General features: G+C 67.7%; 50 protein-coding genes and 1 pseudogene (2 of these 51 only partly in view). 27 read left to right on the top strand and 24 right to left on the bottom strand.

Translation table 11 applies throughout. The features are described from left to right. From urtC to ASC92_RS06565, 16 genes are all read left to right on the top strand, one after another. A protein-coding gene (urtC, locus tag ASC92_RS06640) for an urea ABC transporter permease subunit UrtC (protein ID WP_056512191.1) crosses the window boundary here: on the top strand, positions 1-617 show its 3' portion. It extends 601 nt beyond the left edge of the window; 617 of the gene's 1218 nt are visible here — the last part of the coding sequence; its start codon lies beyond the left edge, outside the window; it ends in the stop codon at positions 615-617. Beyond that, entirely contained in the window at positions 614-1492 is an 879-nt protein-coding gene (gene urtD / locus ASC92_RS06635) for an urea ABC transporter ATP-binding protein UrtD (RefSeq protein WP_056512188.1), read from the top strand. Before urtC ends, urtD begins: the two co-directional genes overlap by 4 nt. A 306-nt stretch (positions 1493-1798) precedes the next feature. After that, a complete protein-coding gene (gene urtE / locus ASC92_RS06630) occupies positions 1799-2491 on the top strand; it encodes an urea ABC transporter ATP-binding subunit UrtE (protein WP_056512185.1) in 693 nt (230 codons plus the stop codon). Between the two features lie 110 nt (positions 2492-2601). After that, on the top strand, positions 2602-3846 hold the full coding sequence (locus ASC92_RS06625) for an MFS transporter (RefSeq protein WP_082519505.1): 1245 nt from the start codon (positions 2602-2604) through the stop codon (positions 3844-3846). A gap of 128 nt (positions 3847-3974) precedes the next feature. Next, positions 3975-5516 (top strand): alkaline phosphatase D family protein, encoded by a 1542-nt coding sequence (locus tag ASC92_RS06620; RefSeq protein ID WP_157608998.1) that lies wholly within the window; start codon positions 3975-3977, stop codon positions 5514-5516. Between the two features lie 87 nt (positions 5517-5603). Next, a complete protein-coding gene (locus ASC92_RS06615; protein ID WP_056512177.1) occupies positions 5604-6614 on the top strand; it encodes an aldo/keto reductase in 1011 nt (336 codons plus the stop codon). A 219-nt stretch (positions 6615-6833) separates the two neighbouring features. Continuing rightward, a complete protein-coding gene (locus ASC92_RS06610) occupies positions 6834-8309 on the top strand; it encodes an efflux transporter outer membrane subunit (protein ID WP_056512175.1) in 1476 nt (491 codons plus the stop codon). Positions 8310-8313: 4 nt separating this feature from the next. Continuing rightward, on the top strand, positions 8314-9537 hold the full coding sequence (locus tag ASC92_RS06605) for an efflux RND transporter periplasmic adaptor subunit (protein WP_056512172.1): 1224 nt from the start codon (positions 8314-8316) through the stop codon (positions 9535-9537). After that, positions 9534-12701 carry an efflux RND transporter permease subunit gene (locus tag ASC92_RS06600; protein ID WP_056512169.1) on the top strand — a complete coding sequence of 1056 codons (3168 nt, stop codon included), beginning with the start codon at positions 9534-9536 and terminating at the stop codon, positions 12699-12701. Before ASC92_RS06605 ends, ASC92_RS06600 begins: the two co-directional genes overlap by 4 nt. 40 nt (positions 12702-12741) lie before the next feature. Continuing rightward, positions 12742-13461, top strand: a complete 720-nt coding sequence (locus tag ASC92_RS06595; protein WP_056512801.1) for a heavy metal response regulator transcription factor — start codon at positions 12742-12744, stop codon at positions 13459-13461. Next, the gene (locus ASC92_RS06590; protein WP_056512166.1) at positions 13458-14852 is read left to right on the top strand and encodes a heavy metal sensor histidine kinase; all 1395 of its coding nucleotides are present in this window, start codon (positions 13458-13460) and stop codon (positions 14850-14852) included. The genes ASC92_RS06595 and ASC92_RS06590 overlap by 4 nt, the downstream gene beginning before the upstream one ends. Positions 14853-14971: 119 nt before the next feature. After that, positions 14972-15910, top strand: a complete 939-nt coding sequence (locus ASC92_RS06585) for a DedA family protein/thiosulfate sulfurtransferase GlpE (RefSeq protein WP_056512163.1) — start codon at positions 14972-14974, stop codon at positions 15908-15910. Between the two features lie 97 nt (positions 15911-16007). Next, positions 16008-17228 carry an MFS transporter gene (locus ASC92_RS06580; protein ID WP_056512160.1) on the top strand — a complete coding sequence of 407 codons (1221 nt, stop codon included), beginning with the start codon at positions 16008-16010 and terminating at the stop codon, positions 17226-17228. Between the two features lie 44 nt (positions 17229-17272). Then, entirely contained in the window at positions 17273-18661 is a 1389-nt protein-coding gene (locus ASC92_RS06575) for a cache domain-containing protein (RefSeq protein WP_056512158.1), read from the top strand. Beyond that, positions 18658-19299: a response regulator transcription factor gene (locus tag ASC92_RS06570; RefSeq protein ID WP_056512155.1), complete on the top strand. Its 642-nt coding sequence runs from the start codon at positions 18658-18660 to the stop codon at positions 19297-19299. The genes ASC92_RS06575 and ASC92_RS06570 overlap by 4 nt, the downstream gene beginning before the upstream one ends. Positions 19300-19637: 338 nt before the next feature. Beyond that, positions 19638-19886, top strand: a complete 249-nt coding sequence (locus tag ASC92_RS06565; RefSeq protein ID WP_056512154.1) for a hypothetical protein — start codon at positions 19638-19640, stop codon at positions 19884-19886. 99 nt (positions 19887-19985) lie between these two features. Here ASC92_RS06565 and ASC92_RS06560 read toward each other — a convergent pair whose 3' ends face one another. Together ASC92_RS06560 and ASC92_RS06555 are read right to left on the bottom strand one after the other, a co-directional pair. Further along, on the bottom strand, positions 19986-21065 hold the full coding sequence (locus ASC92_RS06560; RefSeq protein ID WP_162245705.1) for a serine hydrolase domain-containing protein: 1080 nt from the start codon (positions 21063-21065) through the stop codon (positions 19986-19988). A 254-nt stretch (positions 21066-21319) separates the two neighbouring features. Beyond that, a complete protein-coding gene (locus tag ASC92_RS06555) occupies positions 21320-22687 on the bottom strand; it encodes an MFS transporter (RefSeq protein WP_235505710.1) in 1368 nt (455 codons plus the stop codon). A gap of 205 nt (positions 22688-22892) precedes the next feature. Between ASC92_RS06555 and ASC92_RS06550 the strand changes: the two genes are divergently transcribed. Next, positions 22893-23828: a LysR family transcriptional regulator gene (locus ASC92_RS06550; RefSeq protein WP_056512798.1), complete on the top strand. Its 936-nt coding sequence runs from the start codon at positions 22893-22895 to the stop codon at positions 23826-23828. Between the two features lie 234 nt (positions 23829-24062). Here ASC92_RS06550 and ASC92_RS06545 read toward each other — a convergent pair whose 3' ends face one another. The 4 genes from ASC92_RS06545 to map all read right to left on the bottom strand — a co-directional run bounded on the left by ASC92_RS06545 (position 24063) and on the right by map (position 27034). After that, positions 24063-24794, bottom strand: a complete 732-nt coding sequence (locus ASC92_RS06545; RefSeq protein ID WP_235505709.1) for a hypothetical protein — start codon at positions 24792-24794, stop codon at positions 24063-24065. Positions 24795-24857: 63 nt separating this feature from the next. After that, positions 24858-25355, bottom strand: coding sequence for a GNAT family N-acetyltransferase (locus tag ASC92_RS06540; RefSeq protein WP_056512130.1), 498 nt, complete (start codon positions 25353-25355; stop codon positions 24858-24860). A 101-nt stretch (positions 25356-25456) separates the two neighbouring features. Further along, on the bottom strand, positions 25457-26110 hold the full coding sequence (locus tag ASC92_RS06535) for a glutathione S-transferase family protein (RefSeq protein ID WP_056512127.1): 654 nt from the start codon (positions 26108-26110) through the stop codon (positions 25457-25459). Positions 26111-26287: 177 nt separating this feature from the next. Further along, positions 26288-27034, bottom strand: a complete 747-nt coding sequence (gene map / locus ASC92_RS06530; protein WP_056512124.1) for a type I methionyl aminopeptidase — start codon at positions 27032-27034, stop codon at positions 26288-26290. A 160-nt stretch (positions 27035-27194) separates the two neighbouring features. Here map and ASC92_RS06525 point away from each other — a divergent pair, with 160 nt between their 5' ends. The 3 genes from ASC92_RS06525 (at position 27195) to ASC92_RS06515 (ending at position 28946) form a co-directional block, all read left to right on the top strand. Continuing rightward, positions 27195-27821 (top strand): DUF938 domain-containing protein, encoded by a 627-nt coding sequence (locus tag ASC92_RS06525; RefSeq protein ID WP_056512121.1) that lies wholly within the window; start codon positions 27195-27197, stop codon positions 27819-27821. 180 nt (positions 27822-28001) lie between these two features. Then, positions 28002-28292: an HU family DNA-binding protein gene (locus ASC92_RS06520; protein WP_056512119.1), complete on the top strand. Its 291-nt coding sequence runs from the start codon at positions 28002-28004 to the stop codon at positions 28290-28292. Between the two features lie 123 nt (positions 28293-28415). Continuing rightward, positions 28416-28946: a C40 family peptidase gene (locus ASC92_RS06515; RefSeq protein WP_056512117.1), complete on the top strand. Its 531-nt coding sequence runs from the start codon at positions 28416-28418 to the stop codon at positions 28944-28946. A 4-nt stretch (positions 28947-28950) separates the two neighbouring features. Here the strand turns inward: ASC92_RS06515 and ASC92_RS06510 are convergent, their stop codons facing one another. From ASC92_RS06510 to ASC92_RS06490, 5 genes are all read right to left on the bottom strand, one after another. Next, entirely contained in the window at positions 28951-29583 is a 633-nt protein-coding gene (locus ASC92_RS06510; RefSeq protein ID WP_056512115.1) for a DUF2894 domain-containing protein, read from the bottom strand. Between the two features lie 28 nt (positions 29584-29611). Then, positions 29612-30265: an OmpA family protein gene (locus ASC92_RS06505; protein WP_056512792.1), complete on the bottom strand. Its 654-nt coding sequence runs from the start codon at positions 30263-30265 to the stop codon at positions 29612-29614. Further along, positions 30265-32625, bottom strand: coding sequence for a DUF802 domain-containing protein (locus ASC92_RS06500; RefSeq protein ID WP_056512111.1), 2361 nt, complete (start codon positions 32623-32625; stop codon positions 30265-30267). Before ASC92_RS06500 ends, ASC92_RS06505 begins: the two co-directional genes overlap by 1 nt. Beyond that, entirely contained in the window at positions 32622-33332 is a 711-nt protein-coding gene (locus ASC92_RS06495) for a DUF3348 domain-containing protein (protein ID WP_056512108.1), read from the bottom strand. Before ASC92_RS06495 ends, ASC92_RS06500 begins: the two co-directional genes overlap by 4 nt. A gap of 113 nt (positions 33333-33445) precedes the next feature. Continuing rightward, a complete protein-coding gene (locus ASC92_RS06490) occupies positions 33446-34693 on the bottom strand; it encodes an FAD-dependent oxidoreductase (protein WP_056512105.1) in 1248 nt (415 codons plus the stop codon). Positions 34694-34919: 226 nt separating this feature from the next. On the opposite strand from ASC92_RS06490, the gene ASC92_RS06485 reads away from it, so the two are divergent. The 5 genes and pseudogenes from ASC92_RS06485 to ASC92_RS06465 all read left to right on the top strand — a co-directional run bounded on the left by ASC92_RS06485 (position 34920) and on the right by ASC92_RS06465 (position 40537). Beyond that, a complete protein-coding gene (locus ASC92_RS06485) occupies positions 34920-36995 on the top strand; it encodes a carbon starvation CstA family protein (protein ID WP_056512102.1) in 2076 nt (691 codons plus the stop codon). 4 nt (positions 36996-36999) lie between these two features. Next, positions 37000-37206 (top strand): YbdD/YjiX family protein, encoded by a 207-nt coding sequence (locus tag ASC92_RS06480; RefSeq protein ID WP_007837269.1) that lies wholly within the window; start codon positions 37000-37002, stop codon positions 37204-37206. 204 nt (positions 37207-37410) lie between these two features. Then, a pseudogene (locus ASC92_RS06475) lies at positions 37411-39581 on the top strand (TonB-dependent receptor). Between the two features lie 115 nt (positions 39582-39696). After that, positions 39697-40116: a sel1 repeat family protein gene (locus ASC92_RS06470; RefSeq protein ID WP_056512099.1), complete on the top strand. Its 420-nt coding sequence runs from the start codon at positions 39697-39699 to the stop codon at positions 40114-40116. 145 nt (positions 40117-40261) lie between these two features. Next, positions 40262-40537 carry a hypothetical protein gene (locus ASC92_RS06465; RefSeq protein WP_056512096.1) on the top strand — a complete coding sequence of 92 codons (276 nt, stop codon included), beginning with the start codon at positions 40262-40264 and terminating at the stop codon, positions 40535-40537. On the opposite strand, the gene metC is transcribed toward ASC92_RS06465, so the two are convergent. The 4 genes from metC to ASC92_RS06445 form a co-directional block, all read right to left on the bottom strand. After that, a complete protein-coding gene (gene metC, locus ASC92_RS06460; protein WP_056512095.1) occupies positions 40510-41754 on the bottom strand; it encodes a cystathionine beta-lyase in 1245 nt (414 codons plus the stop codon). The two genes, ASC92_RS06465 and metC, sit on opposite strands and share 28 nt — an antisense overlap. 52 nt (positions 41755-41806) lie before the next feature. Then, positions 41807-42817, bottom strand: coding sequence for a Bug family tripartite tricarboxylate transporter substrate binding protein (locus tag ASC92_RS06455; RefSeq protein WP_056512092.1), 1011 nt, complete (start codon positions 42815-42817; stop codon positions 41807-41809). Between the two features lie 57 nt (positions 42818-42874). Further along, on the bottom strand, positions 42875-44458 hold the full coding sequence (locus ASC92_RS06450) for a rhodanese-like domain-containing protein (RefSeq protein WP_056512089.1): 1584 nt from the start codon (positions 44456-44458) through the stop codon (positions 42875-42877). 82 nt (positions 44459-44540) lie between these two features. Continuing rightward, positions 44541-45131: a cysteine dioxygenase family protein gene (locus ASC92_RS06445; protein WP_056512086.1), complete on the bottom strand. Its 591-nt coding sequence runs from the start codon at positions 45129-45131 to the stop codon at positions 44541-44543. Positions 45132-45238: 107 nt separating this feature from the next. On the opposite strand from ASC92_RS06445, the gene ASC92_RS06440 reads away from it, so the two are divergent. Continuing rightward, positions 45239-46111, top strand: a complete 873-nt coding sequence (locus ASC92_RS06440; RefSeq protein ID WP_056512084.1) for a LysR substrate-binding domain-containing protein — start codon at positions 45239-45241, stop codon at positions 46109-46111. A 27-nt stretch (positions 46112-46138) separates the two neighbouring features. Here ASC92_RS06440 and ASC92_RS06435 read toward each other — a convergent pair whose 3' ends face one another. From ASC92_RS06435 to ASC92_RS06400, 8 genes are all read right to left on the bottom strand, one after another. After that, positions 46139-47728: a GGDEF domain-containing protein gene (locus ASC92_RS06435; protein ID WP_235505708.1), complete on the bottom strand. Its 1590-nt coding sequence runs from the start codon at positions 47726-47728 to the stop codon at positions 46139-46141. 58 nt (positions 47729-47786) lie between these two features. Then, positions 47787-48614, bottom strand: coding sequence for a GNAT family N-acyltransferase (locus ASC92_RS06430; protein ID WP_157608997.1), 828 nt, complete (start codon positions 48612-48614; stop codon positions 47787-47789). 11 nt (positions 48615-48625) lie between these two features. Then, on the bottom strand, positions 48626-49723 hold the full coding sequence (locus ASC92_RS06425) for a hypothetical protein (protein WP_056512078.1): 1098 nt from the start codon (positions 49721-49723) through the stop codon (positions 48626-48628). After that, a complete protein-coding gene (locus ASC92_RS06420; protein WP_056512075.1) occupies positions 49720-50664 on the bottom strand; it encodes a methyltransferase in 945 nt (314 codons plus the stop codon). Before ASC92_RS06420 ends, ASC92_RS06425 begins: the two co-directional genes overlap by 4 nt. After that, positions 50661-51563: an iron-containing redox enzyme family protein gene (locus ASC92_RS06415; RefSeq protein WP_056512073.1), complete on the bottom strand. Its 903-nt coding sequence runs from the start codon at positions 51561-51563 to the stop codon at positions 50661-50663. The genes ASC92_RS06420 and ASC92_RS06415 overlap by 4 nt, the downstream gene beginning before the upstream one ends. A 105-nt stretch (positions 51564-51668) precedes the next feature. Further along, complete coding sequence (locus ASC92_RS06410; RefSeq protein WP_056512071.1) at positions 51669-52499, bottom strand: urease accessory protein UreD; 831 nt, start codon at positions 52497-52499, stop codon at positions 51669-51671. 136 nt (positions 52500-52635) lie between these two features. After that, positions 52636-53163, bottom strand: coding sequence for a nucleoside deaminase (locus tag ASC92_RS06405; protein WP_056512068.1), 528 nt, complete (start codon positions 53161-53163; stop codon positions 52636-52638). Next, positions 53160-54185 (bottom strand): ABC transporter substrate-binding protein, encoded by a 1026-nt coding sequence (locus ASC92_RS06400; protein ID WP_056512065.1) that lies wholly within the window; start codon positions 54183-54185, stop codon positions 53160-53162. The genes ASC92_RS06405 and ASC92_RS06400 overlap by 4 nt, the downstream gene beginning before the upstream one ends. Positions 54186-54516: 331 nt before the next feature. On the opposite strand from ASC92_RS06400, the gene ASC92_RS06395 reads away from it, so the two are divergent. Further along, on the top strand, positions 54517-55599 hold the full coding sequence (locus tag ASC92_RS06395; RefSeq protein ID WP_056512061.1) for an aromatic ring-hydroxylating oxygenase subunit alpha: 1083 nt from the start codon (positions 54517-54519) through the stop codon (positions 55597-55599). Positions 55600-55707: 108 nt separating this feature from the next. On the opposite strand, the gene ASC92_RS06390 is transcribed toward ASC92_RS06395, so the two are convergent. Continuing rightward, on the bottom strand, positions 55708-57064 hold the 3' portion of the coding sequence (locus ASC92_RS06390) for a D-amino acid dehydrogenase (RefSeq protein ID WP_235505706.1). Its footprint extends 53 nt past the window's final position; 1357 of the gene's 1410 nt are visible here — the last part of the coding sequence; its start codon lies beyond the right edge, outside the window; the stop codon is at positions 55708-55710.

Raw genomic sequence — 57064 nt, 5'->3', positions numbered from 1 at the left:
ACATCCCGATCGCCACGCAGGAAATGCGCATGACGCTGTTCGCGCTCACCGGCCTCACGCTGCTGGGCTTCTTCCTGTTCGCCAAGTGGCTCATCGGCAGCAAGTTCGGCCGCGTGCTGCAGGCCATTCGCGACGCCGAGACGCGCGTGATGTTCTCGGGCTACAACCCGCTGCCGTACAAGCTCACGATCTGGGTCATCTCCGCCATCATGTGCGGCGTGGCCGGCGCGCTGTACGTGCCGCAGGTCGGCATCATCAACCCCGGCGAGATGAGCGCGGCCAACTCCATCGAGATCGCGATCTGGGCCGCGGTGGGCGGGCGCGCGACGTTGATCGGGCCGATCATCGGCGCCTTCATCGTCAACGGCGCGAAGAGCTGGCTCACGGTGGCGTACCCCGAGTACTGGCTGTACTTCCTGGGTGCGCTGTTCATTGCCGTCACGCTGTTCCTGCCGAACGGCATCGTGGGGCTGGTGCGTCAGTGGTTGTCGAGGGAGAAGAAGCCTGCGCAGCCCGAACCTCTCCCGGATGCCCGCCGCGCCGTTGCGGCAGAGCAGGGCGTCGAGCCCGAAGCGCTCACCTCGCTGCCCGTGGACGCGAAGGGAGCACGCGCATGACGCCGGACCTGATGGACGCAGGCGCCGAGCGCGCCGCACGTGCCAGCGGCACCCACTACGTGAGCGGCAGCACCGAATCGGGCGGCCGCTCCGCCGACTTCGGCCGCCATGTCACGCCGGGTGAGGTCGACGTCACGCACGGCCGCATCCTGTACCTCGAAGACGTGAGCGTGAGCTTCGACGGCTTCAAGGCCATCAACAAGCTGTCGCTCGACATTGCGCCCGGCGAACTTCGCTGCATCATCGGCCCCAACGGTGCGGGCAAGACCACGATGATGGACATCATCACCGGCAAGACGCGGCCCGACTCGGGCACTGTGTTCTTCGGCAGCACCATCGACCTGCTGCGCCACCGCGAAGCCGACATCGCCCAGCTGGGCATCGGCCGCAAGTTCCAGAAGCCGACGGTGTTCGAGCACCTGACCGTGTTCGAGAACCTCGAACTCGCGCTGAAGACCGACAAGGGCGTGCGCGCCTCGATGCTGTTCAGGCTCGACTCGGCGCAGAGCGACCGGCTCGCCGAAGTGCTGCAGACCATCCACCTCGCCGACAGCGTGTCGCGCCTGGCCGGCAACCTGAGCCATGGCCAGAAGCAGTGGCTCGAAATCGGCATGCTGCTGATGCAGGACCCGAAGCTGCTGCTGCTCGACGAGCCCGTGGCCGGCATGACCGATGAGGAGACGGCCCGCACGGCGGAGCTGTTCCTCACGCTCAAGGGCAAGCATTCGCTGATGGTGGTGGAGCACGACATGAGCTTCATCCGCACGATCTCGGAGATCGTCACGGTGCTGTGCGATGGCTCCGTGCTTGCGCAGGGCACGCTGGACGAAGTGCAGGCCGACGAGCGCGTGATCGAGGTTTATCTTGGGCGCTGATCTCGTCGTCATTGCCGTTGTCCAGGGCTCGGCGACGGGAGCTGTCCCTTTGAGCGGCCGACGTCACCGGCCCTTCGGGCTTCCCTGCGCTGCTCGCGCCGGGCGGGGTCTCGCAGAACTCGCTTCGCTCAAACAGCTGCGAGCCCTGATCCGCGCCGCGTTCAGAACCGTCGTGTTTCCCCCTGACTTCCTCCCTCTCCCTCTGGGAGAGGGCAGGGGTGAGGGCAGCGGCATCAAAGCCACGACAGGCGCCCGGCATGCGGCACGGCGCCCCTCAGAAAAGACGAAGGAAGGCGCGTTCCAAAAATGCTGACAGTCAAGAACATCCACCAGTACTACGGCGGCTCCCACATCCTCAGGGACGTGAGCTTCGAGGCCACGCTGGGCAAGGTCACCGTGCTGCTCGGCCGCAACGGCGTAGGCAAGACAACATTGCTCAAGTCGTTGATGGGCCTCGTCCCCATCAAGAGCGGCAGCATCGAACTCGAAGGCAAACCGATCCACAAGGCCACGCCATACGACAGGGCCAGGGCCGGCATCGGCTTCGTCCCCCAGGGCCGCGAAATCTTCGCAAGACTCACGGTGGAAGAGAACCTGCGCATGGGCCTCGCCTACAAGAGCGGCAGCACGCCCATCCCGCAGGAACTGTTCGAGCTGTTCCCCGTCCTCAAGCAGATGATCAACAGACGAGGCGGCGACCTCTCGGGTGGCCAGCAGCAGCAGCTCGCCATCGCCCGTGCCCTCGCGCCCAAGCCCAAGCTCCTGATCCTCGACGAGCCCACCGAAGGCATCCAGCCCAGCATCATCAAGGACATCGGCCGCGTCATACGCATGCTGGCCGACCGCGGCGACATGGCCATCGTGCTGTGCGAGCAGTACTACGACTTCGCCCAGGAACTGGCCGACGACTACCTCGTGATGGAGCGCGGCGAAGTCATCGCACGCGGTCTCGGCAAGGACATGGAGGCGCAGGGCGTGCGCCAGCTCGTGGCGATCTGAACACGGGCGAGTACAGAGCCGTCGGCATTTCCGTATCGGCGGGGGTTCAGGGTTTACCCTAAAATCGGGCCTTGCCCGCTGCCGCCGGGCACCCTCCCAGGAGCCTGGCCTTGAACGCCTCCCCAACCGCGCCGGACAGCGCGGACACCGACATTTCCGTTTCTTCCCCTGCGCCGCCCGTCAACTTCCTGCGGGCCGTGCTCGCGCTCGGCGTCGGCGGCTTCGCCATCGGCACCGGCGAATTCGTCATCATGGGTCTGCTGCCCGAAGTGGCGAAGGACATCGACGTGAGCATCCCGCAGGCCGGCCACGTCATCAGCGCCTACGCGCTCGGCGTGGTCATCGGCGCTCCCGTGCTCGCGGTGCTCGCGGCCGGCTGGGGCCGCCGCGCGCTGCTGATCGCGCTCATGGCCGTGTTCGCGGCCGGCAACTTCGCCAGCGCCGCTGCTCCCAACTACCTGCTGCTGAACCTGCTGCGCTTTGCCACCGGCCTGCCGCACGGCACCTACTTCGGCGTGGCCGCGCTCGTGGCCGCCACGCTCGCGCCACCGGGGCGCCGCGCGCGGGCCGTGGGGCTCGTCATGCTGGGGCTCACCGGCGCCACGCTGGTCGGCGTGCCCATCGCGGCGTGGCTGGGCCAGTACTTCGGCTGGCGCGCGGCCTTCGTGTTCGTCGGCCTCATCGCGCTGGTGGCCATCGCGCTGCTTCGCCGCGACATTCCCGACATCGCGCCGCCGGCCGGTGCCAGCCCCTGGCGCGAACTGGGCGCGCTCAGGCGCAAGCAGGTGTGGTTCACGCTCGGCATTGCCGCCATCGGCTTCGGCGGCATGTTCTCGGTGTTCAGCTACATCAAGCCGACGCTGATCGAGGTGGCGGGCATGTCCATCGGCGGCGTGCCCTTCGTGCTCGCGCTGTTCGGCCTCGGCATGGTCGTGGGCAATCTCGTGGGCGCACGGCTGGCCGACAGATCGGTGATGCGCACCATCGGCGGCGTGATGGTCTACGCGGCGCTGGTGCTCGCCATGTTCACCTTCGCGGCCCACAACGTGGTGGCGGCGTCGATCAACGTGTTCCTCATCGGCACCACGGTGGCCATCGGCCCGGCGCTGCAAATCCGCCTGATGGACGTGGCCGGCGATGCGCAGACCCTCGCGGCCGCCCTCAACCACTCGGCCTTCAACATGGCCAACGCGCTCGGCGCGTGGCTCGGCGGCGTGGCCATTGCGGCGGGCCTGGGCTGGACCTCGACCGGCTGGGTCGGCGCGCTGCTGGCGCTGGCGGGGCTGGGCGTGTTCGGCTGGGCGGTGATGAGCGCGCGAGCCACTGCGCGGCGGCCCGCGGTCACCGCCTGTTGAGCTTTCCGCCGCGAAGCGACCTGCGAGGCATTCGCCAGCGGGGGCGGCGGTTGACAGCGGCGGGCAAAGCGAACGACATTGCCGGCGATGATTTCTATGGTCACCTCGGCGGGCGAATGAACGACAACATGCCGACGCTTTCGCGCAGGCGCCTGCTGCGCATCGGGCTGGCCGCCGCTTCGCTGGGCCATCCCTTCCTGAGGCTGAATGCGCAGCAAACGCCGCGCGACCCGTTCACGCTCGGTGTGGCCTCGGGCGTACCACGGCCCGATGGCATGGTGCTCTGGACGCGGCTCGCACCCGAGCCGCTGCAAGGAGGCGGCATGGGCGAGGCGCCGGTCGAGGTGCGATGGGAGGTGGCGGAAGACGAAGGCTTCCGGCGCATCGTGTCCAAGGGCTCGGCGACGGCAGCCGCCGAACTTGCCCACTCGGTGCACGTCGAGGTGCAGGGGCTCCGGCCCGGTCGCCCCTACTGGTACCGCTTCACCGCAGCCGGTGCGCACAGCCCCATCGGCCGCACGCGCACGGCACCCGCCGACACCGACGACGCCTCGCAGCCGCTGCGCTTCGCCTTTGCCTCCTGCCAGCAGTACGAGCAGGGCTACTACGCGGCCTACCGCGACATGGCCGCGCAGCCGCTCGATCTCGTGGTGCACCTCGGCGACTACATCTACGAAAGCTCCTGGGGCTCGCGCCACGTGCGGCGCCACGAGGGCGGCATTCCCACGCAGCTGGCCGGGTTTCGCGACCGCTACGCGCTCTACAAGACCGATCCGCACCTGCAGGCCGCGCACGCCGCCTTCCCCTGGCTCGTGACCTGGGACGACCACGAGGTGGCCAACGACTACGCGAACGACGTGTCGCCGCGCACCATCGACCCCGCGCAGTTCCTCGCGATCCGCGCGGCCGCCTACCAGGCCTGGTACGAGCACATGCCGGTGCCCGCCAGCATGCGCCCGCGCGGGCCCGACGCCACCATCTACGGCCGCCATCGCTTCGGCCGCATGCTCGACGTGCTGCTGACCGACGGGCGCCAGTACCGCTCGCACCACGCCTGTCTCGCGGGCCGCAGTGCGTTGCCGCTGGCCGACTGCCCCGCCCGGCTCGCACCCGAACGCAGCTTCTTCGGCGCAGCGCAGGAGGCCTGGCTCGCGCGCGAGCTTGCCGCGCCGCCAGCGCGTTGGACCGTGATCGCGCAACCCACGCTGCTCGCCGAGGCCGACCGCAAGCGCGGCCCCGAGCACGGCTACTGGATGGACGGCTGGGACGGCTACGCCGCCGCCCGCGCGCGCCTGCTCGATGGCTTGGCCGCGCACAAGGCGCGCGGCGGCAATGCACTCGTCGTCAGCGGCGACGTGCATGCCTTCTGGGCCGCCGACCTGCGGCGCGAACCGCAGGGCCCGGCGATCGCGACCGAATTCGTCGGCGGCGCCATCACCTCCGAAGGGCCGAGCGCCGCCAATGTGGCGAACATGCTCGCGAAGAACGAGCACCTGCGCTACGGCCGCGGCGACAAGCGCGGCTACGCGCTCGTGACGCTCGATGCACGCGGCTGCGAGGTCGAGTTCCGCGCGGTGGAAGACGAGAAGAACGCCGACTCGGCCGTGGCGCCCATGGCCCGCTTCTCGGTGGCCCAGGGGGCACCCGGCGTGCATCTCGAAACCACCTGAAATCTCCGCCGCCTGCAGGATCGCGTGGCCGTGCCTATGATGGCCGCCGCCATTCTTCATCCCTCTCTTTCCTCGGAGCGAGACCTCATGAGCCTTTCCACCATCCGTCTCGGCCGCACGGGCCTCACCGTGTCGCGGCTCGCCCTCGGCACCATGACCTTCGGCCTGCAGACCGACGAGACGGTGTCGCACCAGATCCTCGACAAGGCGGCCGAAGGCGGCATCAACTTCCTCGATACCGCCGACGTGTACCCGCTCGGCGGCACGGTCGAGACCACCGGCCGCACCGAGGAAATCATCGGCCGCTGGCTGCAGAAGCAGGGCCCCGCGGGCCGCCGCCGCTTCGTCGTCGCCACCAAGGCGGTCGGCAAGGTCGGGCCCAACAGCTGGGACCAGGGTGCTTCGCGCAAGCACCTGCTTGACGCTATCGACGCTTCGCTCAAGCGGCTGCAGACCGACCACGTCGACCTGTACCAGCTGCACAGCGACGACCGCGAGACGCCACTCGAAGAGAGCCTGGAGGCGCTCGACGTCATCGTGAGGTCGGGGCGTGCGCGCTACATCGGCGTGTCGAATTTCCTGGCGTATCGGCTGGCGCGTGCGTTGGGCAAGGCCGAGCTGCACAAGCTCACGCGCTACGTGTCGGTGCAGCCGCGCTACAGCCTGCTGTTCCGCGAGATCGAGCGCGAGCTGCTGCCGCTTGCGAGCGAAGAAGGCCTGGGCGTGATTCCCTACAACCCGCTGGCCGGCGGGCTGCTGACGGGCAAGTACAAGCCCGGCGCGAAGCCGGAGGAGAACACGCGCTTCACCCTCGGCACGGCCGGCGGCATGTACCAGGACCGCTACTGGAACGAGCGCAGCTTCAGCACCGTGACGCAGCTGCACAAGCTGGCGGACGAGGCCGGCGTGCCGCTGGCCACGCTGGCCGTGGCATGGGTGATGGCGAATCCGCTGATCACCGCACCGCTGCTGGGCGCGAGCCGGCCCGAGCAGCTCGACGCGACCATCGCGGCGGCCGAGTACAAGCTCGATTTGGACCTCAAGCAGAAGCTGGACGAACTGACTGCCGAGTACCGCAAGGGCGACGCCCCGCGCTGAACGTGTTGCCTTGCTCCTTCCCCTTCCGGGGGAAGGCTGGGATGGGGGCAGGCCTTCGCACAGGCGCCGTGCCGTTTCGAACGCCGCCGTGCCCCCACCCCAACCCTCCCCCGGGAGGGGAGGGAGCAAAGCCGGGGAGGGGAGCAAGACCGAATCTGTCAGAACTGTCAGTCAACCGACAGCGAGGGGTTCGATGGGGGTTCCTAGAGTGCCTTCATCATGGTTCTCCCAGACGCACCTCCTCGCGCGCGCGCGGCCATCGCGCTTGCCGCCTTGCTCCTCGCGGGCTGCGCCGTCGGCCCCGACTACGTCCGTCCTCGGATCGACGTGCCTGCCGCCTACAAGGAAACAGGTGGCCCCTGGAAGACCGCTGCCCCGCAGACCATCGACGCCGACCACCCCTGGTGGGACGCCTACGGCGACAGCACGCTCAGTGCATTGATCGCGCAGGCCAACGCGGCCAACCAGAACATCCGCGTCGCCGAAGCGCAGTACCGCGAGGCGCAGGCCATCACCGCGGCCGCGCGTGCCAACTTCTTCCCGACAGTCGGCCTCAGCACGGGTGCTTCGCGCGCGCAGACCAACAGCACCGGCACCGTCAAGCGCGCCACCACCGACACCCTGGGCCTGGCCGCAAGCTGGGAGCCCGACATCTGGGGCGCCGTGCGGCGTTCGGTCGAGGCGGGCAGCGCGAGCGAACAAGCCAGCGCCGACGACCTCGCGGGTGCGCGCCTGAGCATCCAGACCACGCTCGCGCAGGACTACCTGCAGGTGCGCGTGATCGACCTGCAGCGCGACCTGTACGGCAGCACCACCGCCGCCTACGCCAAGGCGCTCGAACTCACGCAGCACCAGTACGCCGCCGGCACCGTGCTGCGCTCCGACGTGGCGCTGGCGGAAAGCCAACTCAAGACCGCGCAGGCGCAGGCCATGGACCTCGAGGCCCAGCGCAGCCAGCTCGAACACGCCATCGCGGTGCTGACGGGGCAGGTGCCAGCGTCGTTCGTGTTGCCGCCGCTCGAACCATCGCCGCAGGCGCCCACGGCCGAATCGCTCTCGTCGGCCGCCCCGCTGCACCTGCAGCTGCCTGTCACGCCCACGGGCCTGCCTTCGGAGCTGCTCGAACGCCGCCCCGACATCGCCGGCGCCGAGCGCCGCGTGCAGGCTGCGAACGCCAATATCGGCGTGGCCAAGGCGGCCTATTTCCCGCAGATCGTGCTCAGCGCCAGCGGCGGCTTCAGCGCGGCCAGCATGGCCACGCTGTTCGACACGCCCAGCCGCGTGTGGTCGCTGGGCGCGGCGCTGGCGCAGACCGTGTTCGACGGCGGCCTGCGCAAGGCGCACAGCGACCAGGCCGTGGCCGCCTACGACGCATCGGTCGCGCAATACAAGCAGACCGTGCTCGGCGGCTTCCAGCAGGTGGAGGACAACCTTGCCACCCTGCGCGTGCTCGACAGCGAATCCGCCCTGCAGGCCGATGCCGTGCGCGCCGCGCAGCTCGCCGAGCGGCTGGCCTTGAGCCAGTACCGCGCCGGCACCACCACCTACCTCAGCGTGGTGACGGCGCAGGCACTCTCGCTCGCCAACCAGCGCACCGCCGCGCAAGTGCTGGGCCGCCAGCTGGCCGCCAGCGTCTCGCTGATCGCGGCGACGGGCGGCGGCTGGAGCGCCGCTGAAACGACTTCCGGGAATTGATGCCATGACGACCGCAGACACCTCCACGCACCCTCTGTTTCAACGCCGATCTACCTGGCTGGCGGCCGCCGTGGGCGTGCTCGTGCTCGGCGGCGGCGCCTGGGCGCTCATGCATCACGCGGCCAACGCCGCCAACCCCGAGGCACCGAAGACGCCGCCGGTGCAGGTGACCACCGCGCGCGTCAAGCAGCAGGACGTGCAGGTCTACCGCGGCGGCATCGGCACCGTCGCGTCGATGGCCACCGTCACCGTCAAGGCCCGCATCGACGGCCAGCTCGACAAGGTCGGCTTCGTCGAAGGGCAGGACGTGAAAGCCGGCCAGCTGCTTGCGCAGCTCGACCCGCGCACGCTGCAGGCGCAGCTCGCGCAGGCGCAGGCCACCAGGGCCAAGGACCAGGCCACGCTCGTCAATGCGCGCGCCGACCTCAAGCGCTACACCACGCTGCTGTCGCAGGACGCCGCCACGCAGCAGCAGGTCGACACGCAGAAGGCGCTCGTCAACCAGCTCGAAGCTTCCGTGCAGAACGACGCCGCCCAGGTGCAGTACGCCGAGGTTCAACTGAGCTTCACGCGCATCTCGTCGCCCATGAATGGACGGGTGGGCGCACGGCTGGTGGACCCGGGCAACATCGTTCACGCAGCCGATGCCAACGGCCTCGTCGTCATCAACCAGATCGACCCCATCGCCGTGCAGTTCACGCTGCCCGAGGACGCGGTGCAGGACATCAACCGCGTGCAGCAGCAAAGCGCGCAGCCGCTCTCGGTGGTTGCTTACGACCGCAGCGGCGCGCAGATGCTCGGCACCGGCAAGCTGATATTGCTGAACAACCAGATCGACACCACCAGCGGCACCGTGCAACTCAAGGGCAGCTTCGCCAATCCGCAGCACACGCTGTGGCCCGGCCAGTACGTCAACGTGCGGCTGCAGCTCGACCGCCGGCCCGACTCGCTGACCGTGCCCGCCGCCGCCGTGCAGCGCGGACAGGACAACACCTACGTCTGGGCGATCGATGCCGAGAACAAGGCCAGCAATGTGCCGGTGCACGTGGTGCAGATCGCCGACGGCATCGCGGTGATCGACAAGGGCCTGAGTGCCGACCAGCGCGTGGTGGTCGACGGCCAGTACAAGCTCAGGCCCGGCGTCGCCATCGTCGAGCCGCCGCCCGCGCAGCAGAAGGGCAAGGCCGCCACCGACGGCAAGAAGTCCGCCAGCGGGAGCCGCAATTGAGCATCTCCGCCGCCTTCATCAAGCGCCCCATCGGCACCACGCTGCTGGCGCTGGCCATCCTGCTGGTCGGCGCGGCGGTGTTTCCGCTGCTGCCGGTGGCGCCGCTGCCGCAGGTCGACTTTCCGACCATCCAGGTCTCGGCGAATCTGCCGGGCGCCAGTCCGGAGATCATGGCCTCCAACGTGGCACAGCCGCTGGAGCGGCAGTTCTCGCTGATCGCGGGCCTGTCGCAGATGACCTCGACCAGCGGCATCGGCTCCACGCAGATCACCTTGCAGTTCGACCTGAACCGCGCGATCGACGGCGCGGCGCTCGATGTGCAGGCCGCCATCACTGCCGCGACCGGCCAGCTGCCGGCCAACCTGCCGAGCCCGCCGACCTTTCGCAAGACCAACCCGGCGGACTCGCCGATCATGCTGCTCGCGGTGCACTCGGACACGCTGCCGCTGACCGAGACCAACGACTACGCGGACAACATCCTGGCGCAGCAGATCTCGCAGATCTCGGGCGTGGGCCTGGTCAACATCGGCGGCGCGCAAAAACCCGCCATCCGCATCCAGGCCGATCCGGCCAAGCTCGCGGCGCTCGGCATCAGTCTCGAAGACATCCGCGGGGTCATCGCCACCGTGTCGGTGAACGCGCCCAAGGGCACGATCGACGGCAAATCGCAGTCTTTCACGGTCTATACCAACGACCAACTGCTCAAGGCCGCACCGTGGAACGACGTGGTGCTCGCCTACAGGAACGGCGCGCCCGTGCGCGTGAAGGACATCGGCGTGGCGGTGGACGCACCGGAGAACAGCAAGGTCGCCGCCTGGACCTTCTCCGGCGCGGCGGCGCCCGACAGCGTGGGCAACGGCCGCGACATCCTGCTGGTGATCTTCAAGCAGCCGGGTGCCAACGTCATCGATACGGTCGACGCCATCAAGGCGGCCCTGCCGAGGCTGCGAGCGGCCATCCCGCCGACCGTGTCGGTGGACACGCTGGTCGACCGCACTCAGACGATCCGCGCGTCGGTCAAGGACGTGGAGTTCACGCTGCTGCTGACCATCGCACTGGTGGTGGCGGTGATCTTCGTGTTCCTGCGCAATGTGCCCGCCACGCTGATCCCCAGCGTGACCGTGCCGCTCGCGCTGCTCGGCACGGTGGCTGTGATGTACCTGCTGGGCTACAGCCTGGACAACCTGTCGCTCATGGCGCTGACCATCGCGGTCGGCTTCGTCGTCGACGACGCCATCGTGATGCTGGAGAACATCTACCGATACGTCGAGGAGGGCATGAATCCGATGGAGGCCGCCTACAAGGGGGCGGGCGAGATCGGCTTCACCATCATCTCGATCTCGGTATCGCTGGTGGCCGTGTTCATTCCGCTGCTGCTGATGGGCGGCATCGTCGGGCGGCTGTTCCGCGAGTTCGCGGTCACGGTGACGTTGACGATCGTGGTCTCGGTCCTCATCTCGCTGACGCTCACGCCGATGCTGTGCTCGCGCTTCCTGAAGGACGGGCATCAGACCAGGCACGGGCGGCTGTACCAGCTTTTCGAGCTTGGCTTCGAGAAGATGCTTGCCGGCTACAAGCGCGGACTCGACGTCGTCTTCAAGCATCAGTTCATCACGCTGATGGCCTTTTTCGCGACCCTGGCGGCGACCGTCGTGCTGTTCGTGCTGATCCCCAAGGGCTTCTTTCCGCAGCAGGACACGGGGTTCATCTTCGGCAATGCGCTGTCGACCCAGGATTCGTCCTTTGCATCGATGAACAAGCGCCAGGTGGAGTTTGCCGACATCATCCGCCAGGACCCGGACGTGACCGGCGTGGCGATGTTCGGCAACTCGTCGCAGTTCAATACCGGCAACTTCTTCATCGCGCTCAAGCCGAAGGACGAGGGCCGCACGCTGAGCGCCGACCAGATCATCGCGCGGCTGCGCCCCAAGCTCGCGAAGGTCGAAGGTGCGTCGCTGCTGATGCAGGCGGGGCAGGACATCAACGTGGGCGGGCGTCTTGCGCGCACGCAATACCAGTACACGCTGACCGACGCCAATCTCGACGAGCTCAACCAGTGGGCGCCGAAGCTGCTTGAACGCTTCGAGCAACTGCCGGAATTGACCGACGTGGCCAGCGACCTGCAGAACGCAGCAACCACCGCGAGCCTGACGATCGACCGCGACCGTGCGTCGAGCTTCGGCATCTCGCCGGCGCTGATTGACGCGACGATCTATGACGCCATCGGCCAACGCCAGGTCAGCCAGTACTTCACGCAGATCAACAGCTACCACGTGGTGCTGGAAGTCACGCCGAGACTGCAGGAAGACCCGAGCCTGTTCGACAAGCTCTACCTCACCTCGCCGATCACGGGCCAGCAGGTGCCGCTGTCGAGCTTCGTGAAGGTGGACACCAACAAGACCGCCTACCTGTCCATCAGCCACCAGAGCCAGTTCCCGGCAGTGACGCTTTCGTTCAACCTGGCGCCGGGCGTGGCGCTCGGCCAGGCGGTCGATGCCATCAACAAGGCGCAGGCGCAGATGGCGCTGCCGCAGGCGCTCAGCGGTTCGTTCCAGGGCACGGCCCAGGCGTTTCGCGCTTCGCTGAGTACGCAGCCCTACCTGATCGCCGCGGCGCTCGTGGCGGTCTACATCGTGCTGGGGCTGCTCTACGAGAGCTACATCCACCCGATCACGATTCTCTCGACGCTGCCGTCCGCGGGCGTGGGGGCGCTGTTGATCCTGATGGCGGGCGGCTATGACCTCACCGTCATCGCGCTGATCGGCATCATCCTGCTGATAGGTATCGTGAAGAAGAACGGGATCATGATGGTCGACTTCGCGCTCACCGCGGAGCGGGAGCAGGGCATGAAGCCGGAGGAGGCGATCTACCGCGCCTGCCTGCTGCGCTTTCGACCCATCATGATGACGACCATGTGCGCGCTGCTCTCCGGTCTGCCGCTGATGCTGAGCCACGGTTCGGGCTCCGAGCTGCGCCGGCCGCTGGGCTACGCCATGGTCGGCGGGCTGGTACTCTCGCAGGCGCTCACCTTGTTCACGACCCCGGTGGTCTACCTGTACCTCGACCGCGCCCACTACTGGTACATGCGCCGCAAGGAAGCACGCAAGGCCCGCAAGGCGGCGAAGGAAGGCAAGCCCCCGGTGCCCGTCGAAGCGCATGGGTGAGCACCGGCCGATACAGCAGCACGAGCGCAACGCCAACGCCATGAAGATTCTGATTGTCGAAGACGAACTGAGAACCGCGGACTACCTCTCCAAGGGGCTGACCGAGCAGGGCTGCGCGGTCGACACGGCGCACAACGGCATCGACGGCCAACACCTGGCGCTGACGCACGACTATGACGTGATCGTGCTCGACGTGATGCTGCCGGGGCAGGACGGCTTCTCGGTGCTGCGCGAGCTGCGCGCCGTGAAGCAGACGCCGGTCATCATGCTCACCGCGCGCGACCGCGTGGAGGACCGCATCAAGGGCCTGCACGAAGGCGCGGACGACTACCTCGTCAAGCCCTTCTCTTTCCTCGAGCTGCTGGCGCGGCTGCAGGCGCTGAACCGGCGCGGCCGCAAGCAGGAGCCGATGCAGCTGCGCATTGCCGACTTGCAGATCGATCTGCTGGCGCGCAAGGCTTCTCGTGGCAGTGGTGGCGGCAGCACGCGCATCGACCTCACGGCCAAGGAATTCGCGCTGCTGGCGGTGCTGGCGCGCCGGCAGGGCGAGATACTGTCGAAGACCGCCATCGCCGAGCTGGTGTGGGACATGAACTTCGACAGCAACACCAACGTGGTCGAAGTCGCCATCAAGCGGCTGCGCGACAAGATCGACGTGCCCTTCGCGCCGAAGCTGCTGCACACGATCCGCGGCATGGGCTACGTGATGGAAGTGCGCGACAGCGGGAACGCCGCCGAAGGGGAGGGCGCCGCGCCGTGAAGCGCTCGATCACCGCGCGGCTGGTGCTCATGTTCGCTGCGGCGGCGCTCGCGACCTTTGCGCTGATCGGTGCCGCGCTGCAGGGGGTGCTCTCGCGCGAGCTCGACCGCCACCAGTACGACGAGCTCAAGATCGGACTCACGAACATGCAGTACTCCATCGAGCGTGTCGGCACGGTGGACCGCTGGGCCCGCGTGCAGGCCAAGATGGACACCCTCACGCCCGAGGACGGCAGCGTGCGCTTCTGGGTGCTGTGCGACGACCCGCGCTTCCAGTACGGCAAGGGGCTGGCCGAAATCGAGCGCATGAGCCATGACGCCGACGGCCGCGGCAGCATCATCCTGCCGGGGCGCGACCAGCCGCTGCGCACGCTGTCGGTCCACATCGAGCCGCTGCTCGACCGTCCGGCCGTGCGGCTCATCGTGGGCAGCGACTCCGCTCCCTATGCCCACACGCGCCATGCCTTCCTCACCGCGCTGGTGGCGCTGGGGCTCGGCGCGGTGCTGGTGGTGGCGCTGGCCGGCTACTGGATTGCGCGTGTCGGGCTGCAGCCGCTCGAGCAGTTGTCGCGGGAGGCGCAATCGCTGCGGCCCAAGAAGCTGTCGCAGCGCCTGCAATCACAACAGCTGCCGGTCGAGCTCTCGGCGCTGGCCGAGGCCTTCAACGGCGCGCTGAGCCGGCTGGAAGAAGCCTACGGCCAGCTCGAAGCCTTCAACGCCGACGTGGCGCACGAGTTGCGCACGCCGCTGGCCAACCTCATCGGCAGCACGCAGGTCGCGCTGTCGCGCCAGCGCAGCGCGGGCGAGTTCCAGGAGGTGCTGCAGGCCAACCTCGAAGACCTGGAGCGGGTGCGCTCCATCGTCAACGACATGCTGTTCCTCGCGCGCGCCGACCGCGGCGAAGTGGCCACCGGGCTGGTGCTCACGCCGGTGGCGCAGGAGGTGCGCAAGACCATCGAGTTCTTCGAGTTCGTGCTCGACGAGACGCGCGCGCAAGTGGTCATCGAGGGCGACGTGCTGGCCGAGGCGCGGCTGGAAAGCGCGCTGTTCCGCCGTGCGATGTCGAACCTGCTGCAGAACGCGATCGAACATTCGAAGCCGGGGGCGCAGATCGCCGTCACGCTGCGCGAGGAGGCGGCCTCGACGTGGATCACCGTGTCGAACCCGGGCACGCCCATCGATGACCTGCATCTGCAGCATCTGTTCGACCGGTTCTATCGCGTCGACGAGGCGCGCAACGACGGGGGCGAGCACCACGGGCATGGCCTTGGGCTGGCCATCGCGAAGGCGGTGGCGAGCATGCATGGCGGGCAGGTTTGCGCCTCGAGCGATGGCGGCCTGAATACCTTCGGCTTCAGCGTATCGCGCGCCCCTGAAAAAACCACCGGCTGAAGCCGCCCGCCAATGGCCTGCGCCCGGTACGTTCTTGGGCCATGCCGGAGAATCGCTGCCGGCATGAATCGCACGCAACCCCCGCAACTTCCACCGGCATCCGGACCACAAGGGCAGCCATGGCACAGCTGATGTCGCTGCTCGTGCAGAACGCGATCCTGGTGGTGTTCGCCGCCAGCTTTGCCGCGCGCCTCGGGCTGCCCGTGCCGGCGGCGGCGGTGCTCGTGCTGACGGGCGCACTGCTGGCGGCGGGCGATGTCTCGGTGCCCGGCGTGGTGATGGCCGCGGTCATCGCCAACCTGCTTGGCGATGGGGCGTGGTTCTATGCCGGGCGGCGCTTCGGCTACCGCTTCATGCGCATGCTGTGCCGCATCTCGCTGTCGCCCGACACCTGCGTGCGGCGCGGCGAATCGCTCATTACCGATTGGGGCGGTCTCTCGCTGGTGGCCGCCAAGTTCGTGCCGGGCGTGTCGGTGGTGGCGCCGCCGATGGCGGGGGCGCTGGGCATGTCGGTGCGGCGCTTCATCGGCTTCGACGTGGGGGCGGCGCTGGTCTGGACGGTGCTGTTCCTCGGGCTGGGCTGGGTGTTCCGCAACCAGATCCAGGAAGTGCTGGCTGTGCTGGCGCAGGCCGGCGGCATCGCCACTGCGGCGGTGGCCGTTGTGCTGGTGGTGATCCTCGCGGTGCGCTACTGGCGGCGGCGCGCCTTCATGCGGCTCACGGGCATGCCGCGCATCTCGGTGGAAGAGTTGCACGAAATGCTGAGCGGCGAAGAACCGCCGCTGGTGATCGACGTGCGCGGCCAGGCCGGCGTGCAGGTCGATCCGCGCCGCATTCCGGGCGCGCAGTCGTACACGCTCAAGGCGCTGCAGCAGCGCGGCCTCGACCTGTCGCACGCGGCAGGGCGCGACGTGGTGCTGTATTGCAACTGCCCCAACGAGGTGTCGGCCGCGCAGGCCGCGCGCGTGCTGCTGGCACGCGGGGCGCGGCGGGCCCTGCCGCTGACGGGCGGGCTCGATGCGTGGGTGGCCTCGGGCAGGCCCACGAGCGTGGATTGACCGCAAGGCCTGCGCGCTGCAGGAATCGGCCTCCCGTGCTATGGTCCCCCGGCTTCGGGTTAACCCTTAAGGTTGCCCTCTCGAACCGGGACGCCTCATGTCTTCTTCCGCCTCCAGAGCTTCTGCTTCTCCAGCCGGTCTTACGCCCGCGCTCACACTGGTCTTCGCCATCGCCTGCGGCCTGTGCGTGGCCAACATCTACTACGCCCAGCCGCTGATCGGCCCCATCTCTGACACGCTGCAGCTGCACGCAGGGCTGGCCGGCCTGATCATGACTCTCACCCAGCTCGGCTACGGCGCCGGCCTGTTGCTGCTGGTGCCGTTGGCCGACGTGGTGGAGAACCGCCGGCTGATCGTCGGTGCGCTGGTCGGCGCAGTGATCGGGCTCGTGGGCATCGCGCTTTCCGGCTCCGCCATCACCTTCCTCGTGGCCTCGTTCGTGGTGGGTGCATGCGCGGTCGCGGCGCAGGTGCTGCTGCCCTTTGCCTCGCACCTCGCGCCCGAAGCCACGCGCGGCAAGGTGGTCGGCAACATCATGGCCGGCCTGCTGGGCGGGATCATGCTGGCGCGGCCCTTTGCCAGCGTGGTGGCGTCGGCGCTGGGCTGGCGCGCGGTGTTCTGGCTCTCGGCCGCGCTGATGGCCACGCTCATCGCCGTACTGTGGCGCGTGCTGCCGCAGCGCCGCCCGCATGCCTCGGTGGGCTACGCGCGCACCATGGCCTCGCTGCCCGGCATCGTGCTGAACACGCCGCTGCTGCGCCGGCGCGGCTTCTACCAGGGGATGATGTTCTCCGCCTTCCAGGCCTTCTGGACGGCCGTGCCGCTGGCGCTGGTGCACGAGTTCGGCATGGGGCAGCGCGGCATTGCGCTGTTCGCACTGGCCGGCGCCGCGGGCGCCTTGTTCGCGCCGGTTGCGGGCCGGCTGGCCGACCGGGGGCTGACGCGGCCGGCGACCGGCGTGGCCATCGTCGTCGCGCTGCTGTCCTTCGTGCTCGGCGCGGTCGCCATGCACTACCGCTCGGTGGCCGGGCTGGTCGCGGCGGGCATCCTGCTCGACGGGGCGGTGCAGTTGTGCCAGGTGCTCAACTTCCGCAGCCTGTTCATGCTGGCGCCGGAGCTGCGCGGGCGGCTCAACGGGCTGTTCATGACCTTCATCTTCATCTGCGCGGCGGTGGCCTCGGGCATTGCGGCGGCCGTGTATGCCTTCCACGGATGGAGCGGGCTGTGCCTGCTGGGCGGCGGGTATGTGCTGCTGGCATTGCTCTACTACGCGACCGAGTTCCGGCGCGCATCGATGCCGGCCGCAGTCGGCGGCTGACCCCGGCCGGGCGTGCCCAGGCGCGGTGGTAGCCTTGCCACCCGATGAATCTCCGCACCAAGATCGTTGCGCTCGCCGTGGCACCCTTGCTCGTCGCACTGGTGCTCGTGGCCCTCGCGGTGCGCCACCAGGAGCATGACCTCGCCCAGCGCGAGCGCGCCCTCATCGAGCGCAGCTACATGGCCCAGCGCCGCAGCGAGCTGCGCAGCTATGTCGAGCTGGCCGTGAGCAACCTGCGCCCGCTGTACGACTCCGGCCAGGACGACGAAGCCACCCGCAACGAGGCCCTGCGCCGCCTGGCCGCGCTCGACTACGGCGACGACGGCTACTTCTTCGTCTACGACCTGCAGGGCAACTCGCTCATGCACTCGCGCCAGCCCGAACTCGTCGGCAAGAACCTTTGGGAGCTGCGCGATTCGCGCGGCCGCTACACCATCCAGGAGCTGGTCAAGGGCGCGAAGGAAAACGGCGGCGGCTACATCGAATACGAGTGGCGCAAGCCGTCGAGCGCGCAGCTGGCGCCCAAGCTCGGCTACGTGACGGCGCTGCCGCGCTGGAACTGGATGGTCGGCACCGGCCTGTACCTCGACGACATCCAGTCGACCATGGACACCCTCGACCGGCAGATGAACGCCAACGTCACCGCCACGCTGCTGTGGATTGCCGGCATTGCCGCGCTGTGCCTCGGCGTGGTCAGCGCCGCCGGCCTGCTGCTGAACCTCAGCGAGCACCGCACCGCAGAAGCCAAGCTGCGCCTGCTCGCGCGGCGCGTGGTGCAGTCGCAGGAAGAAGAGCGCGGCCACCTCGCGCGCGAGCTGCACGACGGCACCAGCCAGACGCTGGTGTCGGCCAAGCTGCTGATCGAATCGGCCGTCGAATCGCTCGACCGCCAGCAGCACAGCACGCCGCCCGCGCTGGCCAAGGCGCTGCAGCGGCTCAACGATTCGCTGATCGAGGTGCGCCGCATCTCGCACCGGCTGCGCCCCGCCTTGCTCGACACACTGGGCCTGCCCGCCGCGCTGGCGCGGCTGGTCGACGAATTCAGGGAGGAGGGCGGCGTCGACGCGTCGATGATGGTCGGCGGCGAGTCTTTCGAGCTGCAGCCCGAAGTAAAGACCGCGCTCTTCCGCCTGACGCAGGAGGCGCTGACCAACGTGCGCAAGCACGCGCACGCGCAGCACGTGCACATTGCGCTGAACTTCGACGAAGAAGAAGGCGTGCGCCTGGAAGTGAGCGACGACGGCACCGGCTTCGACATTCAGGCCGTGCAGCTCGACCCGCGGCGCGGCATCGGCCTGCGCAACATGCGCGAGCGAATGGAGGCCATCGGCGGGCGGCTCACCATGAACTCCAACGCCGGGCGCACCTCCATCGAGGCCGAGGTGCCGGCTCGCAGCGCGAGGGCCGAAGCGCCCGCATCCACGGCAACATGACGGCGACAAAAACCATCCGGCTTTTTCTTGTCGACGACCACCCGCTGGTGCGCGACGGCCTGCGTGCCCGGCTCGGCTCCATGCCCAACCTGGAGATCGTCGGCGAGGCCGGCAGCGCGGCCGAAGCGCTCGCGCTGGTGGAAAGCGTGAAGCCCGACCTCATGCTGATGGACGTCGGCATGAAGGACATGAACGGCATCGAGCTCGCGGCCCTGCTGCTGCAACGCCAGGGCGCGCCGCACATCGTGATGCTCAGCATGTACGACAACCCCGAGTACGTGCAGAAGGCCCTGCAGGTGGGCGCGCGCGGCTATGTGCTGAAAGACGCGCCCGCGGCGGAGATCGTCGCGGCCATCGAGGCCGTGTCGGCCGGTGGCACATTCCTGAGCCCGGCCGTGTCGAAGAAGCTGTTTCGCACGCAGGAGCCGAGGCCGCTGCTCACGCCGCGCGAGAGCGAGATTCTTTCGGCGCTGGGGCGAGGGGAATCGAGCAAGCAGATTGCGCGTGACCTTGGCCTGAGCGTGCGCACTGTGGAGGCGCACCGGCAGAGCATCAAGCGGCGGCTGGGGATCGAAGGGCAGGCAGAGCTGATCAAGTACGCGGTGGAGCATGCGCGGGAGTTCGGGCAGGGCTCCTGAATCGCTTGCCTGCTTCGTTGACTGTCAGCGCTTTGTGTACCGGCGCTGCCGATTGGCGATTACTCGAAGGAATCGAGGAATCTTCAACAGAAGTTCTTTCTGCGCGAGGCTGGCCTTCTATACAGTGAATGCCCCTGTGGTCGAACGACCCACCAAGTGGGCATGGAGGGCACTACTTCTTTTTTTGAATTGAGGAATGAACCGCTTTGCCTCGCGGCGGGCTGTCGATGCGACATGCACCGATGCGAACGTGAGGCACAAAAGGCGACGGCCAAGGTGTTCGCGCACCTTGACCGTCTGACCAAGTGACGTGCATTACCTTGGAAAGGGCACACCAAATGGCTGAGCGAATTATGGCCCGCGACCGAAAGCGGGCGTCTGCGGACGCGACCACCACCACACCCGACGCGTCCGATCTTCTTGAGAACAAGCTGGAGCAGTTGAACTCACTGCTTTGGTGCTTCTACGGTGCTGGGGATGGATGGTTCCAGGATGCGGGGGAAGCGCATCGGGAGAATCTGCTTTGGATTGCTTCTGATCTGGCACGGGAGGCGGTGGCGTTGTATCAGGAGAGCGCAGGTGTGTGACGGGGCTCGGCACTGAAGGGGCTGTTGCGGCTGTTCGCGGAGGCAAGCCTCAGGGGCAGGTAAGCGCCCTTTGCAGAGATTGCGCGTTCGCGAAAGCGGTCAAACAGCGACCGCCACGATCTGTGCAACGACAGCCATTACGGCATTGTTCTGCGCGTTCAGATCGCGAGGATGCGGGTTGGTCGCCGTGGTCGTCACCGCAAGCCGAAGGGAAGGAACGACAACCGCGAATTGCGCGCCATAGCCCCAAGCCCAGGCGACCGGATGACCGCTCAGACTACCGGTGAACCAAAGATAGCCGTAGCCGGTCTTCTGCATGGGCGCCGCACTCCATGTGGTCGGCACATGAAAGCTCGTGCTGGTCCTGACCCAATCCTTCGGCACGATCTGCTTGTCGCCCCAACGGCCGTCGTTGGCAATCGACCATCCGATTTTCGCAAGATCTCGTGCCCGCAGGCGCAAGCCTCGGTAGCTCATGAAGTTTCCCGCTTTGTCGCGGGTGGCCTCGACCCTCTCAATTCCCAATGGGCGGAATAGATCGCGCTGCGCAAGTTGGTCTATGGACATGCCTTGTGCTTGGACAAGGATCGGGGACAGCAACGAAATCGCGGCGTCGTTGTAGACCCACCGCCTCACCTTTTGCGGATCGACTGGAAGCCCCAGGACAAAAGCGACGGGGTCCTCCGCCGTGTCCAAGGCGCGCTGATCAACTCGATAGTCATAGACCAGGCCCGACGTGTCGTTGAGGATTTGTTCGAGAGTAATCGAGAGCGCGGCTGCACCGGGCGCCTTTGATGCTGATGACGGCAGGAGCGTCGCTACAGTCTCTGAAAGGCCCTTGATCCGGCCCTGCTGAATCGCAATTCCCACGAGCATCGAGGCTACGCTCTTGGTGACGGAGTTCACTCCTTGGAGATCAGAGGCCGTCGCGCCGCCATAGTACTGCTCGCCTACGAGAGCTCCGTTCTTGACAACGAGAATGCTTCTAAGCGCCGTCACGGATCGGGCATCATCCAAAACTCTTTGAATAGCGGCCCGGTCAATACCGGCGTCTGCCCTTGGATCGGTCCAGTCGCCCGAGCTTTCGGCCGCGAAGCCTGAGGCAAGAGGCGACAGTGCACCAGCCACAAGTGCCAGCCCCCCAGAGACGAATTCGCGGCGCGATGCTTGTTTCCGCACGATCATCCTTTGTTGACGCGCCTCATCCCCCTCTGCTGGATGGGCGTGACTCGCTCAGGCGCCGAGCGAAAGCTATTGGCCGACAACTGTAGCCGAGGTGCGCCCATTGCTGTCACAGGACTTGCTCCGAAGCGACCGCTCGGGGGGCACGGCAGAAATGGGCCCACACACTGCCGACATCTGCGCGTCTCCAAGGCGCTCGGCCACCCCCGCAATGCAGAGGCCGAAAGGAGCACCTTCGCCTCCGATACCAATCACGCGCCGCGAGCTCTTGCGGGGCTTCTGAGCAAGCTCGCCACACTCCCGGCCAACGCGGCCAAGGCCGCCATCGCCAAGCCCCAGCGCACCGCGCTGTGGGACGGCAACAGCGCGAACATCAAACTCATCAACAGGCTGCCGAGCGTCAACCCCGTGAGTCGGGCTGTGCCTTGCGCTCCACCGGCCGCGCCGCTGCGTTCCTTGGGGGCCGAGAGCAGCATGTTCTGGTTGTTCGGCGTCTGAAAGAAGCCGAAGCCCAGGCCGGCGAGGCTTGTGAACACAGCGATCGGCAACGCCGGGTTGCCGTGCAGCGGCCACAGGGCACACAGGGCCAGACCGCTCGCGAAGCACGCACTTCCGGCCGCGCACAGCCAGGCGCTCGGCAAGCGCTGGGCCAGGCGTGCCGACAGCGGTGCAGCCAGCATCACCGCCAAAGGCCAGGGGGTCATCAAGAGGCCGGCCGTCACGGCGCTCTGGCCGAGTTCGTGCTGGATGTAGAACGGCAACGCCACAAGGCTGGCCATCTGGCTGGTGAAGCAGCACACGGAGGCAACGATCGAGACCCGAAAGGAATGCGCGCGCAGCAGGTCGAGCGGGATCAACGGCGCTGCCTTCGGCATCTCACGCCGTACCAGCAGGACCATGCAAACGGCAGACAACGCGAGCAGCGCACCGCCATGCAACGGGTGCACCACCAGCCGGTCGCTCCCCAGCACGAAAGAGGCGAACACGGCCGCGTTGAGCGCGATGCTCCCGACGTCGATGCGGCGCACCGAGCGCGCCGGGCTCGGCAACCCTGCGCAGGCGGCGAGCACGAGGAGGCCGATCGGCAGGTTCACCGCAAAGAGCCACGGCCAACTTGCCGCAGAGAGTATGAACGCGCCAAGGGTGGGACCCGACGCTGAAGCGGCTGCGACGGCGAGCGCGTTCCAGGCGATCGAGCGCGCCAGCAATTGATGCGGATAAGTGAAGCGCAACAACGCCAGCCCAAGGGGCATTACGGCGGCACTGCCCAGGCCCTGCAGGCACCTCGCGGCCACGAGCCATGGCAGCGATGGAGCCAACGCGCACAACACCGACGCTGCGGTGAACAGCGCGACGCCGCCAGCGAAGACCCGCCTGTACCCGAACCTCTCCCCGACAGCAGAAGCCGGCAACAGGAACATGACCACGGCCAGTTGGTAGGCCGTGATGATCCAGACGGCATCGGTGGGTGTCGCCTGCAATTGCTGGGCAATGCCTGGCAGCGCGATGTTGGCGATTGCGCCGTCGAGCACCACCAGCACGCCCGCGCCCAGGATCGCGGCGACGGCTGCGTAGCGCCGCGGTAGGGGCAGGCCATCGGCGCCATGCACTGCGTTCACCTCCTGGGTTTCGACAGCGCGGGCAGCGGGGGAAGAAGAGTTCGGTCGAAGCGTAGATGACAACATGATTGGTGACTGGAAGAGGCACGCTCTATTGCGCCAAGCCAGCTTAGGACTGCGCGCACGGCTTGCACAGCGCGCGGCGCTCAACTTGTCCCTGCATGGGGCGCCTGTCGAAATCCTTGCAGCCGTGCTAGGTTCGGGCATGCCAACAGAAGCTGACCTGAACCTGCTGTTTGCGTTGAACGCACTTCTTTCCGAGGGCAGCGTCGCAAAAGCGGCCGAGCGCCTGGGCCTGAGCGAGTCAGCGATGAGCCGGGCGCTCGCACGGTTGCGGGAATCAACCGGGGACCAGCTCCTCGTGCGTGCGGGTCGCGCCATGGTGCTCACGCCGCATGCGCAGGCACTGCGCGACCGCGTCAGGGAGCTGGTGCAGGAATCACGCGCGGTGCTTCAGACCGCCGGCGCGAGCATGGACCCCCGCACGCTCCAGCACTTGTTCACCATACGGGCCAACGACGGCTTCATCGAGGCCTTCGCGCATCGGTTGGTGGCCCGCGCCGCGCACGAAGCGCCCGGCGTTCGTCTGCGCTTCGCGCCCAAGCCCGACAAGGACGTTCGCCCACTGCGCGAGGGATTGCTCGATCTGGATGTCGGCGTTCTCGGCGAGTCGGGCCCGGAGGTACGCGTTCAGGCGCTCTATCGCGACCGATTCGTCGCAGTAGTGCGCCAGGGCCATCCCCTGCTGGCCGAGCCCGAGATCACCGCCGAGCGCTACGCTGCCTGCGACCACGTGGTCACTTCACGCCACGGCCGGACCGAGGGGCCGGTGGACGACGCGCTTGCAACGATGGGCCTGGAGCGCAAAGCCGCGGTCGTAGTGCCCAGCTTCAGCACCGCCTTGTCGATAGCGGCCGCGACCGAGTTGGTTGCATTGATACCGTCCTCATACTTTGAACACCTGAGGGCACGGGGCACGCTGCGTTCGTTTCCGCTGCCGATTCCTACGGAGCAGATCACCGTGTCGCAGATGTGGCATCCGCGCCTTGATCGGGATCCTGCGCATCGGTGGCTGCGTGGGGTGGTGCTGGAGGTCTGCCGGCCGCCGGATGAGCAACAAGCAAGAGCGCCGGTGCCATAAGTGGAGCATGGCCAAGCCTCTCTTCCCGCAAGAGGCCGATCGTCATCACGGCCGACTGTGGCCCGGATCCCCAGCCGGAGCTCGTCAATGCCCGAGGGTCAGCATCAAGAAGAGCGGTGACAAGGTGCCCGTCACCGAAAGTATTGGCGCTCTGGACTTGAGGCGCCTCCATTGATGTCTTTTCTGAGGTGAGAACGCAAGACAGGTAGTGGCCTGCCTTTGAAGCCGCTTGCCCTATTTGGCAACCGACGCGTTGCTGAGGCCGAGTCGTTCCAGAACCTGGCAGTTGTACCGGACCCAGTCTCGCCCGGAGTTCTCGATGACCATCTTCTCCAGATTCAGCCGCTCGAACAACGTGTCTGTGGTCTGTCGGTAGTCCTGATACAGCGAGATAAGGCCTTCGAGGCCAACCAGATTCCGGCGTACTGCGTACGGTCCCTTCAACTTCCATTCGACCTGGTACTTCACCCACGCCTCGCCACGCTCTGCGCAGACAGTGCGCACTGCCCGCTCCACGTCGTCCTGCCGCAGATAGACGATCAGTGGGTGCAGCGGCGCGATGAGCTGGGCCAAGCTTTCGCAGTACGCCGCGATCTCATCGAAGCTTGCCTCCATCAAGAAGAGATTGGTGAGGTCGCCATGAAAGAGTTGGCCATCGAGTACGGGTATCGAAGTGCCAAGTCGAACCTCGTCGGCAAACAAACGCCACCTTGAAATTGCTCGGGCCGCCAGTTGCGCCGCCGTAGATTCGAGCCAAGGTTCAAACCAGTTCTGCAGTGCATCGGTGGCCCGAACTGGGTGCGGATCGGAGCGCTCGTGAATCGCAAGCGCCGGCTGGTTTGCGTCCTCAAGCGCTTTCGCAATAAAGCGCATGGTTGTTGATTTGCCGGAGCCCATGATGCCCTCGATGACGACGAGCCCATGCTGCACGATAGGCTGGTGATCTGGCAGTACGGGGTTGGTCATGCGGATGTTGTATCCGATTCAGGCCGCGGTCGTCGATGTCTGCTGTTGGCCCAAGTACAGCCACTAAGCGCCACCCGCGAGTTTGCCCATCGCCGGGCCTGGCAGCCTGTAGCTGAGTCTGTCGGCTACCTTTGTTGCGCCGAGGCGTTCGTAGAACGCGATGCCTCGTGTGTTCGCCGCTTTGACTGGCCAATCGACACGATGGCAGCCATGAGTCAAAGCTCTCTTCGCGACCCAAGACATGAGCGCTTTTCCGGTTCCGGTACTGCGATGTGTCGATCTCACATAGAGCTCCTTGAGTTGGCACTGCTTGCGCTGCTCAGGGGTGAAGTCGACCAATGAAAACACCCAGGTGATAGCTGCAAACCCGACGACCGTTTGATCGTCCGTCAACGCGACGGCGAGTTGATGGGGAGAGCCCGCCGCAAGGAGATTCGTAGCAAGATGGTCGCGGACCATCTCACGCGAGACATCTCGGCCCTCGTTGTAGAACCCGTGCAACTCGATCAACAGATCGATGAGCGACTCATGCTGAGCCTCGGCTACCAGGTCGACATGCATACGGCTCCCTTTCGATGGTTCGCGACACCCTCATCGTTGTTGAAGGCCGGCATGGAATCACTGAATTCTGCCGTGGAAACAGGGGCTGCCCCTGGCTCGCATCAGCCCCCCGGCCAGGGCGCAGCGTTGACCGCCAGTTGCGCGGCGAACGCCCGCTGGTAGGCCGGCCGTGCTTCGCCGCGAGCGACATAGGCGGCCAGATTGGAAAACTCGTTCAGCAGGCCGGATGGTCTCAGCCGGAGCAGTACCGACACCATCATCAGGTCGCCCGCGCTGAAGCCGCCGTCCAGCCAGTCGGTGTCGCCCAGGCGAGCGGCGAGCTGGGTCAGCCGGGCACGCACCCGGTCCTGGACGAGGGGCAGGCGCTCGTCCTTCCATGGCCTGTCGCCTTCCGCGAACTTGGCGATGGCGAGTTCGAGGATGGGAGGCTCGACCGTACTGAGCGCCGCGAACATCCACGTGATGGCGCGTGCCCTTGCGTTGGCATCGACGGGGAACAGTCCCGGGTGGCGCTCGGCGATGTGCAGCACGATGGAGCCGGTCTCGAACAGCGCGAGGTCGCCTTCTTCGTAGGTGGGGATCTGGCCGAAAGGATGCAGCGCGAGATGCGCGGCCTCCTTCATCGCGCGGAAGGACACCAGGCGCACCTCGTAGGGCAGGCCGGCTTCCTCCAGCGCCCAGCGCACGCGCGTGTCGCGCGCCAGACCTTTGCCGCCATCGGGCGACCGTTCAAAGGCGGTGATGGTGATGGTCATCGCGAGTGTCCTTTCGACGCGCGCCGAGCGCATGGCCAGGTTGGTTGTGAACTGGTGCGTGAGAGCCCGTCTCACGCGTGGGAATAGTCTCTTGTCGCGCGTCGAGAAACACCGCTGAGACAGCAGCTCGGAATTTGGGCCTTCCAGGCGAACTCGATCGATCGAGCAATCAACAAGTCAATGCGTCGTGACGACGATGGGAGCACCCTTCGTGATGATCATCGTGTGCTCGTACTGCGCCGACAGGTTTCCGTTCACGCCCGCAAGCGTCCAGCCGTCGGAAGCCTCGGTGACGATGTGGCTCTTGGTCGACAGGAAGGGCTCGATGGTGATGACCATGCCTTCATGCAGCGTGCGCGTGTCCGAAGGATCGAAGTAGCCGGGAATGTGCTCGGGCTCCTCGTGCAGCGCACGGCCCACCCCATGGCTGGCAAGGTTCTCGATGATCTTGAAGCCATAGGCCTTTGCAGTGCGCTCGATGGCGGCGCCGATCTTGTTGATCGGTTGCCCGGCCCGGGCGGTCTTCATCGCTTCGGCGAGGGCTGTGCGGGTGGCGTGGCAGAGGCGGGTCTTCTGCGGAGTGGTCGGCGGCACCACGGTGGTTCCGCCGGTGTCGGCAAAGTAGCCACCGAGTTCCGCCGACACGTCGATGTTCAGCACGTCCCCGGCCCGGATGACCCGGTCTCCGGGGATTCCGTGCGCGGCCTGCTCGTTGATGCTGATGCAGGTCGTGCCCGGAAAGTTGTACGTCAGCTTCGGCGCGGACCGGGCGCCATGCTCTTCGAGCAGCCGTTCGCCGATCAGGTCGAGCTCGCGTGTGGTCATGCCGGGCTCCGCGGCGTCGAGCATTCGCTGCAGCGTCAGCGAGACTATCCGGCCGATTCGCTTCAGTGCTACGACGTCGTCTTGTGTTTCGATGGTCATGATGAGGCCTTGTGAAAGATGCGCCCAGCTTGGTTGGGGCTTGTCAATGCGATGGAAGGTATTGTTATATGCCGTACTGAATTTCCGGGCATCCCCGCCCGGCATTCGAATATTCTTGTCCCCGCGTATTCTCAATCCGCCTCTTTCAGGTGCCCTTCGAATGCCCGACCTTCCCCACAGCCCCGCCGCCGACCGCAACAAGCAGCCCATCCTCGAGGCACTGACCCGCATCCTCGGCGAGCAAGGCACCGCGCTGGAGATTGCATCCGGCACAGGCCAACACGCCGCCTGGTTCGCGGCAGCAATGCCCCAATGGATCTGGCAACCCACCGACGCAGATGCCCGCATGCTCCCCGCGATTGCAAGCCGAGTCGCTGAAGCCGTGCTGCCCAATCTCCGCCCGCCACTCCTGCTCGACGTGACGGCCCCTCAATGGCCATTGCAAGGTTCCGCATCCGCTGAAGAAGAAAAGAAGTTCGACGCGATCTACTGCGCCAACATGCTGCACATCGCGCCTTGGACAGCATGTGCCGCATTGATGCAAGAGGCCGCGCGGCATCTGCTTCCTGGTGGCGTGTTGATCACGTACGGGCCGTATCTGGAAGATGAAGTTCCAACGGCGCCGGGCAATCTCGCGTTCGACGAAGATCTGCGTGCCCGAAATTCCGCCTGGGGCATTCGCCGCGTGGAAGACGTGACGGCAGAGGCACACCGGGCAGGTCTCGTGTTGCGCGAACGGCACTCGATGCCCGCGAACAACCTGCTCCTGGTCTTCGGCTTCCGGTGAATGCGTGGGGCAGTCCGTTGCCCTGCAGATTCTTCCGCACCAGCGTGCATCGATCACGATGTTTCACTTTTGAAACGCCCGCATGTCCCGCTCCTCCGGCGGGGCGTTTAAAGTTCGAGCCCGGTGCGCTTCGCGTCCCTGATTTCCCTTCAACCGTCACATCGAAGAAAGAACCCCATTTTGAACAAGACCGACCTCATCACCGCCATCGCCGCCGACACCAACCTCAGCAAGGCCGACGCCGCCCGCGCGCTCGACTCCACCATCGAAAACCTGTCGCGCGCCCTGGCAAGCGGCGACACGGTGCAACTGATCGGTTTCGGCACCTTCGCCGTGGCCAGCCGTCCCGAGCGCACGGGCCGCAACCCGTCGACCGGCGAGCCGATGACCATCAAGGCCAGCAAGGCGCCCAAGTTCACCGCCGGCAAGGCGCTGAAGGACGCGGTCAACGTGCCCGCCGCAGGCCAGTAAGAGCCTCTTGCCTTCCTCCGTGGCGCCGGCGCAGCAGCGCGCGGCCTGCGGAGGGGCCATCTTCGAGTTGCCGTCGCGTTCCGCGCTAGAGTCCGTGCACGTTCACAAGCTCAGCCATCCGACATGCCCGACGCACCTGTGCCAACGCCACGTTCCCCCGCGCTCTTGCTGCCGCTGCTGCAGTGGCTGCTTCGGCTCCTTCCGATAGGGGCTTGTCTTCTGGTTCTGGGCTGCGCGAGCCCCACCGGGCCACGGCCGGGAGCCGCCATCACCAGCACGCTGACGGCCGAACAAACCAACAGCATCGCGATCCATGCACTGGGGCTGGTCGGCACGCCGTACCGCTATGGCGGCAACACGCCGGACGGCGGCTTCGACTGCAGCGGCCTCATCGGCTACGTCTATCTCAACAGCGTGGGGCAGTCGCCGCCGCGCACGGTGGCGCGGATGGCGTCCTTCGGCAGTCCTGTGGCGATGTCCGACGTTCGCACCGGCGACCTCGTGCTCTTCGGCTCATCCGCGCCGACGCATGCCGGCATCTACGTGGGCGGAGGTCGCTTCGTGCATGCGCCGTCGACCGGCGGCGAGGTACGGCTCGACAGGCTCGACGGCGTGTATTGGTCGCGCCAGCCAACGCAGGCCCGGCGGCCTTGAGGGTTCAGGCGGACTTGCCGCGACCGCTCTTCCTGGCAGGGCCTTCGGCGCGCGGGCTCGCCGCACCCGTCGCAGCGTTGCCGCCGTTCAACTGATCGACCCACGACAACGCATCGACATACGACATGAACCGGTTGAGGTATTCCGGCGACAGGTCGCGCATCAGCGTGAGCGAACGGTGCACGAGGTGGTGCGAGTTGAGGGGGCCTGCGTTCTCCGGCACCTTCGCCAGTGATTGCGTCAAGCGCCGATCCGCGCTGAGCTTGGACCATGTGCTCTTGAAGTAGCGGATCGACTTCAGTTCGGTGGACGGCAAAGAAGAAGCGGAGAGGCCGCGTGTCGCATTGCGCGCCACAGGGGCCGAGCTGTCGCCAAGCACCGGCGCATTCTGGGCGATGTGATCGACGAGCCCGGCGAGCGCTCCGCGCTCGGGTGCGGCTTCCTGCTTCGCCACATCCGTTGGCTGTGCCTTCTCAAGATCCTCACCATACGCAGCAAGCAGCGTCGTCACCTTGTCGTCAAGGATGCGCCGCGCCTCGCCGCCGTACGCGGCTGCGCGCCTGGCCATCGCCTCGATGACGCGGAAGCGCACGGGATCGAAGCGGTGATCGCCGCGCTTGATCGATGCGGCGACCATCGCGGCGGTGTCGAGGCAAGTCTCCTGATCAGTCACGGGGCTTTGCGCTGGCGTTGTTGGAAGGCCTCGGCGTAGGCGCCATTTCCACGCGCCGGTTTTTCGAGCGCCCATCGGCATCTGCATTCGAGGCCACTGCCTGCTCAGACCCGAACGCCGCCGCGAAGATCGATGACGATGGTATGCCCGATTCGATCAGCGCCCGCGTCACCGTCAAGGCACGCTGCGCCGAGAGCTCCCAGTTGTCTGCAAACTGGCGCGCGTTGTCGCGCATCTGCCGGTCGTCGGTGAAGCCGCTCACCATCAGGATCTCGTCGCGCGACTTGAGGTACGCGCTCAGCGGCGCGGCCAGGCTCTTGAGCAGTTGCCGGCCTTCGGGCTGAAGCTCCGCGGAGTTGAAGGCAAACAGCACGCTGCCGCTGATGCCGATGCAGCCGTTGTTCAGCGTCACGCGGCCGGCCGCGAGCGGCCCCGCGAGGGCTTGCTCCAGCGTCTGCCGGCGCTTGGCCTCGGCCTGCCGTTGCTTGACCTCGGTCTCCAGCTTGGACGCAAGTTCCAACTGCATGCCGATCGCGCACACGAGGATCAGCACGAAGGCCCCGAGCAGGCCCGCCATCAGGTCGCCGAACACCGCCCACACCGGCACACCCGGTTCGTCGAAGCCGGCGTCGAGGTCTTCGCGCATCATGCTTCGCTGTCCACCGGTGCCTGCTGTTGCTGCCGGCTGGCGATCTGCTGCATGTCTTCGACAATCTGCTTCTGCGACATGATGCTCAGGTCGATGACTTCGCGCGCCTGCGCAACGTAGTAGGCCAATTGCTCGTCGCTGCGCGTGATGGACTTGCCCAGCGCGCCTTCGATGCGCTGCAGGTGGCCCACGAGCTTGTCGTTCGACTGGCTGAACAGCTGCACGGCAAGGCCGAAGGCTTCGCCGAGGCTCGCCACTTCGACGGCGCTGCCGGTGATCTGCGCGGCAACGGCGGCCATCTTCTCGGACTCCGCATCGGCCTTCTCGGTGAAGCGGCTGCCCACGCGCTCCAGCAGGTCCGCCGATGCGGACACCAGCGTGTCGATGGCCGCGCGCTGCTCGGTGGATGCATGGTTCACGGCGTCGAGCAGCGTGGCCAGCGTTTCGAGGATGCGGCTGCGCTCTTCCAGCATGGCGTTGTCGCGGGTCATGCTGTCGGCGAGTTTCTGGCGCAGCTCGGTGACAACCTCGGCTGCGGCGCGCGGTGCTTCCGCGGCGGCTTGCAGCAACTGCGCGATCTCGGCAACGGTGTTCTTCGCATGCGCCTCGGTCTGGGCCGACATGTCCCGCGCGGTTTGCGCCATGGCGTCGATCAGTTGCTGCTGCTGGCTCGCGTTGTGCGCGCCGGCCTGCTGCCATTCCTGCTGCAGCGATGCGGCCATGGTGGCCAGCGATTGCGTCCACGCCAACAGGCGCTGTTCGTCGCGCGATGCCATCTCGGACACGATTTCGGCCGCGGCCCGTGGAGCTTCCGAAGCCGCCTGCAGCAACTGTGCGATCTCGGCGACGGTGTTCTTCGCATGCGCTTCGGTCTGGGCCGACATGTCGCGCGCAGCCTGCGCCATGGTGTCGAGCAGCTGTTGCTGCTGGCTCGCGTTGTGTGCGCTGGCTTCCTGCCATTCCTTTTGCAGCGAGGCGGCCATGGCCGTGAGCGATTGCGTCCAGGCCGCGAGGCGTTGCTCGTCGCGCGATGCCATGTCGGTCTGCAGCTTCGCGTGTGCGCCATCGACCGTGTGCAGCAGTGACGCGGCGTGCTGCGCGAAGGCGGCGGCGACCGACGACAGGGCCTGGTGCGCATCGCCCGAGAGTTTTTCGCTCACGCGCTGATGCTGCGCAAGCGCGCTGCCCCAGGTGTCCGACACGTTGCCCACGGCGCTTTCGAGGCGGGCGGAGACGGTGTCCACCAGCGCGGCGGAGCGTTGCTCGAAGGTCTGCGCGAATTGATCGTGCGAGCCGCGCATGTCCTTCGACAAGGCTTCGCTCGTGCGCTGGTGTTCAGCGAGCGCTGTCTTCCAGGTATCGGCCACGCGGGTGGTGGTGGCCTCGAAGCGGCTCGACAGGCCGTCGAGCTGCTGCTGCACGGTCTGCGAGATGGTGTCGTGCAGCGTGGCCGTCTCGCGCGCGATGCCGGCCATGGTGGCTTCGACGACCGGCTGGATCGCCGCGCCCGCGACGCGCGCGCTCTCGGTCAGGCTCTGCTTCAGCGACTGGTCGACGGAAGAGGCGAGGCCGCCGTACACGGCCTCGGCCTTGCTGTGGAAGTGGTCCTGGCTGGTGGCGAGGCGTTCGTTCAGCGCGTGGCTCTGGCGTTCCATCGCCAGCATCATGGCCTGCAGCTGGCCGACCAGCTCGGGCATGGCGTGGGCCTGCTGCTGCAGCAGCTTGAACGATTCCTCACGCTGATGCGTGAGCGAGAAGACGCGCAGGGTGGTTGCGATCTGGGTGTCGAGCAATTGCCCGGCCTGCAGCCGCTCGCGCCGGCTCAGCGCCGAGGCCAGGCCCAGCATGGCCGATGCGGCCACGCCTGCCACCGAGGTGCCGAAGGCCAGCCCGAGGCCCTTCACGGGAGCGGACAGCGAGTCGCGGATGGTCTGCAGGTCGGTCGAGCTTTCGAGCGCGAGGCCGGTGCCCTTGAGCGTGACCACCATGCCCACGAATGTGCCCAGCATGCCCAGCAGCACCAGAAAGCCGGCGAGGTACGGCGTCATCGCCGGGCCGGGCAGGCCGACGCGTTCGCCCTCGATGCGCAGGCGCACCGCGTTCTGCAGCGAGGGATGCAGACGGCCGAGCCATGCGCCGAGGCTCTCGGGCGGGGCGGAGAGGTCCGCCACGGCCTGCGTCAATGTGGAGGTGGCCTGCTGGAAGCGATGCAGCTCCAGCGCGCCCATGAGGTAGGACGCGCCAATGATCGCGGTGACGGCCAGCGCCAGCGGGTTCGTGCCGATGTATCCGGCGCCCACCCAGCCGACGACGGCCAGGCCTGCGACAAAGACGGCGTATTGAAGGAAGCGGGTCATGGGGTCCTGGTGGCCTGGGTGCGAAGGGCTTCGAGCAGCCCTTCGACCGGTTGAAATCGAAAGTCCAGTTCGGCGAGCAGCACGTCCTGGGCGTCTTTGCGGAATACGTCCAGCCACGCATCGGGGGGCTGGGTGCCGCTGTCAGTCTCTGCTTCGTCAGGCGTCTCGGCGGCCTTGCGCAAGCGCTCGAAGTGCTTTTCGAGCAGCCCGGGTACGGCCGACAGCAGGCTGTGCTCGCGCGCCTCCAGCACCTGTGCCATGACCACGTCCACCGACGCGAGCCGGGCCATGGCCGGCGATTTGGCCGCCAGCGCCGAACGAAGCCGGCTGCGCAGCGAACCGACACCGGCCTCCATCGCCTGTTGTCGGGCGAGGTAGCGCCGGCGGTACGGGGTGAACTCGGGCGTCGCGTCCTTGGCGATGCCGAAGGTGCTGTCTTCGGCGATGGCATTCGCCAGTGCGGCTCGCACGCGCTGGCATTCGCCTTCTTCGGCGTTGCGGGGAGCGCGGGTGCCGGGCTGTACCGTCGTCGCCGGTGCGCCATCGAGCGCTGCGGACAGCGAGATGGCATCGGTCCAGCCGAACCACTGGCTCAGTCGGTCGGCGGTCGGTTGTGCGGGTTCGCGGGCATCGATGCCGGCCAGTCGGGAAAGCAAGCGAATGAGCGCCGGGCCGTTGAAACTTGTGCGCCTGAAAACTTGCCCCATACCGCTTGAACGCGCCTGATCGAAAAACCTGGCAGTCTACAACAGCGACCTCTCGCAGAGGCCTGCCCGTCGGCCTCCCCAGGCCCCGGCTGTGTAACGAAATGCCAGTTCCATCACGCCCGCGGCGACCGTACGTGCTCGGGCCGCACGCCCATGCCCACGGCCTGCGCCGGCAGCCTGCGCAGCAGCGGCCAGCGCGCCAGCAGCCGCAGGGGCCACGGCAGGCGGCCGGAACCGGACGCCAGCTCGCCGCCGAGCACGGGCACCAGCACGCGGTCCTGCACCAGGCGCTGCGCCGCCTGCGTCACGCGCACCGGCCATTCCCTGCGGCGTTGCAACTGGGGCAGCAGGGCGTCGATCTCCTTCTCGGTCGCGGTGCCGGCCAGGGCCTGGGCCAGCAGGTTCGCGGCGGCCACGGCGTCCTGCACCGCGAGGTTGATGCCGACGCCGCCCACCGGCGACATCGCATGCGCCGCATCGCCGATGCACAGCAGCCCGCGGCACGACCAGGCCTCGAGGCGGTCCACCGTCACTTCGAGCAGCTTCACGGCGTCCCAGCCGGGCAGTGCCGATGGCAGCCGGGCGGCGAGAAAGGGGGCGACCTTTCCGATCTCTTCATGGAACGCCCCGATGCCCCGGGCCTGCAGCGCGGCGTGCCCGCCCTTGGGAATCACGAAGGCGCATTGCCAGTAGTCGCCGCGGTTCAGCATGGCCAGGAAGCGCCCGCGCGCGATGTAGCCCCCGGTCGTGGAGGGGTCGCCGGCCTGCTTGGGAATGGCCATCCACAGCGCGTCGATGGGTGCGCCGTAGCTGATGTGCGGCAGCGCGGCGGCATCGCGCAGCGCGGAGTGCCGGCCATCGGCCGCCACCACCAGCGAGGCGTGCAGCTCGACATCCTGCGGCTGGCCCGCGCGGCCGCCGCGCCGCACCTTCACGCCGTTGACGCGTCCCTTGTCCTGCAGCAAGCCAATGGCCTCGGCATCGGTCCACAGCTCGAAGCCCGGGTAGCGCCGGCCCTCGTCGCACATGAAGTCCAGAAACTCCCACTGCGGCATCAGCACGAGAAACTTGCTGTGCGCGGGCAGGTGCGTGAAGTCGGCGACCGGGACGCTGCGGCCTTCGAAGGTGACGCGCAGTTCCTCGATGCGGTCGTGCGGGCGCTGCAGGAAGGCATCGAGCAAGCCAAGCTCGTGCAGGATCTCGAGCGTTGACGGGTGCACGGTGTCGCCGCGAAAGTCGCGCAGGAAGTCGAGATGCTTTTCCAGCACGACGACGGGCACGCCGGCCCGGGCCAGCAGAAGGCCCAGCACCATGCCGGCAGGACCGCCACCTGCGATGCAGCAGCGTGGTTGTGTGTCCATGGCTTTGATTCTTTCGCCCCCTGATCGCGTCCTGATGAGGGCTCACATGTTCGCGCCTGGTCCGGTTCCTGCGTGTAGGCCCGCAGGCATTGCACTGCGGGACGGCGCCTGCCGTACCCGGGTTTTCCATTACGCAAAGCCACGCATGCGCTCCACGCATTGAGACGGATGCGCCCGCGCCGCGGCCCGGCAAAACTCCTCGGGTTCAATAAAAGGAGACATCCGCATGCACAGCATCCGACGCCACCTGGTGTGGCTGGTCGTGGCCGTGGTCGGCGCATTCGCGCTCGGCACGGTGGCCCTGACCCGTGGCGAAAGCGTCAACGCCCTCTGGGTGGTGGCCGCCGCGATCTGCACCTACCTGATCGCCTACCGCTACTACAGCCTCTTCATCGCCGACAAGGTGCTGGGCCTGGACGGCAACCGCAAGACGCCGGCACACCGCCACAACGACGGCCTGGACTACGTGCCGACCGACAAGAACGTGCTGTTCGGTCACCACTTCGCGGCCATCGCGGGCGCGGGTCCGCTGGTGGGGCCGGTGCTGGCGGCGCAGATGGGCTACCTGCCCGGGCTGCTGTGGATCCTGGCGGGCGTGGTGTTCGCCGGTGCGGTGCAGGACTTCATCATTCTGTTCATCTCCACGCGGCGCGACGGCCGCTCGCTCGGCGACCTCGTCAAGCAGGAGATGGGCGTGGTGCCCGGCATGATCGCGCTGTTCGGCACCTTCATGATCATGATCATCATCCTCGCGGTGCTGGCGCTGATCGTGGTGAAGGCGCTGGCCGAATCGCCGTGGGGCACCTTCACGGTGGCCGCGACGATTCCGGTGGCGCTCTTCATGGGCGTGTACCTGCGCTACATCCGCCCGGGGCGCATCGGCGAGGTGTCGCTGATCGGCTTCGTGCTGTTGATGCTGGCCATCTTCGGCGGCCAGGCCGTGAGCCAGAACCCCGAGTGGGCACCGCTCTTCACCTTCGACGGCAAGGCGCTCACGTGGATGCTGGTGGGCTACGGCTTCATCGCCGCGAGCCTGCCGGTGTGGCTGCTGCTGGCGCCGCGCGACTACCTCTCCACCTTTTTGAAGATCGGCACCATCATCGCGCTGGCCATCGGCATCGTGTTCGTGATGCCGACGCTGCAGATGCCGTCCATCACGCAGTTCGCGCAAGGCAACGGCCCGGTGTGGTCGGGCAGCCTGTTCCCGTTCCTGTTCATCACCATCGCCTGCGGCGCCGTCTCGGGCTTCCACGCGCTGATCTCTTCGGGCACCACGCCCAAGATGCTCGACAACGAGCGCCATGCGCGCTTCATCGGCTACGGCGGCATGCTGGCCGAATCGTTCGTCGCGGTGATGGCGCTGGTGGCCGCATCGTGCATCGAGCCGGGCATCTACTTCGCGATGAACAGCCCCGGCGCGCTGGTCGGAACGACCGCGCAGCAGGTGGCGGCCACGGTGTCGAGCTGGGGCTTCGTGATCACGCCCGAGATGCTGCTGCAGACCGCGAAGGACGTGGGCGAGACGACGATCCTCGGCCGCGCAGGCGGCGCGCCGACGCTGGCCGTGGGCATGGCCCACATCCTCCACCAGGTGATCGGCGGGCAGGCCATGATGGCTTTCTGGTACCACTTCGCGATCCTGTTCGAGGCGCTGTTCATCCTCACGGCTGTGGATGCCGGCACCCGCGCCGGCCGCTTCATGCTGCAGGACCTGCTCGGCAGCTTCGTGCCCGCGCTCAAGCGCACCGATTCGCTGCCGGCCAACCTCGTCGCCACGGCACTGTGCGTCGCGGCCTGGGGCTACTTCCTGTACCAGGGCGTGGTCGATCCGCTGGGCGGCATCAACACGCTGTGGCCGCTGTTCGGCATCTCGAACCAGATGCTCGCCGCCGTGGCGCTGCTGTTGGGCGTGGTCGTGCTGTTCCGCATGAAGCGCGAGCGCTACGCGTGGGTGGCGATTGCGCCTGCCGCATGGCTGCTGGCCTGCACGCTCACGGCAGGCTGGCAGAAGATCTTCTCGGCCGACCCGAAGATCGGCTTCCTCTCGCATGCGGCCAAGTACACCGACGGCATCGCCAACGGCGTGTTGGTGGCGCCGGCCAAGACGCCCGAGGCCATGTCGCGCATCGTGTTCAACGACCGCCTCGACGCGGCGCTGTGCGCGCTCTTTATCTTCGTGGTGCTGAGCGTGCTGGTGTACAGCATCAAGGCCTGCCTCGCGGCGCGTGCGGCCAACCGGCCGACCACCAAAGAGACACCGTTCGAGCCGGTGGGCGCCGCTGCCGCAACGGCCGCGCACTGACGCCATGGGCCTCGCATTGCCGGAGGCCGGGCGCTACTTTGCGCGCTCGCTCAAGCAGTCGCTGCGGCTCATGGTTGGGCTGCCCGACTACGACGCCTACCTGACGCACATGGCGGCCACCCACCCGGACCGCGCGCCGATGAGCTACGAGGCCTTCTTCCGGGAGCGGCTGGAGGCGCGCTACGGGGCCGGCAAGGGGCGTTGCTGCTGACGCGTCGCTGCATCTAGAATCCTGCGGTCGCGCGACGCGATCCCTTCGCCCAAAGCCCCGGCCACCGAGCCGGTGCGAGCTGGCGAAGGCACCCAACCCAGATTTTCTCCAGGCAGGGCGTACACGGTTTCTCCATCCGAGCGATGGGGAGCCGGTGTGGCGCTTCGCGATTTCAAGAACAAATCGCCCTGAGGGAATTTCGCCATGTCCGTCCGTTCTCGCGCGCCGCGTTTTCGCCTGCGCCATCCGTCCCTGTTCGTTGCCGCCCTGGCCGCCGCTCACTGCGCGGCACAGGCCCAGAGTGCCCCCAATGAAGGCAGCACGCTCAAGGAAGTGACCGTCAGCTCCGAGCAGGACGTCGGCTATGCGCCGTCCATCGGCAGCACCGCCACCAAAGGCTCCGCGCCGCTGCGGGATATTCCGCAGGCGGTCAACGTGGTGCCGGCGCAGCTGCTGCGCGACCAGGGCGCGACCTCGATGCAGGACGCGCTGCGCAACGCGCCCGGCGTGTCGTTCAACGCGGGCGACGGCCAGCGCGACCAGGTGGTGATCCGCGGCTTCACCGCCATCGCCGACTGGTTCGTCGACGGCGTGCGCGACGACGCGCTGTACTTCCGCGACCTCTCGGACACCGAGCGCATCGAAGTGCTGAAGGGCCCGGCCGCGGTGCTGTACGGTCGCGGCTCCTCCGGCGGCCTGGTCAACCGCGTGACCAAGAAGCCGGTCTTCGACCGCGCCTTCGGCGAAGTCTCGCTCGGCCTCGGCACGCACGACTTCAAGCGGCTCACCACCGACCTCAACACGCCCATCGGCGAGAACATGGCGTTTCGCCTCAACGTTGCACGCGAGAAGTCGGGCAGCTACCGCGACCAGCAGTTCATCGACCGCTACAACATCGCGCCGTCGCTGGCCATCAAGTTCAGCCCGCAGACCGACCTGCTGCTGCAGTACACCAACGCCTACGACCAGCGGCTCACCGACTTCGGCATTCCGGCGCTCAACGGCCGCCCGGTGAACGTGCCCATCGGCACCTACTACGGCTCGGCCTTCGGCAAGCGCGACGACACCACTACGACGAAGGTGCAGTCGTTCACCGCCACGCTGAACCACCGCTTCAGCGACACGCTGAGCCTGCGCAACACCACGCGCTATTCCAGCTACGCGCTCGACCGCTACAACACGCTGCCCAGCGGCACCACCGACCCCGTTCGCCTGACCGTGGGCCGCACGCGCGGCTTCATCCTGCGCGACGAGAGCGGCTGGTTCAACCAGACCGACCTCACATGGCGCAACGAGCTCGGCGGCTTCAAGCAGGAATGGCTGCTGGGTGCGGAGTTCGGCCAGCAGGAGAAGCGGGCGTATTCCGTGTCGTCGGCCACCGGCTTCGAACGCGTGAGCATCCTGAACCCGGTAACCGCACCCGCGCCGATTCCGCTCGCGAGCTACCTGGCCAGCAGCGCGATCCCGAGCAACACGCGCTTCAAGACCGCCGCGCTCTACGCGCAGGACCAGATCACCCTGGCACCGCAGTGGAAGGCGCTGGTCGGCGGGCGCTACGACGTTTTCGGGCAGGACACCTCGTTTGAACGCACGCTGGCGCCGCTGTCGCGCACCGATCGCAAGTTCAGCCCGCGCGCGGGCGTGGTCTGGCAGCCGAGCGAAACGCAGTCGTACTACGTGTCGTACAGCCGCTCGTTCCAGCCTTCGGCCGAGACCTTCGCGCTGTCGGCCAGCAACACCGCCAACGACCCCGAGATCACGGTGAACAAGGAGATCGGCGCCAAGCTCGACTTCCTGGACGGTGCGCTCAACCTCACGGCGGCGGTGTTCAACCTGGAGCGCTCGGGCATCAAGAACACCGACCCGACCAATCCCGCACGGCAGATCAACGTGGGCACGCAGCGCACCAACGGCATGGAGCTGGCGCTGGCCGGCAAGCGCTGCCGGGGCGCTGGGACATCAGCGCGGGCTATGCGTACCTCGATGGCCGCATGACCAAGTCGCTGGCCACGGTGAGTTCGCTGCAGTTGCCGGTTGGAGCGGCGATGCCGGTGCAGGGCAAGATCGCGCCCCTCACGCCGCGGCACTCGGCTTTCGTGTGGCTCATGAAGGACCTGGGCAACGGTCTGAGCGCGGGCGGCGGCGTCAACTACGTGGCCGCGCGCTATGCCTCGCTGAGCAACCTCGTCACTCTGCCTTCCTATGTCACGGCAGACCTGGCTGCGAGCTACAAGACCGGGCGCTACGAGATTTCGGCGAACCTGAAGAACATCACGAACCGCAAGTACTACGTGTCGGGGCACGGTAGCGTGGACAACCTGATCATGCCGGGGGCCGGGCGCGAATTGCAGGTGATGCTGACCGCGAAGTTCTGAGGCACGGGCGCGGGCTCAGTCTTTGGCTGAGGCGGCCTGCGCGAAATCCGGCTTCTCCATTCGGCGCGGCAGCGCGACGATGCCTCCACGACAACACTATTCGTGGAGAACATCGATGCCATCCGAACTCAACCAGATGACCGGCCTGTCGCTGCGCTTTCGTGTGCTGCTGTCGGGCGTGCTGTTGCTGGTGGCTGCGCTCAGCGCCGCGCATCCGTCGGATGCGGGCGTCGAGCTGCAGGCGGAGCAACGCTTCCAGCTGGCCCTCGAAGCACAGGCCGACCGTGACTACCGCTCGATGCTTGAACAGCTGCGGCAGGCCGCCACCGAAGGCCATGCCGAGGCGCAGGAGATGCTCGGCATGGTGCTGATGACCGGCCCGACGCTGTACGGCGCGGCCGTGAAGGCCGACCGCTGCGAGGCAGGGGCGTGGATGCGCCGCGCGGCAATGCAGGGCAGCGAGACTGCGAAGGTGCAGCTGACCTTCCTGAACCGGCTCCGTGCCTCGCCTGCGGGGACGAACGTTTGCGAATGAATGCGTCTCCGGTGGCCGGGCTCGCAAATTTCGGCGCTGCAGGCGGGAAGTTGGCCTACTCGCAGCGTCTGCGCCCGCGCATGGGCGAAGGCCGCGGGGCAGCGCAAGCTCGAGGCTCGATCATCCCGCTACAAGGATCTTCACCATGCGCAAGCCGACGACTCTCCCACGCCATCCCGACGACATCACGCAGCTCGATGTGTCCCAGGCCGTGCTCGAGGACGAGGAGAACCCCAGCGCCCTGCGCGCGCTCACGCCGCATGAACGCGCCTTGCTGTTTCCGGCGCGCGATGGCTGGGGCGCCGCGTGCGGGCGAGCCGTGCGCAGCCTGACGAGCAGTCCCGTGAAGCTGCTCGGTGCCGCGGCGGTGGTGGGGCTCGCGCTGGCGCTGGTCTATGCGAAACGCCCGGACCGGGCCTGATCGTCCGCGCTGTGCTGCTGGGTTCGCATCGCAGCAAACCCGCGCTCCAGATCAGCCATCAGGTCCGAGGGCGCTTCCAGCCCGACGTGCAACCGCACCACCGCCCCACGCCCGCTCCAGTCCGTCACGCTGCGCGCCGCACGCATGTGGGTCCACGCCACCAGGCTTTCATAGCCGCCCCATGACGAGCCACGCCCGAACAGGGTGAGCGCATCGACGAGGCGCTCGACCGCGGCGCTGTCGATGCCGGGCTGCAGCTCGATGGACAGCAGCCCGTTCGTGCCGCTGCAATCGCGCTTCCAGATGTCATGCCCCGGATGCTGTGGCAGCGCGGGGCAGAACACGGTCGCCACTTCGGGCCGCTCCTGCAGCCAATGCGCCAGCTCCAGCGCGTGACGCTCGTGCATCTGCAGCCGCGCCGACAGCGTGCGCATGCCGCGCAGCACCAGCCACGCGTCGTCGGGGCTCACGGTCATGCCGAACGCATCGCAGCGTTCGTTCAGTGGGCGCCATGCGGCTTCGGTCGTGGCGACGGTGCCCATCATCACGTCGGAGTGGCCCGAAAGGTACTTGGTCGCGGCCATGGTCGAGATGTCGGCGCCCAGCGCGAGCGGGCGGTACTGGCAGCCCGAGCCCCAGGTGTTGTCCGCCGCGAGCAGCGCGCCGCGCGCGTGCGCCAACTCCGCCAGCTTCGGCAGGTCGCACATCTCGTAGACCAGCGAGCCGGGGCACTCCGCATACACGAGCCGCGTGTTCGGTTCGAACAGGTCCTCGATGCCGCTGCCATCCGCCGCAAAGAACGAACTGCGGATGCCGTACGGCTCGAGGAACGAATGCACGAGATTGCGCGTGGGCTCGTACACGCTGTCGGACATCAGCACGTGGTCGCCCGGCTTCAGGTACGACAGCAGCACCATGCCGATGGCCGCAAGGCCCGTCGGAAAGAGCCGTGTGCGGTGGGCGCCTTCGAGTTCGCTCACCGCGTCTTCGAGCGCGAAGGTGGTCGGCGTGCCGCGCGCACCGTAGCTGAAGATGCGTTCGTCGTCGCGCCGTGCACGCGCGTCGCGCATCGCGCCCACGCTGTCGAACAGCACGGTGCTCGCGCGCACCAGGGGCGTGTTGACGGGCGATCCGCCGGCGTATGACGGCGTCTTGCCCGTGCGTGTAAGCCGGGTGTCGAGCGTCAGGTCGGCGGGGACGGTGTGCGAGTCGGGCATGGTGATGTGTAGCGAAGAAAGTTCAGGCCGCCATGTTGCGCCAATCAATCAATCAATCGGCGCGTGCGCCGGAAAGCTTGACGATGCGCGACCAGCGGTCGATGTCCTGGCGCAGCTGCGCCGCGAAGGCTTCCGGCGAATTGGCCACCACCTCGCTGCCGCCATCGGCCACGAGCTTGCTCACCTCGGGCAGGTGCAGCGTGCGCACGATGGCTTCGTTCAGGTAGGCCACGCGTTCCGGCGGCGTGCCGGCGGGCGCGAAGAAGCCGTACCAGTCTTCGAAGCGTGCGCCGGCATAGCCCAGCTCCTCCAGTGTCGGCACCTTCGAGAACACGCCGATGCGGCGCGGGCTGGTCACGGCGAGCACGCGCAGCTTGCCGTTCTGCACGAGGCCGGCGACCGAGGCGGTGGACGTGACCAGCACGTCGACCTGTCCGCCGAGCAGATCGGTCAGTGCGGGGCCGGCGCCCTTGTAGGGCACGTGCGTCATCTCCACGCCGTTGTCCTTGGCCAGCACCACGCCGACGAGGTGCGACAGCGTGCCGTTGCCGGGCGTCGCATAGGTCACCTTGCCGGGGCTGGCCTTGGCCTTCGTCGCGAGGTCGGCGAAGCTCTTGAGGGGCGAGTTGGCGTCCACCACCAGCGCGAGCGGTGCGGCGTTGATCTGCGTGATGGGAATGAAGTTCTTGATCGGATCGAAGCCCGGCGCCGCGTACAGCGTGGGGTTCACGGCCATGATCGACACCTGCGAGGTGAGCACGGTGTAGCCGTCGGGCTTGGCGTCGGCCACGGCCTTGGCGCCGATGTTGCCGCCTGCGCCGCCGCGGTTGTCGACCACTGCCGCCTGTCCCATGATTTCCGGCAGGCGTGTGGTGACGAGGCGCGCCGTTGCATCGTTGCCGCCTCCGGGCGGAAAGGGCGAGATGAACTTCACTGTTTGCGAGGGGAAGCCGTTGCGTGGCGCCAGCGGTTCGGCGGCGGCTGATTGCAGTGCGAGCGCCGCGAGCCATGCGGCGGCGACGGCATAACGGGCGATGTGCGGGATGCGGCTGGCGAACGGCATGGCGGAACTCCTGGAATAGGAACGGACAAGGACGAACGGAAAGCGGAACCGGGGATGTCAGCCGTGCGATGCGGCGGCGGGCAGACGGAAGGCAGCGCGCTCCTGCGCGTCGAGCTGCGCGACGAGGCCGGTTTCCCATGCAAGGTAGCGGCGCGCGGCTTCCTTGTTGCCGTCGTGGCGGTCGTGCACGAAGAACAGGTAGTCGATGCAGTCGCCGTCGGCGGGCAGTGCGGGCGTGGCCTCGAGGGGCAGGCCGGCGGCGCGCCATGCAGCCATGCCGCCCGAGAGCAGCAGCGGGGCCGGCGAGTGGCCTGCGAGTTCGGACGCGGCGGCCCATGCCGCGAGCGCAGCGTCGTCGGCGACCAGCACGAGCTGGCGCGTCTCGTTCTTCATCACGTCGCCGGCGAGGCGGGGACGGATCGACCAGCGGGCCTGCGCGATGTGGCCGGCGCGAAACTGCATGCTGGCGCGCAGGTCGACTACCGCCACCTCGTTGCGCTCGATGCGCGCGGCGAGCGCCTGCGCATCGATGGTGGCCAGCGCGGGCGGGCGAGGCGCGGCGGCAGGCGCGAGCGACAGCCCGCTCGCCAGACCGCCTTCGAGCACGCTCGCGTCGTGCCCCATCTGCCGCAGCCAGCTCGCGATGGTCGGCGCACGCACGCCATCGTTGTCGAACAGCACGAGCCGTGCGCCGCGCACGCCGAAGTACTGGTCACCGGCCTGCATCAGCTGGCCGCCCGGCGTGTGCTGCGCACCGGGCAGGCTGCCGGCCGCGAATTCTTCCGGCGTGCGCACGTCGCACAGGAACAGGGTGCGCTCGGCGTCGTCGGCCCACTGCCGCACGGCCTGCGCATTCACCATCGGCACGTCGAAGCGGGCGGCCAGCGCCCTGGCGGCGGGGCGCAGGTCGGTGTTGCCGCTGTCGTCCGCGTAGCGCCGGGTGCCGCCGTGCTCCAGCGTGTGATCGCCCAGGTACCAGCCCTGCGTGCCATTCTCCAGCGCATAGACGGGGTTGGGCAGCCCGAGGTTGATGAGCGTCTGCGCGCCGATGATGCTGCGCGTGCGGCCCGCGCAGTTGATGACGATGGGCGTGGTGGTGTCGGGCACCAGCCGGCGCACGCGGTAGGCCAGCTCGCCGTTGGGGCAGCAGGTGGCGCTCGGGATGTTCATCTTGTGGAACTCGCTGGCGGGGCGGCCGTCGAGCACCACCACCTTGTCCTTGCGCGCCAGCATCTCCGCGAGCTGGCCGGCGCTGACGCGGGGCGTGTGATAGATCTCCTCGGCCAGTTCGCCGAAGGTCTTCGAGGGCAGGTTGACGCCCGCGAAGAGCACGTAGCCCGCGGCCTTCCAGCCACGGGCACCGCCTTGCAGCACGTGCACGTTGCCGTAGCCCAGCACGGCGAGCCGCGCGGCGGCGCGCTCGGCTACGTCGGCATCGCCTTCGTCGTACACCACCACGCGCACGCCGCGGCGCGGCACGAGGCGCGGCGCATCGATCTCGAGCCGGCTGAAGGGCAGGGGAATGCCGTAGAACAGGTGCGCCTCGCCGTACTGGCCGTGCTCGCGCACGTCGAGCAGCGCGATCTCTCCGCCGTCGTGCAGCCAGGATTTGAGGGTCTTCGGGTCGATGAAGGAAGTCATGGGCGCAGGTCGTTGGGACGAGTGAAGTCCTGCGGGAGCATGGCGCGCGCCCGCATGAAAGGAAAGTGGAAATGGAAGGCCGCTAGCGGCGCGTCTGCACGCCGATGCCCATGGTCTGGTACGTGCCCGCGCCGAGGTCGTAGGCGGTGCGCTGGTTCAGCGTTTCGAGCGCGCGGCCGTACATGTGCAGGTGGCGAATGACCTGCTCGCCCTGGATCTCGACCGAGTGGATGTCCTCGGGCATCAGCGCGATGCCCTTGCCCGGCGCGACGACGACCAGAGCCGTCTGCTTCAGCCTGCCCACGCCCGGCACGCTGCCGTCGTCGGTACGCTCGTACACGCGGTTGTGCTCGGTGCCTTCCACGGCAGCGATGCAGGCCCAGGTGGTGTGGTTGTGCGGCACGATCTTCTTGCCCGGGCGCATCACGTTCAGGTACAGCGCATAGCTATGGTCGGGGTCTTCGGCGATGAGGTAGCGGGCTTGGTGCTCGCCGGCCTCGGGCGGAGGGAAGTCGGCGGCGCCCCAGTATTCGGTGCGGGCGGCCAGGCCTTGCAGCGAATCGAGCACCACTTCGAGTTTTTCGCGGGTGGGTTCAGCGCCGCCAATGGCTTTCTTCATGCCGGCGATGGACGCCTCGACGGCCTGGCGGCGTTGCTCGGATGGGGTGCTCATGCGGTGTTCTCCAGTGGGGTTGCCTGTTTCGTGTGCGTTCACTGTAGTGACGCAGGCGTGACGCAACAATCCAGCTGGCGCACGAAATACATCAATAAAATTAATGTATGCCTACGCTCGATCTCGAACTGCTGCGCTCCTTCGCGGCCGTCGTCAGCCACCAGAGCTTTGCGGCCGCCGCCGTGCACCTGGGGCGCACGCAATCGGCCATCACGCAGCAGATGCAGCGGCTGGAAGAGCAGATCGGCCAACCTCTGTTCGCCAGGCAGGGCCGGCAGAAGCGGCTCACGGAGCATGGCGAAAGGCTGCTCACCTATGCGCACCACATGCTCGCGCTGAACGACGAGGCGCTGCGCAGCCTGCGGCAGGGGCAGCTCGAAGGCAACCTGCGCATCGGCGCGCCGCACGACGTGGCCGAGACCATGCTGCCGCTGCTGCTGACCGAGGTGGCGCGCACCTCGCCGCTGCTGCAGCTCGACATCCACATCGGCCGCAGCCCCTACCTGATGACCTCGCTCAAGAGCGGCGAGGTCGACATGATCATCTCCAACCGTGCCGACGCGCAGTTCGAGGGCGTGGTGCTGCGCAACTCGCCCACCGTGTGGCTGTGCGCGGCGAGCTACGTACACGACCCGAGCAAGCCGGTGCCGCTGATCATGGCCGACGGCCCCAGCATCTTCCGCCGCATCGGCCACGAGGCGCTCGACGCGGCGGGCGTGGCCTGGACGCCGCGCTACACATCGTCGAGCCTGATCGGCATCAAGGCCGCACTGCGCGCCGGGCTTGGCGTAACGGCGCGCGGCGTGGAGCAGCTCGACGCAGGCCTGCGCGTGCTGGGCGCGGGCGACGGCATGCCGCGGCTGCCCGACCTGGCGTACTACCTCTATGTGCGCAGCCACGTGGTGAATCCGGTCACGCGGCAGGTGTTCGAGACGTTGAAGAAGCACCTTCGGCTGCCGCGGACCGACATGCCGGCGTAGGGGGCGCGGCACCGGACGAGGCCGTGCTCAGCGCGTCGTCGTCACTGCATGGTTGCCGCGTCCGCTGTGCTTGGCCCGGTACATGGCCGCGTCGGCCGTGGCGAGCAGGTCTCGCGGCGTTTCGTCGCCGTTGCCCAGGGCGATGCCGATCGATACGCCGATGACCGTGTCGCGATGCCCCATCCCCAGTTGCAGCGGCCGGGCGATCGCGTCGATGCAGCGCTGGGCCAGGGTCGTCGCGCCATGTTCCGCGGAGCTTTCGAAGTCGGCGGCCAGCAGCACGAATTCGTCGCCCCCGATGCGCGCCACCGTGTCGGTCTGCCGCACCAGGCCCCGCAGCCGTTGCGCGATTTCCAGCAGCGCCTTGTCGCCCGCCTCGTGGCCGAGCGTGTCGTTGAGTTTCTTGAATCCGTCGAGGTCGAGGTAGAGCACGGCCATCTGGCGCGCATGCCGCTTGGCCCGTGCCAGCGCCTGCTGGAGCCGTTCGTCGAGCAGCTTCCGGTTGGGCAGGCCGGTCAGGCTGTCGTGGTGGGCCAGGCGCGCCAGGGCCTCCTGGTTGTCGAGCAGCTTGGCCAGCAGCCGGTTGAAGGCCTGCGTCAGGTACCCGATCTCGTCGTCGCGCACCACCCGCAGCGGCGTCAGCGCGAGTTCGCCGCGGGTCATCCGGTCGGCCTGGTCGGCGGCGCGCAGCAGCGGCCGCAGCAGCCACGCCATGATCAGCCCGATCACGATGAGTACCGCTGCCACGGCGGGCGCGCGTTGCTGCAGGATGAAGGTCTGCATGCGCCCCACCGGGGCCAGCGCTTCCGATGCGGGCAGCCGAGCCACCACGAACCAGCCGCTGTTCGGCACCGATGCGATGGCGGAGATCTCGTCGATGCCCTTGGCATTGCGCGTCGTCCCGCTGCCGCGATAGCCCGCCATGGCGCGGTCGTGCAGAGGGTTCACACCGTCGGGCGGGGTGGGCGTGAGGGACATCGAGACGTCCGTCGAGGCCACGAAGATGCGGTCGCGCGGTGACACTACCAGGATGCCGCCGGCTTCGCCCACGCGCCCCCGTTGCAGATGGTCGAGCAGGCCGTCGGCCGAGAGGTCCGCCGTGCCGAGCAACACCGCGGCCACCTGCCCGGCGGCGTTGCGCACGGGCACGGCCATGGGCAGGACCGAGTGCCGGGATGGTGTTGCGCGCGGACGGCCCGGCGCGGACCGCCCCGCACGCGCGGACGCGAATTCCGAGCCGTCCGTTGCGAGCTGTCCCGTGCCGTCGAGCCGCTTGCCAGTGGCGTCCGCGACCATCAGGCCGAGCGGGAAGACGGGGCTCAGCGTGCTGCGCTCCGCCAGCCATGCCCGCAGCCGGTCGGGCTGCGTCAGGAGTTCCGGCGGCAGGGTGGCCGCCAGGCGTTCGAGGAACGACAACCGCTCGCCCAGGTAGTTGTCGACGTTGCGCGCCACGTAGGCGGCCAGCGCCGTTTGCTGCACCGCCACCGATCGGGTCAGCTCCTCCCGCAGGAAGCGGCTGAGCTGTATGTAGCTGCCGGCGGTTCCCACCACCGCCATCAAAAGGCCCATCATGAGCAGGCGAACAACCAGGCTGTTGGCGGATTTTCTGAAGTTCACTCTGGCGGTGGGGCGTGAGGGCAGGAGGTGCGGGACTGTATCCCAGGCGCCCGTGCACTTACGTCGTCATGCCGAAGAAATGCTGGCGGTAGCGCGGCGCCACGTCGCCCACGCGCAGCATCATCGGCAGGTCGGCGGTGTTGAATGCGACATCGAGCGCGGGCGGGCCGAGCAGCCGCGCGCCGCAGCGCAGGTAGCCCTTGATAAGCGGCGGCGCGGCGGGAGGCGCGGCATCGCTGTCGGCATCGGCTTCCGCGTCGGTGTCCAGTGGCAGCGCGACGCGCGGCTCCACGCGCCAGCGCTGCTCGACCAGATGCGTGCGGCACAGCCGGTGCCACAGCCGCGCGGCGGCCAGGCCCTGGTCGTCGAGCCCGATGCTCGCGCAGCCGATCATGGTGTCGAGTGCGTGGTCGACCATGTACTGCCCCAGCGCGGCCCACAGCGCCATGATCACGCCGCCCGAGCGCCAGTCGGCATCCACGCACGAGCGGCCAAGCTCCAGCGCCCGCGCGCGCAGCGGCGCGAGCGGCGCCAGGTCGAACTCGGTGTCGGTGTAGAAGCCGCCTGCGCGGCGCGCTGCTTCCGGCGTCAGCACGCGGTAGGTGCCGATGAGCGGGCCGCGGCCGTGCACCGGGTCCACGGCATGCACCAGCAGGTGGTCGCAAAAGGCGTCGAAGCGGTCGACATCGAGTCCGGGCGGCGTGCCTTCGGGCGGTGTGAGGTGGGCGCCCATTTCCTGCGCGAACACGCGAAAGCGCAGGCGCTGGGCGTCGCGCACGTCCTCTTCGCAATCGGCCCAACGGGTTTCCAGCATGGGCGCGGCGGCCGCGAGCGGCGCGAGCGAACGGCGGGGCAGGGCGTGCGAAGCGGTGATGTCCATGTGCATGCGGCAACGACTCAGTTGGAGGGCGGGTAGCGGTCGACCAGGCGGTTCTGCCGCCGGTTGAGCCGAGCGAGTGCGAGCAGGCCGATGGGCCGTACGCCGGCCTTGCGCTGCGCGGCGCCGATCGCGAACAGCAGCCGCTGCTTGGCGAAGACCATGCGAAAGCCTTGCAGCACGCCGATGTCGGGGTCCCAGGCCTCGATGGCTTCGGAGCCCGCGCCGTTGATTTCCATGATGGTGAAGCCGTGCCCGGCGCCGAGTTCGCGCAGGCTTTCATAGCGCACGTCGAAGCGACCGAAATGGAAGTCGGGCATGTCGCGCGCGACGGCGTCGATGGCGCGCACCAGCTCGGGCGTGATGAGCGCCGCGCCGTCGCGGTACAGCCCGCCGACGCGGGTCGAGCCGATGGTGGCCAGCCGCACCTGCTGCCCGGCCGCTGGCACGCTGTCGGGTTGCACGCTGCATTCGTGGCGCGGCGAGCGCGCAATGCGGCGCGCGCGCACGTCGGCCGCCACGAGCTGGGCCACGGTGCTGCGGCCGTCGCCCGTCACGCGCGGGAAGTAGCGCAGCGCGAGGCCGATGATGCGGCCCTCGCCGGTGACGGGATCGCGCGCGTAGAAGATGCCGGCCTCGCCTTCCTGCGGCAGGTAGCGTTGCAGCACGACCGTTTCGCCGGAAGGAAAGACGGCCAGGTACGACTGCAGCGCAGCCATGTCGGGCAGCAGGCGAACGCCGTAGCCGCACAGGCCGAGGTCGGGCTTGGCGACGATGGGGAATGCGAGGCCGTTCTCGGCCATGGTTTGCCGCAGGGCGTCTTCGTTCGCCGTGCCATCGTTGAACACCGCGCAGTAGTCGGCCGTGAGCGAGCGCGCCAGCGGCCCCATGCCGCGGAAGTATTCGAGCTTGCCTTCACCCACCAGCCCGCCCGAGGTGAGGTGCGGATTGGCCGCCGACGGCAAGGTGGCGCCACCGTGGCGCAGCGACAGCCACAGCCACTGCATCACCAGCGGCACGCAGATCAGCCACTTGGGCATGCGCTCCAGCACGCTGCATTCGCGCACCACGGCCAGCCGAGCGGTATCGGCGCCAAGGTCGAGTCCGGCGGCCCTCACGCGGCCTCCGCTGTGCGCGTGGCGACGAGCCCGACGGCGGCGATGCGGTCGATGTGCGCATACACCGGACGCTCCAGCTCTTCGCCGAACACGTCGGGGTCGATCTCGGCGTACGACCACTCGAAGCCCGGCGCGGCGAGCAGCGGCCGCATCTCGGCAAGGAACGGGTCTTCGCCATCGACCATTGCCACGCCGGTGTAAAGCAGCAGCTGTCCGCCCGGCGCCAGCCGCTTCAGCGACTCGGCTGCGATGCGCACGCCGAGCGCCCGCCCGAGTCGCGCGCCGCCGTGGCGGTAGGCGCGCTGCGCGGCATCGTCGAGGTAGGGCGGGTTCGACACGATGAGGTCGAAGTCGCCTTCGACCGCCGACAGCGCATCGCCCTGCGCGAGCGTCACGGGGATACCGGCCACTTCCGCATTGACGGCGGCGTACTGCAGCGCCAGCGGGTTGATGTCGTTCATCAAAACGGTCGCAGGCGTGCCCATGGCCGCCAGCGCACGCGCCACCGCAATGCCGCCCGCGCCGCTGCCGCAGCCCACGTCGAGCACGCGCAGGGGCTGCTGTGTCTTGCGCGGGCTCAGCGCATTGCGGATGAAGCGTGCGAAGCGGTGGGTGTCGGGCCCGAAGAACACGGCGTTCTCCTCGACCGTCGGATAGGCCGAATGAAAGAACAGGTCGTCGCCGAGGCTGGCGATGCGCACCGTGCTGCGCAGCAGCGAGCCCGTGCGGCGCACGATGCCGGCGCGCTCCATGTCGGCCAGCAAGGCCTTCGGCACCGCACCCGCCTCGAACGACAGGTTCCAGCCGAAGATGTCGCGCAGCGTCGCACCCGGTTCGCGCCCGCGCCGCGCGAGCACGCGCTGGTGGGTCAAGGGCGTGACGGTCGTGAAGCGATAGCCCGTGGCCGCCACCTGGCGCAGCACGCCGGCCGCGTTCATCATGCGGCGACCTCTTCGGCATGCCGCAGCTCGGCGCTGTAGCGCGCGAAGCAGCGTTCGCCACACACCAGCCGCATCAGCGCGCCCTCGGCGATGAACTGCCCGCAGGACGGATCGGCCTCGACCAGCGGCCGGATCACCTCGCGGATCCACGCACGCGAGTGCGACACGTCGAGCGCCGAATGCAGGTCGAAGTAGGCGCGCGCACGGCCGCTCAGGCCCAGGCGGCGCATGCCGGTCGCCACCTGCTTCACGCGCCCGGGGGCCGTGAGCTCGATGACGCCGAGCGCGCCGATGGCGTGGTACGCATAGCGCCGCGTGGTCGCCAGCCCGACCATGGTGTTGGCCAGCGCGAGGGACTCCCACACGGTGGTGTCGATGGCTGGATGCAGGTCGAGCTCGCGCACCATGTGCTCCAGCATCTGGCCGTGCATGGCGCTGCGCTTGCCGTGGCCCATCTCGTCCCAGAAGTTGCGCGCGCATTCGAGCTTGGGCTGCGGCGGCAGCTTGACCTGGGTGTAGGCCAGCAGGTCCTCGAAGCCCGCTTCGCCCGCGGCCTCCTGCGTGAGGAACCAACGCATCTGCGGCAGCGTGGCCTCTTGAGCCAGCCAGTCGAACAGCGGGTGATGCTGGCCGGGGCCCGTGCGCGCGAGCGACTCGAACCAGCCGGCGAAATGGTCTGCATTGCCGGCTGAGGCCGATGCCGCCACCCGCACCGTTGCGCGCAGGGCTTCGAGGTACCTGCCTTCGATCAGGCGGCATTCATGCTCACGGGCGAGCTCGTCCTGCCAATGCGGCGACGGGCTGCCGAACTTCAGCCGTGCGGCGTTGAAGCGCGCCAGATGCCGGTGAAGCTGCGTTTCCGCGTGGGTGTGGGCGTCCGGGGTGTCGTCTGTAGACATGGCCGATCCTCGTCATCCGCTGGGCAAAGAGGCAGCGTGCGCCTTTGCAAAGCGGCTGTCCGTCAGACGGTGCCTACAGATTGACCTCCAGGGCGGAGATCGGGCTCAGGTCGCCCAGATGCGCGGCGTGGCCGCGGGCAGCTGCCACAGCTCGCCGCGCCATGCCTGCCAGACCTGGCGCAGCAACTGCATCGCGGGCTCGACCACGGGCGCCAGCACGCGCAGCACGACCACTTCGGCATGCGGGCTGGTGGCCCCGGCGCTGTCGAACAAGGGGCTCGCTTCGAGCAGTCTGCGGGCCTGTGCCAGCAGGGCATCGCGACGTGCGCGCGCCACCGGCGAGCCCGCCACGAAGAACAGCGAGGCCATGCAGCGGTGGCCGCCGAGGCCGATGGGGCTTTGCAGCAGCCGGTGGTCGGCCGCGTCGATGCGCCCGCGCTCCAGCCACACACCCGGCAGCTCGATGTGCTGCAGGTAGCTGCCGCGCTCGAAGGGCTGGTTGGCATTCGGCAGGCCGAGCGCGGTGACGTCCCAGCCGATCAGCTCGGCGCCGGGCTCGAGTTCGATGGAAAGCCGGTTCTCCGCCTGGCAGCCGCTGTAGCAGATGGCTTCGAGCGGCAGCCATTCGAGCCGCGCGCCGGCCGCGAGGCGGATGCGCGTGCGCTGCAGCGCCAGCTCGCCCTCGGAGCGGTAGAAGCGCGAGGCGCCGGGCGTGGTGATCAGGCCATGGCTGCCGTCGGCGGCCTCGATGTCGATGTCGAGCGTGTCGCCGCCCACCAGGCCGCCCGGCGGATGCACGAGCACGTTGTGGCAGATGGCGTCGCCCTCGGGGTACAGGCTCTGCAGGATGCGCAACGGGCCGTCGTGGCGAAAGCGGGCGACGGTGCGGGCGGCTTCTTGTTTGTAGTCGAGATGGAGACGGGCGTGCCAGGGCATCGAGAGAGTCTAGAGCGTGTCGGCCAATCGGATTTTTCGTGGAACACCGCGGAACCGGCTTTGCCGGGCCGCAGGTGTTGCCCCCGGTAGGGGGTTGGCGCAGCGACGCGGAGTGCGCGCAGCCTGGGGGCGAGTCCTATTTCCAGGCGCCGTCGTGGGCGGCACTCGCTTCGTCGATCAGCGCCGGCCCGATGCATTCGATCGGATGCGGCGACGCGCGGAACACATCGCGGCACGAAAGCTCGGCATCGCGCTGGTCCTGCCGCTCGCCGCGGAACACGCGCAGGCGCTCGGCGTCGATGCCGAACACCACGCGGCCGATGTTCGACCAGAAGATCGCGCCCGCGCACATCACGCAGGGCTCGCCCGAGGCATAGAGCGTGGCGCCCGCGAGTTCCTCGCGCGAGAGCTTGCGCCCGGCCAGCGCGCGCAGCGCATTGATTTCTGCATGCGCCGTGCAGTCGCCGGTCTCGGCATTGCTGTTGCCGGCTTCTGCCAGCACCTCGCCAGCGGCTGAGACGATGACCGAGCCGAAGGGGCGGTTGCCCCGGCGGCGCGCCGCGTGCGACCAGACGATGGCCTTGCGCAGGTAGCGGCCATCGCGTTCTTCGAGTGCAGTTTCGGCGGGATAGTCGATGGTATGGGTGTCGCTGTGGAAATTCATGCTTTGGAAAGGGAGCGTTCGCTGCGCAATGGAAGCATCGAAGTATTGAAGATGGCGTCGGACGCGGGCTTGATCTTGAGGCCGAAGACATCGGCCACTTCGTCGACCTGCTGTTCGAGCAGGAGCTTCCGGATGTCGCCGAGGCCATGATCGCGCGTGTCGGCCGCGCCCACGTACTGCGCGGTGATGCCCCAGCGCTCGAGTTCGATTTTCTCATCGAGGATGGGCTCGCGCTGGCGCATGGCCGCGATGCTCGGCGCCGGATTGGAAAAAGTCTCGACGATGGCGCGGTTGCTCGCGCGCAGGAAGGCGGCAACCACCTTCGGGTTCTGCGCGATGAGATTGCTGCTCGCAAGGATCGCGTTGCCGTAGAGATTGACGCCCGCGTCGGCGTACTTGAGCACCGACAGTTCCTCGGGTTTCATGCGCGCGAACAGCGACACGGCCGAGTCGTGGAAGTAGGTGGCGGCATCGACGTCGCCGCGCACCATCACGTTGTCGCGCGCGCTGAAGTCGGTGGTCTGCCACTGGAAGGCGTCGGCGCGCATGCCCTGCTTGCGCGCGACCAGGGGCCATGCACGGCGGGTCGATTCGACGGCGGCGGCCGCCACCTTCTTGCCCGCGAGGCTCTTGAAATCGCCGGTCACGCCGCGGTCCTTGCGGCCGATGATCGCGAACGGTGCGCGGTTGTAGTACTGGTACACCGCCTGCACCATCGGCGTGCCGGGGTTCTGCGCGTTGAACTCGACCAGCGAGCTGATGTCGCCCAGGCCGAGCTGGTAGACGCCGCTGGCGATGCGGGTGATGGAGGCGACCGAGCCGGCGCCGGTGTCGATGCTCACGTCGAGCCCCTCGTCCCTGTAGTAGCCCTTGGTCTGCGCGAGGAAGAAGGGCGCGGTCTGGCCGTTGATGCGGAAGTCGAGGGTGAACTTGAGCGGGGTGAGCCTGGCGCCGCCCTGCGCGAAGACGGCGGGAGCGGCAAGGGTGGCGGCGCTGGCCGCGAGGAAGGATCGACGTTGCATGTGGGGCCTCGGAAGCTTCGGTTCTTGAATCCCTCCGCAAGAATGCAGAGGGCGTTTCAAGAGCAATTTCCGGGCGGGCGCACGTTCGTGGTGCGTGCGCTGCTGAACGCTTCTACTCTTGCAGAGGGTCATGCACGACGCATGCCAAGGGCTTTTGCTCGGGCATTGCAAGGAAAGATGCGTCGGCCAGGAAGCCGCGTCACAATCCGGGCGCGCAATTTGCAAGGCAGGTTGCGCAGAGTAGAAGCGTTCAGCCAGGCGACGGTTCCCGTCGATGGCAGGAAATTGCTCTTTCAGTTCGTCCCCACACGACCACCGAAGGAGTCCGCGCATGCTCGTCACCCGACAACCCGTCTTCCGCAAGTTCTGGCATGCCGTCATGCCGCTCACCGAACTGGCCAACGGCCCCAGGCCGTTCAGGCTGCTGGGCGAAGACATCGTTCTCTTCATCGATGCCGACGGCCAGCCCGCCGCGCTGCGGGACCGCTGCTGCCACCGTACCGCCAAGCTCTCGAAAGGCTGGTGCGTGGACAGCGAAGGCCGGGCCTGCGGCACCGGCGCCATCCAGTGCGGCTACCACGGCTGGACCTACGACCGCAGCGGCCAGGTCATCCGCATTCCGCAGTACGAGCCCGACCGCAAGATCTCGCCCGAGTACCGCACCACGGCCTACCGCTGCACGGCGCGCTACGGCTATGCGTGGGTGGCGCTCGAGGAGCCCATTGCCGACATCCCGGCCATTGCGGAGTTCGACGACCCTGGCTACCGCACCATCTTCCAGTTCTACGAAGAGTGGCAGACCAGCCCGATGCGCGCGCTGGAGAATTCCTTCGACAACTCGCACTTCAGTTTTGTGCACCGCGCCACCTTCGGCGTGGCCGCGAGCCCGAAGCCGAGCAAGTACGAGCTGGTGGAGAACGAGTCGGGCTTCTACGCGGAGACGGTCATCGATGCGGCCAATCCGGCGAAGTTCCATGCAATCAGCGGCGTGACCGACCCGATCACCACGCGCCACATGCGCAACGCGTATTACCTGCCGTTCTCGCGCCGGCTCGACATCGAGTACCCGAGCGGCGTGCGCCACATCATCATCAACTGCTTCACGCCCATCGACGACGGCCGCATGCAGCTGTGCCAATGGCTGTTCCGCAACGACACCGAGGCCGACTGCACGGCGCAGATGCTGATCGACTTCGACGAAGCTGTGACGCGAGAGGACAAGGACATCCTCGAATCGACCGACCCCGATGCGCTGCTCGATACGCGTCGGCGAGGTGTCGAATATTCGATGGAGTCGGACCGGCCCGGCATGCTGATCCGCAAGCACCTGATGCAGTTGCTGGCGAAGCATGGCGAGGCCGAGGTCTATCGGGGCATGAGCAGTGCCGCGATTCCGATTGTGAAGGCTGCTTAGGCGCTGTTCGGGGCGCGATCACGCCGACGCGGTGACCTTTTTCGCGAATGTCCCCCGCTTCGCTCCTCCTTTATTTCGCGAAAAAGGCCCCCGCATCGGCGTGCTCGTTCAGAGCACTTGCTGATCGAGCGAAACAACGGCAGCGCCCATCGTGCACAGGGCGCCGGGTGCTCCCCGCAGCGAAATAAAGGAGGAGCGAAGCGGGGGACATTCGCGGAGGGGAGTACCCGGTGGCCTGTTCGGACGCGAAGCATGCGACGAACCCTTTTCATAGCGGTCCATCGCAAGGCCGTCCGTACGGATCTCCGGCCGCTGGCCCATCACCATGTCGGAGATGAGCTTGCCCGAGCCACAGGCCATGGTCCAGCCCAGTGTGCCGTGGCCGGTGTTGAGGAACAGGTTCGCGTAACGCGTGCCGCCGACGATGGGCGTGCTGTCGGGCGTCATCGGGCGCAGGCCGGTCCAGAAGGTGGCGCGCGGCACGTCGCCGCCGGGGAACAGGTCGGTCACCACCTTCTCGAGCGTGGCACGGCGGGCAGGATTCAGGCGCAGATCGAAGCCACCGAGCTCGGCCATGCCGCCCACGCGGATGCGGTTTTCGAAGCGCGTGACGGCGACCTTGTAGGTCTCGTCGAGCACGGTCGATTGCGGCGCGAGCGATTCGTCGAGCAGCGGCACGGTCAGCGAGTAGCCCTTGACCGGGTACACCGGAATGTCGAGGCCCAGCGAGGCGATGGCGGCGCGCGAGTAGCTGCCGAAGGCCATCACGTAGCGGTCGGCCGTGAGGATCTTGCCGGCGGTGGTGCGCACGCCGGTGATGCGGCCGCCGTCGGTTTCCAGGCCGTCGATGGTCTGGCCGAAGCGGAAGTCGACGCCAAGGCCGCGCGCGATTTCCGCGAGGCCGCGCGTGAACAGGTGGCAGTCGCCGGTTTCGTCGTTGGGCAGGCGCAGGCCGCCCGTGAGGCGGTCGCGCGCGCCGGCCAATGCGGGCTCGACGCGGGCGAGGGCGTCGCGGTCGAGCAGTTCGTAGGGCACGCCGCATTCCTCGAGCACCGCGATGTCGCGCTGCACCGCATCGAGCTGCGCCTGCGTGCGGAACAGCTGCAGCGTGCCGCCGGTGCGCTGCTCGTACTGCAGGCCGGTGTCGGCGCGCAGCTGCTGCAGGCAGCCGCGGCTGTATTCGGCCACGCGCATCATGCGTTCCTTGTTCACCGCGTAGGCCTCGGGCGAGCAGTTGCGCAGCATTGCGGCCATCCAGCGCAGCTGGAACAGCGTGCCGTCGGGGCGGATCGACAGCGGTGCGTGCTTCTTGAACATCCACTTGATCGCCTTCAGCGGAATGCCCGGCGCGGCCCACGGCGTGGAGTAGCCCGGCGACACCTGGCCGGCGTTGCCGAAGCTGGTTTCCTCGGCGGGGCCGGCCTGCCGGTCGAGCAGGGTGACCTCGGCGCCCGAGCGCGCGAGG

Source organism: Variovorax sp. Root411 (genome assembly GCF_001425205.1).
Lineage (GTDB): Bacteria > Pseudomonadota > Gammaproteobacteria > Burkholderiales > Burkholderiaceae_C > Variovorax.
The sequence above is the reverse complement of the archived record's forward strand: the minus strand, read 5'-3'. Positions and strand labels throughout refer to the sequence as shown.

What these genes read in the sequence shown, in the direction of transcription:
- urtD (WP_056512188.1), top strand. Translation starts at nt 614, where the DNA reads ATGACGCCGGACCTGATGGACGCAGGCGCCGAGCGCGCCGCACGTGCC.
- urtE (WP_056512185.1), top strand. Translation starts at nt 1,799, where the DNA reads ATGCTGACAGTCAAGAACATCCACCAGTACTACGGCGGCTCCCACATC.
- ASC92_RS06620 (WP_157608998.1), top strand. Translation starts at nt 3,975, where the DNA reads ATGCCGACGCTTTCGCGCAGGCGCCTGCTGCGCATCGGGCTGGCCGCC.
- ASC92_RS06615 (WP_056512177.1), top strand. Translation starts at nt 5,604, where the DNA reads ATGAGCCTTTCCACCATCCGTCTCGGCCGCACGGGCCTCACCGTGTCG.
- ASC92_RS06610 (WP_056512175.1), top strand. Translation starts at nt 6,834, where the DNA reads ATGGTTCTCCCAGACGCACCTCCTCGCGCGCGCGCGGCCATCGCGCTT.
- ASC92_RS06605 (WP_056512172.1), top strand. Translation starts at nt 8,314, where the DNA reads ATGACGACCGCAGACACCTCCACGCACCCTCTGTTTCAACGCCGATCT.
- ASC92_RS06595 (WP_056512801.1), top strand. Translation starts at nt 12,742, where the DNA reads ATGAAGATTCTGATTGTCGAAGACGAACTGAGAACCGCGGACTACCTC.
- ASC92_RS06585 (WP_056512163.1), top strand. Translation starts at nt 14,972, where the DNA reads ATGGCACAGCTGATGTCGCTGCTCGTGCAGAACGCGATCCTGGTGGTG.
- ASC92_RS06580 (WP_056512160.1), top strand. Translation starts at nt 16,008, where the DNA reads ATGTCTTCTTCCGCCTCCAGAGCTTCTGCTTCTCCAGCCGGTCTTACG.
- ASC92_RS06575 (WP_056512158.1), top strand. Translation starts at nt 17,273, where the DNA reads ATGAATCTCCGCACCAAGATCGTTGCGCTCGCCGTGGCACCCTTGCTC.
- ASC92_RS06570 (WP_056512155.1), top strand. Translation starts at nt 18,658, where the DNA reads ATGACGGCGACAAAAACCATCCGGCTTTTTCTTGTCGACGACCACCCG.
- ASC92_RS06565 (WP_056512154.1), top strand. Translation starts at nt 19,638, where the DNA reads ATGGCTGAGCGAATTATGGCCCGCGACCGAAAGCGGGCGTCTGCGGAC.
- ASC92_RS06550 (WP_056512798.1), top strand. Translation starts at nt 22,893, where the DNA reads ATGCCAACAGAAGCTGACCTGAACCTGCTGTTTGCGTTGAACGCACTT.
- ASC92_RS06545 (WP_235505709.1), bottom strand. Translation starts at nt 24,794, where the DNA reads ATGACCAACCCCGTACTGCCAGATCACCAGCCTATCGTGCAGCATGGG.
- ASC92_RS06540 (WP_056512130.1), bottom strand. Translation starts at nt 25,355, where the DNA reads ATGCATGTCGACCTGGTAGCCGAGGCTCAGCATGAGTCGCTCATCGAT.
- ASC92_RS06535 (WP_056512127.1), bottom strand. Translation starts at nt 26,110, where the DNA reads ATGACCATCACCATCACCGCCTTTGAACGGTCGCCCGATGGCGGCAAA.
- map (WP_056512124.1), bottom strand. Translation starts at nt 27,034, where the DNA reads ATGACCATCGAAACACAAGACGACGTCGTAGCACTGAAGCGAATCGGC.
- ASC92_RS06525 (WP_056512121.1), top strand. Translation starts at nt 27,195, where the DNA reads ATGCCCGACCTTCCCCACAGCCCCGCCGCCGACCGCAACAAGCAGCCC.
- ASC92_RS06515 (WP_056512117.1), top strand. Translation starts at nt 28,416, where the DNA reads ATGCCCGACGCACCTGTGCCAACGCCACGTTCCCCCGCGCTCTTGCTG.
- ASC92_RS06510 (WP_056512115.1), bottom strand. Translation starts at nt 29,583, where the DNA reads ATGGTCGCCGCATCGATCAAGCGCGGCGATCACCGCTTCGATCCCGTG.
- ASC92_RS06505 (WP_056512792.1), bottom strand. Translation starts at nt 30,265, where the DNA reads ATGCGCGAAGACCTCGACGCCGGCTTCGACGAACCGGGTGTGCCGGTG.
- ASC92_RS06500 (WP_056512111.1), bottom strand. Translation starts at nt 32,625, where the DNA reads ATGACCCGCTTCCTTCAATACGCCGTCTTTGTCGCAGGCCTGGCCGTC.
- ASC92_RS06495 (WP_056512108.1), bottom strand. Translation starts at nt 33,332, where the DNA reads ATGGGGCAAGTTTTCAGGCGCACAAGTTTCAACGGCCCGGCGCTCATT.
- ASC92_RS06490 (WP_056512105.1), bottom strand. Translation starts at nt 34,693, where the DNA reads ATGGACACACAACCACGCTGCTGCATCGCAGGTGGCGGTCCTGCCGGC.
- ASC92_RS06485 (WP_056512102.1), top strand. Translation starts at nt 34,920, where the DNA reads ATGCACAGCATCCGACGCCACCTGGTGTGGCTGGTCGTGGCCGTGGTC.
- ASC92_RS06480 (WP_007837269.1), top strand. Translation starts at nt 37,000, where the DNA reads ATGGGCCTCGCATTGCCGGAGGCCGGGCGCTACTTTGCGCGCTCGCTC.
- ASC92_RS06470 (WP_056512099.1), top strand. Translation starts at nt 39,697, where the DNA reads ATGCCATCCGAACTCAACCAGATGACCGGCCTGTCGCTGCGCTTTCGT.
- ASC92_RS06465 (WP_056512096.1), top strand. Translation starts at nt 40,262, where the DNA reads ATGCGCAAGCCGACGACTCTCCCACGCCATCCCGACGACATCACGCAG.
- metC (WP_056512095.1), bottom strand. Translation starts at nt 41,754, where the DNA reads ATGCCCGACTCGCACACCGTCCCCGCCGACCTGACGCTCGACACCCGG.
- ASC92_RS06455 (WP_056512092.1), bottom strand. Translation starts at nt 42,817, where the DNA reads ATGCCGTTCGCCAGCCGCATCCCGCACATCGCCCGTTATGCCGTCGCC.
- ASC92_RS06450 (WP_056512089.1), bottom strand. Translation starts at nt 44,458, where the DNA reads ATGACTTCCTTCATCGACCCGAAGACCCTCAAATCCTGGCTGCACGAC.
- ASC92_RS06445 (WP_056512086.1), bottom strand. Translation starts at nt 45,131, where the DNA reads ATGAGCACCCCATCCGAGCAACGCCGCCAGGCCGTCGAGGCGTCCATC.
- ASC92_RS06440 (WP_056512084.1), top strand. Translation starts at nt 45,239, where the DNA reads ATGCCTACGCTCGATCTCGAACTGCTGCGCTCCTTCGCGGCCGTCGTC.
- ASC92_RS06430 (WP_157608997.1), bottom strand. Translation starts at nt 48,614, where the DNA reads ATGCACATGGACATCACCGCTTCGCACGCCCTGCCCCGCCGTTCGCTC.
- ASC92_RS06420 (WP_056512075.1), bottom strand. Translation starts at nt 50,664, where the DNA reads ATGATGAACGCGGCCGGCGTGCTGCGCCAGGTGGCGGCCACGGGCTAT.
- ASC92_RS06415 (WP_056512073.1), bottom strand. Translation starts at nt 51,563, where the DNA reads ATGTCTACAGACGACACCCCGGACGCCCACACCCACGCGGAAACGCAG.
- ASC92_RS06410 (WP_056512071.1), bottom strand. Translation starts at nt 52,499, where the DNA reads ATGCCCTGGCACGCCCGTCTCCATCTCGACTACAAACAAGAAGCCGCC.
- ASC92_RS06405 (WP_056512068.1), bottom strand. Translation starts at nt 53,163, where the DNA reads ATGAATTTCCACAGCGACACCCATACCATCGACTATCCCGCCGAAACT.
- ASC92_RS06400 (WP_056512065.1), bottom strand. Translation starts at nt 54,185, where the DNA reads ATGCAACGTCGATCCTTCCTCGCGGCCAGCGCCGCCACCCTTGCCGCT.
- ASC92_RS06395 (WP_056512061.1), top strand. Translation starts at nt 54,517, where the DNA reads ATGCTCGTCACCCGACAACCCGTCTTCCGCAAGTTCTGGCATGCCGTC.